A 56445-nucleotide genomic window follows, 5' to 3' on the forward strand; every position below is an offset into this window, starting at 1 on the left:
CAACGCCACGCTGCTGAGGTCGGCAAGGCCAACAGAAGCGGCCCACGCGGCTGTCGATCTCAACCCTCGTTCACCCAGACAATAGGCCAGCATCAGCCGAAGTAACGACACCGCATCTGGAATTTGGCGCCGCCGCACGAAAGCCTTCGTCTGGCGCGCGCTTATCTCAAGCTGCGCAGCCCCGCCGAGCTGCGTAACCACTCTCGTCCAGTCCTCGTTCAGAAGCGATTCGTCTGCCATCCCGCTTTGGAATCACGTGTGATTCCAACACTCAAGAATAAACTTAACGCCTATGGGGAAGACCGGGTGCCGACGGGCACCCGCGGTCTGCTGCGCAAAGGCACACGCAGAAAACCGCACAGCAGCATACAGGTGTCGCCGAACACTCGGCCTTCCCTGCGCGATGGTCGGACGGCTTATGCCGTGCTCTCCCGGGAGCCGAGTTCCTTCTGGCCTCCCTCGCCCCGCGAATTGGATGATGCCGTCTGCCCGGTTGGGCTCGCGCACATCTCCGCGGAAGGCTTGACCGTAGCAACGACGGCCAGGACCACACGGTTTTGCCGTACGCAGCTCATCCGGCTTCGCCAAGAGGCTTCGCCGGACTTCAGCGCCGCTCGTCCGCACGAAGCCTCGGGCTCACAGGGACTACCCGCCCTGCCCGCACCATCTCGTGCCGACGCTGCCGCGTCCACCGCAACCCGGCCCGCGTTTCGAACGACTCGCGAACCGCCCCTCTTCGTCGGGCCGGGCTGTCTGATGTATGCTGCAGTTCCGAATTTCGGTAAATTAGAATATTTTTGCGAGGAGGGCTTGACGGGGTGACGGGTGTTTTGCCCGACGGGCTAGGGGCCGTGATGCATCGCGGCCCACTCCAGAGCCGGAAGCACCGTGCCGACGAGCAGGCCATATGAAAAGGCCTTTTGAATTGGCCTGCCCCGAGGAAACGATGCTATTCCTCCCATGAAGTACATGCCCGCCCAGAGGGCGGCAAACAGGGGCCAATCCCGCCAACCCACGCGCAACAGCAGACCGACCGGAATAGCGGTGCAGAGAAAGACGACGCCGCAGAAGGCAATCTGACCAACGGATTGTCGCTCAGTGCCGGATTGGGGCATTTGGCGTTCTGCCTGTCGATGAAATGCGTGGGACGATTCGCCCAACAAAGATATCACGCCACCGCGGCGTCCGGGATGCGCGCGGCTTCCATCGGTGCCTTGCCGCGGATCAGGTCCGAGGCGCGATCCGCGATCATCATGGTCGATGCGTTCAAGTTCGCCGAGATCATGCGCGGCATCACCGAGGCGTCGATCACGCGGAGGCCTTCGAGGCCGTGGACGCGGAGCTGATCGTCGACGACGGCCCAGGTGGAGTCCGCCGGGCCCATGCGGCAGGTGCAGCCGGGGTGGAACGTGGTGGTGCCGCGCTCGGTGGCGGCTGCCAGGAATTCGTCGTCGGTGTTGACGTTGGGGCCGGGGAAATCCTCGTAGGCGTAGTAGGGCGACAGCGGCGCACTCTTCAGCAAACGCCGCGCGAGCTTCATGCCGCCGACGATGACGCGGCGGTCGAGCTCGGCATCGAGATAATTGGTCTGGATGATCGGCGGCGCGAATGGATCGCTTGAGCGGATGCGGACATAGCCGCGGCTCTCGGGACGCTGCTGCCAGGAGGCCACCGTCATGCCGGGCTCGTCCTCGAGCTGGCCCTGCACGCCTTCCTTGTAGCTCGCCGGCGTGAAGGTGAGCTGGAGATCCGAGCTCTCCGCGCTCTCGCCGGAGTGCCAGAAGCAGTAGACCATGGTCGGCGACAGCGAGAGCAGGCCGCGGCGCGCGGTCGCCCATTTCAGCGCCTCGATCCAGAGCGAGAGGCCGCGGCGGAGCTCGTTGATGGTCTTGATGTCCTTCACCCGCGCCACCGTGCGCGGGGCGTAGTGGTCCTGCAGGCCTTCGCCGACGGGGAGCGCGTGGCGCACCGCAATCCCGTGCTGCTGCAGCAGATCCGGCGAGCCGATGCCGGAGAGCTGCAACAGCTGCGGCGAATTATAGCTGCCGCCGGAGAGGATCACCTCCTTGTTGGCGCGCACTTCGACAGGATGGCCGCCGCGGCCGCCCTTCATGTAGCGCACGCCGACGGCGCGGTTGCCCTCGAAGACGATCTCGGTTGCGTGCGCATGGGTGTGCACATGCACGTTGGGCCGCTTCATCGCGGGCTTCAGGAACGCGGTCGCGGCGGAGACGCGCAGGCCGTTGTTGATGGTGCGCTGGCAGTAGGAGACGCCTTCCTGGGTCTTGCCGTTGTAGTCGGGGTTGCGGGGAATGCCGAGCGAGACCGCGCCCTCCATGAAGGCCTCGCAGAGCGGATCGCGCCAGTCCATGGTGGTGACCGTGAGACTGCCCTCCCGGCCGCGATAGAGCGCCTCGCCCTCGCCGACCCGCTTCTCCAGCCGCCGGAAGTACGGCAGCACGTCGGCATAGCCCCAGCCGCGATTGCCCATCTGCGCCCAGGTGTCGAAATCCATGCGCTGGCCGCGATTGTAGATGTGGCCGTTGATGGAGGACGAGCCGCCGAGCGTCTTGCCGCGCGGCGCGTAGATGCTGCGCCCACCGGTCCATGGCCCCGGCTCCTGCTGATAGGCCCAGTTGATGCTCTTCATGTGGAAGGTCTTGATGAAGCCCGCCGGCAGATGGATGTAGGGATGCCAGTCCCTCGGGCCCGCCTCGAGCACACAGACGCTGGTGCTGGGATCTTCGCTCAGCCGGCTGGCGAGCACGCAACCGGCGGAGCCCGCGCCGACGATGACATAATCGAATCTGTCCATGGTGCCGGCCGCCTCTAGCGTGTCGTGAGATTGAATGAATTGCAGCCGCGCACGCTGACACCTCTCCCCATGGGAGAGGTGATCGAGCTCGCGGCGAGATCGGGGCACATCATGACTAACGCGGCTTGTCGTTGAGTTGAAATTCCAGATGCGCCTGCACCGTCGGCCATTCGGCGGCGGTGATGCTGTAGACCACGGTGTCGCGCAAGGTGCCGTTCGGCGCGATCTGGTGGCTGCGTAAAATGCCGTCCTGCTTGGCGCCCAGGCGCTCGATGGCGCGGCGGCTCTGGTGGTTGAAGAAATGGGTGCGGAATTCGACCGCGATGCAGTCCAGCGTCTCGAAGGCGTGGCGCAGCAGCAACAGCTTGCACTGCGTGTTGAGCGGACCGCGCTGCGCGCCCTTTGCGTACCAGGTCGAGCCGATCTCGACGCGGCGGTTCGTGGCATCGATGTTCATGTAGGTGGTCATGCCGACAATCCGGCCGCCGGCGTCGAACACGGTGAAGGGCAGCATCGAGCCTGCGGCCTGCAGGCCGAGGCGCCGGTCGATCTCCTTGCCCATCTGCTCCGGCAGCGGGATCGCGGTGTACCAGAGTTTTGACAGCTCGCCGTCCCTGACGGCCTCGACCAGCCCCTCGCGATGATCATGCGACAGCGGCTCGAGACGGGCGTGCTGTCCGCGCAGGGTGATGGGATCGGGCCAGGGCATTTCTCACTCCATAATGACTGCCGTCATTCCGGGGCGCGACGAAGTCGCGAGCCCGGAATCCATAATCACGGTTCGGGGTTATGGATTCCGGGCCTGCGTGCTGGCGCGCGCATCCCGGAATGACGACCGATGTATTGGCACACTTCGTCCAGATACATTCACTTGTTCAAAAAATTCAACGGCAAACCGCCGCGCGGCCAGTCCATGGCGATCAGCTCGCCCTTGCCTGATAGCGTGATGTAGGCGGTCTTCAGCTCGGGACCGCCGAAGGCGATGTTGGTGGTGACGCGGTCGCCGGTCGGGACCTGCTCGACCAGGGTGCCGTCGGGCGCGATCACCGAGATGCAGCCGGAAACCAGGGTGGCGACGCAGACGTTGCCGCCAGCTTCCACCGCGAGCGAATCGAACATCTGGTAGCCGCCGAGGCCGCAGATCGGCTTTCCCCGCTCGCCGCGGTAGATCACGTCGCGCGGCTTGAGCGTGCCGGGCGCCGAGAGCTCGTAGGCCCAGAGCCGCCCCGTCGGCGTCTCCGCGATGTAGACGGTGTTCTCGTCCGGCGACAGCCCGATCCCGTTGGCCGGCAGGATCCCGTGCACGACCTCCACGATCTCGCTCATGCCGGGCTTGAGGTAATACATGCCGCCGACGTCCATCTCGCGCGCGCGGCGCTTGCCGAGATCGGAGAACCAGAGGCCGCCCTGCCTGTCGAAGACGAGGTCGTTCGGCCCGCGCAGATCATGCGCGCCGCATTTGCTCACGACGGTTTCGACCTTGCCCGACTGCAGGTCGACGCGCTGGATCGAGCCGCCGAGATAATCGTCGGGTTGCGGACCCGGCATGATCATGTTGCGGGTCGGGATCCAGGAGAAGCCGCCATTGTTGCAGATGTAGATCTTGCCGTCGGGGCCGAGCGCGGCGCCGTTCGGCCCGCCCGGAATCCTGGCGACGATCTCCTTGCGGCCGTCAGGATAGACGCGCGTCAGGCGCTGGCCGCGGATCTCCACCAGCACCACCGAGCCGTCGGGCATCACCACGGGGCCTTCGGGAAATTCGAGGTCGGTGGCGAGAACGCGGATGTTGGACATTTGGGACCCTCCCGGCTGCTTGTTATGGCTTGCACGGGATGTCCGGCACGGGCTCCGCAGGCAAGGTTTGCTTGCGGTTATGACAAAGTCGCCAAGGCTTGCCAAGCAAGCGGGACGGTATGCCAGCGTTGCAGCTTACTCGCGCACTGGTATCCAAATCTCGAAGCCGCCATTGCCGGTCGCAGGGTCGAATTTCTCGTCGTAGCGCTCGAAGTTCGGCGCGTCCGCGGCTCTGAGCCCGGATGCCGGCAACCACTGATTCCAGATGGTATTCACGGTACGCCGGATCGAAGCGACGTGCTCGGTATGCGTGAACACGGCATAGCGCTGCTCGGGAATGCGGATGCGGCCGAAACGGCGCGGCAGGTCGGAGAAATCGGCGACCTCGACCCCGGCGATATAGTCGAAATTGCCGGCGTCATCGCCGTTGCAGCAGACGCCGTAGGCGACTTGAATTTTTCCTTGGCCGACCCGCGCGGGAATGTCGGCGATCTCCCGATGGAAGCGTTGCCAAAGACCGGGGATCATGGCGCCGTTGTCGCAGGAGATGCGCTCGGCGGGGCCGGCGACCAGGAAGGCCTTTGCCGTCTCGAAACGCGGTGGGGCAAGATGGTCGAGCATGGTGGAGTTCATGAGGATCGGCTCCTGAAGCTCGAGCTGGCTCACGCACGTTGCCGCCCTCACCGCTTCGGGCGTGGTGCCGAAATGGTCGCGGAACGCGCGGGTGAAGGCTTCGTGCGAGCCGTAGTCCGCCTCCAGCGCCAGCGACAGGATGTCGGGTGCGCCCTTTGCCAGACTGCGCGCCGCCTCGGTCAGCCGCCGCGCGCGCACGTACCGCATCACCGGAAAGCCGGTGGCTGCGGCAAACGCACGCACGATGTGGAACCGCGATACGCCCGAGATCGCCGCGATCTCGTCGAGCGTCATCGGCTCGGCCAGATGGCTCTCGATATACCAGAGCGCGCGCTGGGCTGGATTCATGACGGTTCAGGCTCACGTTCGAAGCGCGGCGATGATGCTCTGGTCTCTGCCGCTCTGCTTGATCGGCATTGCTGTCCTTCGCATGACGATAGCTCGGCAATCGTCGCTGGCAACGCCCTGCTATTCGCGGCTACACTCGTCGAAACCGCTCACGAGAAAGAGGAACCGGGTCATGGAAATCACCGATGTGCGGGCGCACCATATCCGCATCCCCTATAATTCCGGTGTCGCGAGCTTCCGCCAGGGTGCTTCCGCGATTTCCGCGCTCGACATGGTCCTCGTCGAGGTCACGACCGATGCCGGGCTGACCGGCTGGGGCGATGCCTTCGCCTATGTCTGCCCGCGCACCACGCGCAGCGCCGTCGAGGAGATGATCGCGCCGCAGGCCCGCGGGCTGAAGGTGCCCGATGCTGCCGGCATTCCCGCGGTGATGGAACAGATCCAGCGCAATCTGCATCTATTCGGCCGCTACGGCATCACCATGTTCGCGATCTCCGGGCTCGATATCGCATTGTGGGACCTGGCTGCGAAGGCCGAAGGCGTGCCGCTGCATCGCCTGCTCGGCGAGATCAGGCGCACGGCCATTCCGGCTTACGCGAGCCTCTTGCGAATCGGCTCGCCCGGCAACATCGCCGCCGAATGCAGAAAGGCGCTCGCGCTCGGCTATGGCGCGATCAAGCTGCACGAGACCACGGCGCCAGCAGTATTCGCCGCGCGCGAGGCAATCGGGCCAGCCATTCCGCTGATGATCGACATGAACTGTCCCCTGACGGGCGAGCAGGCAATCGCGTTCGCGAAAACATGCCGGGAGGCGCAGCCGATGTTTCTGGAGGAGCCGGTCTGGCCGCCGGAAGACTTCGCCACGCTCGCCGACGTCCGCAGCAAGGGCGGGCTCGGCGTCGCCGCCGGCGAGAATGCCTGCACCGAATATCAATTCCGCCAGATGATCGAGGCGGGCGCGGTCAGCCACGCCCAGCCCTCGGTCATCAAGGTCGGCGGCATCACGGAATTCCTGAAGGTCGCAGGCCTGGCCGATCGGCTCGGCGTCAAGATCGTGCCGCACTCCCCTTACTTCGGCCCCGGCCTGCTGGCGACGCTGCATCTGCTCGCAACGCGCGACGACGGGCTGGTCGAGATGTTCTATCTCAAGCGCGAGGCCTGCCTCTGGGGCGGAGGCGCCGATGTCGATGCCACCGGCCATGTCGCGGTGCCGACAGGCCCCGGGCTCGGCTACGCCCCCGATCGTGCCGTGATGGAACGCTATCGCGTCGCGTGAACGGCGCTTATTTCGCGGCGTCCTTGGGCGGCGGCGCGTCCTGCTTCTTCTTCAGATCCTCGGCGGTCTTCGCCTGCGCGGCCTGAACCTCGCCGAGCGTCTTCTGCAAGCCGGCGAGGCTCGACTTCAGCGCGTCGATCTGGCGATTGGCGGCATCCAGCTTCTGCTGATGATCGAGGGCGAGCTTGGCGATCGTCTTCTGCAGGAAATCGACATTGCTCTGCAGGCAGCTGGTGCGCCGCTCCATGGTCTTCTCGACGGTGCAGATCTCGATGCCGGGCACGTCCTGCGCGCGGAGCGGCAGCGGCGCCAGCGCTGCGAGCAGCAACATCGCGAAACAAATGCCGGCGTTTCGAAGCAGCATGCAGGTTCCTCGTCCAATCGATCACGGCAATGTGCGCCGTTTGCGCGCCGCAGCGAGACGCTACCACACTCGTACCGCATTCTCGCGTTGAGCTTGCGTCCGTTCCCAGGGATGGGGAACGATGATCCGCACGCGGAAGAAGTGGGCATTCTTTCCGCGGCTTTGTTTAGGGGAGATTTTTGGAATGGCAACGCGCGACAGACGTTTGGCGGAGTTCGACGGAGCCGGAGAACCACCGCCGGGCCTGCCACTCGAAGTGCTCTGCGAGGATCACAGCGGAACATATCAACTGCCGTTCGCCTGCCGCTACGTCGAGGGACGCTGGCAGAACCACGAGGCCGGCATTGCGGTCGAAGCAACCGTCATCGGCTGGCGCCTGCCGCGCGTGAAGCAGCGTGGGGCCGCCTGAGAGCGGTTTCTGTTTCAAAATGCGACGGGCGCCGCGCTCCGCCTTAACCTTCGGAACGCGGCCCGAACGAATCACGTCCGAATCAGCCGAAAGGCCGTGTACGCAGCTGTTCACGGCTAGATGTCGACATAGCAGTGCGGGCGCGCACAATATCTGCGCAGCACGCGGGTTGGGCCCGGCCTGTCACCGGCGCCAAAGGTTAATCGCTGCAAAGGCATCGCTGTGAGGCCGCCGCGCGAGGGCACCGCCCCCGAAACAGGCAGGGCGGCGCAACACTTGCCTAATATTCGACCTCGAGCTCCTCGATCTCGGCTGGCTCCTCCCGCGCCGCAGCGATCCATTCCTGCATCTCCGGCATGGCCATGATGGTATCGGCATAGGCCTTCAGGCGCGGCTCGAGCTTGACGTCGTAGGTCACAAAGCGCGTCACCACCGGGGCGTACATCGCATCCGCCATGGTGCGCTGCGCGCCGAACAGGAACGGGCCGCCCGATTTCTCCAGACAGTCGCGCCAGATGAACCAGACGCGGTCGATGTCGGCCTGCGCCCGCGACCAGATCTTGAAGCCGGGAAAGTGCCCCTTCAGGTTGACCGGCAGTGAGGCGCGCAGCGTGGTGAAGCCGGAATGGATTTCGCCCGAGATCGAGCGGCAATGGGCGCGCTGGATGCGGTCGGCCGGCAACAGACCGGCGTCCGGCATCACCTCGTTGAGATATTCGGCAATCGCCAGCGTATCCCAGACCACGGCGCCCTCGTGCCGCAGGCACGGCACCAGGATCGACGACGACAGCAGCAAAATCTCGGCGCGTGCCGACGGATCGTCCGGGGCGGTGACGATCTCCTCGAAATCGAGCCCGGAGAATTTCGTCAGCAGCCAGCCACGCAGCGACCAGGACGAGTAGTTCTTGCTGCTGATGGTCAGTGTCGCCTTCGCCATGTGGCCTCTTCCTTGGTCCCGACTTCAGCCCGGCCCGCGTGCTTCCCGTGTCATGAGCAGCAAGCGACGTGCCAATTCAGCGGCGACCCGGACTGCCGTCTGGCGTCCTTATTGCATGGCAGCACGGGACGGGATGGGCGTTTCAGCATGATGTCGATGTTTTATCAGGCCTTTCAAAACCACATGGACCTGACGGCGCCATGGCGCGCAGGGGCTTCGTCGGCACTCAAATTCCTCAATCTGGTGCCGCAGGGCAGGTCGGATCAGGTCGTCGGCCGGCTGTCGGCCGCGCTGGAGCTGATCTCGCGCTCCACCCTCACCTACGATCGGCCGGCCTACGGCATCGACAGCGTCATGGTCGGCAACCGCGAAATCGCCGTGACCGAGGAGATCGCCTACGCGACGCCGTTCGGCTCGCTGCTGCACTTCAAGAAACACGGCGTGGGCGAGCAGCCGCGCATGCTGCTGGTGGCGCCGATGTCCGGCCATTTCGCCACGCTGCTGCGTGGCACCGTGAAGACGCTGCTGCAGGACCACGACGTCTACATCACCGACTGGCACAATCCGCGCGACATCCCGCGCAGCGAGGGCCGCTTCGGGCTCGACGACTACACCGATCATCTCATCGACTTCCTGGGCCAGCTCGGTCCGCGCCCGCACATGGTGGCGATCTGCCAGCCGTCGGTCTCGGCGCTCGCGGCCGCCGCCGTGATGTGCGAGGGCAACCATCCGTCACGCCCGGCGACGCTGACGCTGATGGCGGGGCCGATCGACACACGCATCCAGCCGACCAGGGTCAACGAGTTCGCCAAGAGCCGGCCGATCGACTGGTTCGAGCGCAATCTGATCAACTACGTGCCGGTGCAGTGCCGCGGCGCGCTGCGCAAGGTCTATCCCGGCTTCGTGCAGCTCACGGCCTTCGTCTCGATGAATCTCGAGCGCCACATCAAGCAGCACATGGACCTCGCCAACCACATCGCCAAGGGCGAGAAGGAGAAGGCGGCGACCATCAAGACGTTCTACGACGAATATTTCGCGGTGATGGATCTGCCGGCGGAGTTCTACATCGAGACGGTGCGCGACGTGTTCCAGGAGCACCTGCTGCCGCAGGGCAAATTGATGCACCGCGGCCGTCCCGTGAATACCAAGGCCGTCAGCCGCATGGGCCTGATGACAGTCGAGGGCGAGAAGGACGACATCTGCTCAATCGGCCAGACGTTGGCCGCGCAAGACCTCTGCACCGGCGTGCGCGCCTACCGCCGCGTCCACCACATGCAGGCCGGCGTCGGCCATTACGGCGTGTTCTCCGGCAAGCGCTGGAACAACGAAATCTATCCGCTGCTGCGCGATTTCGTGCACGTCAATTCGTGATAGAGATGCAGTGCACCTCAGGCACGAAAAACGACGCACACTATTGCTTTGGCTCGATCAACGTCGGCGAGGTTGATCGGGGCACCGCCTGCACGGTCTGGCGCGCCTCCCAGGTCGCGACGAGAAACGTAGCCATCGCGCCGGCCAGATTGACCGCAAGTTCCGCATGTCGCGCCTGCGGACGTGCTCGCTTTGGGCCCGGGCTATGGGCATCGCTTAGTTTGTTACGAAGAGCACCCAACGACTCAACCACCGACTGACAGCTCCCCAAAATCTGTTTGAACACCTGTTCGGTGTGGTCGTCCGGCGCAAGTTTCAGTACTTTCGCAAGCTTGCGGTAGAGTACCGGCAAGTCGTCGGCCTCATGCCACGTCTCTCCCGCCTGATCGAGAATCCACTTGCAGACGTCCTCCAACAGCGTGCGCGCCAGCGTGATTGCTCCCGCTGGTTCCGAGGCGCGCCGCTCGAGCGCCATCGTCCAGCGCGCATGTACCTGCGTCGGGTCGAAGGCTGCCAACGTCGCGGAAATGCTTTCGTCTGCCGGCGATCCTGTCGGGAATGGCCGCACAGCATAGAACGGACTCCCCGATATTCGCCCTGCCTGCGACAGTGTGTAGCCGTCGTGGCGCAACAGGGCGTCGATCTTCTCGGCCAGTTCGACCTGCTCTGGCGCCGACCGAACCTCAGGTGACGTAAGCGCAGCGAGCAACTTAAATAACTGAGCGCGAGAGCACGTCAGCACGCCAAGCGCTTCCAGCACGTCACGGTTCGAAAGATCATCGTTCCGAACGGTATGCCGATGAAGATAGTCTTCGAACGTCGCCTCTGTGCTGGGATGCGGTGCCCGCAGCGACGCTATGGGCCAAAGCCCCCGGATGAAGTCCATATCCTCGATCTCGCGTGCAAGCGGGAGATGGTCGAATAGCGTGATGAGACGTCGCCGCGTGAGCGTTGTTACGGGCGAACCGTTGAGCTCATCAATCTTGGTTAGTTGCTCAACTAGCTTGAAGTGCTCCTGCTCCGAGAGCAACTGTCGAGCGCTTGCGACGACCTGATCTGCCGAGACATCCGCGAGTCGCCTTTGGGCATATTTGTACTTGCTTGCGAAAGCTTCCTGTTCTTCTCCATCGCCCAAGTTGAGACGCCGGCATAATGCCGGAACGTCATACGCCTTAACGTCAGCAATGGCTGACGCCAGCAAGTTACGAAGCTCGTTGATCATGGAGGGCGGGAAAGGCGAGGACATCGGGACCGGTGATGACAGGCGTGGCGTACCATAGTGCTATCTGATACCGGTTTTGGCTAGTCATCCCCTCAGGGAGGAACCAAAATCAGGTCCCCTATTGCACGGCGGGACAAACTTCTTGCCGCAGGGCAAGCTGATGCATCGCGGCCGCCCGGTGAACACCAAGGCCGTCAGTCGCATGGGCCTGATGACGGTCGAGGGCGAGAAGGACGACATCTGCTCGATCGGCCAGACGCTCGCTGCGCAAGACCTCTGCACCGGCGTACGCGCCTATCGGCGCGTCCACCACATGCAGGCCGGCGTCGGCCATTACGGCGTGTTCTCCGGCAAGCGCTGGAACAACGAGATCTATCCGCTGCTGCGCGATTTCGTGCACGTCAATTCGTGAGGCGCCTCAGGCCGACCATTCCTCGCCCCAGACCTGGACGACATGGCCGGGCGACACTTCGCGATATTGCCGCACCGGAGGCTGGTAATCCGGCGCACGGACCGGGCTTCTGATCTCGTCGTTGGAGGCTTCGCGCCGCGCGCGGCGGCGGGAGGGATCGGGCACCGGCACCGCAGACATGAGCTTCTTCGTGTAGGGATGCTGCGGATCGCCGAACAATGCGGCGCGCGGGCCGATCTCGACGATCTCACCGAGATACATCACCGCAACGCGGTGGCTCATGCGCTCGACCACCGCGATGTCGTGGGAAATGAAGAGATAGGCGAGGCCCATGCTGGCCTGCAGGTCGAGCATCAGATTGACGACCTGCGCCTTGACCGAGACGTCGAGCGCGGAGACCGCTTCATCCGCGACGATCAGCTTCGGCCCGAGCGCCAGCGCACGCGCGATGCAGATGCGCTGGCGCTGCCCGCCGGAGAACTCGTGCGGGAAGCGCGCCGCCATGTCGGCGGTCAGGCCGACGCGGACGAGCAGATCGGCGACTTTCTCCCGCGCCTGCGCCGCCGAGGCGAGCCCATTGGCGAGCAAGGGCGCGGCGATCGCCGTTCCCACCGACATGCGCGGATTGAGGCTCGCGAACGGGTCCTGGAACACGATCTGCATCTGCTTGCGAAAATCGCGCAAGGCTCGGCCGTTCATGGCCAGCACGTTCTCGCCGTCGACCAGGACCGTCCCGCTGTCCGGCTCGAGCAGCCTCAGGATCGAGCGCCCCGTCGTCGACTTGCCGCATCCGGATTCGCCGACCAGCGCCAGCGTCTCGCCGGCGCGCAAGGTGAACGAGACGTTCTCGACCGCGTGGACACGGCCCGAGACCTTGCCGAACAATCCGGAGCGGATGGGGAAACGCGTGGTGAGGTTTGAGACTTCCAGCAACGGCCGCTCGGCCGTCGAAACCGTGTCGGGCGTCTCCACCGGCTGGTCCGAAGTCCCCGTCACCTTGTCGACGATCGGAAACCGCATCGGCCGCGCCCGTCCGTCCATCGAGCCGAGCCGCGGCACGGCCGCGAGCAGCGCGCGCGTATAGGGATGGAGAGGCGCGGCAAAGATGCGGGCGGTGGCGTCCGTCTCCACCGCCTGCCCGCCATACATCACCACGGTACGGTCCGCGATCTCGGCCACCACGCCCATGTCATGGGTGATGAAGAGGATCGACATCCCCTCCTCCTGCTGCAGCTCCTTCAAGAGCTCGAGGATCTGGGCCTGGATGGTGACGTCGAGCGCGGTGGTCGGCTCGTCCGCGATCAGCAGCCTCGGCTTGCAGGCCAGCGCCATCGCGATCATCACGCGCTGGCGCATGCCGCCGGAGAAGCGATGAGGGTGCTCGTGGAAGCGGGATTTCGCTGCCGGGATGCGGACGCGATCGAGCAGGCGGATGGTCTCGGCCTCGGCCGCCGCGCGCGACAGGCCACGATGCTGGATCAGCGCCTCCGCAATCTGGAAGCCGATGGTGAGCACCGGATTGAGGCTCGTCATCGGCTCCTGGAAGATCATGGCGACGTCATTGCCGCGAATGCTGGTCATGCTCGCCTCGGGCAGCGCCAGCAGATCCCGTCCGGCCAACATGACCCGGCCCTCGACGCGACCGATCTCCTGCGGAATCAGCCGCATGATCGAGAGCGCGGTGACGCTCTTGCCCGAGCCGGACTCGCCGACGATCGCCACGGTCTCGCGCGGCGCGATTTCGAACGAGACGTTGCGGACGACAGGTATCCATCGCCGCTCGAGCACGAAGGAGGTGGTGAGGCCGGAGACTGACAGCACGGGGGCCTGCGCGTCTGCGATCACTTGGTGAGCTCCGCTCGCACCGATACTCATGCAAAGCCCCCTGCACATGCCGCGCAGACGGTGCGCTCCCTCCCCCGCATGCGGGGGAGGGTTGGGGAGAGGGTGTCTCCACAATCGAGAACCCCCAAGAGGAGAGAACCCTCACCCGGCGCTACGCGCCGACCTCTCCCGCAAGCGGGAGAGGTAAACTGCGCCCGTGGCTGCACCGATATTCCCATCACTATCGCGCCCTCAGTAACCACGACTGCGATCGACGAGCCCCGGCAGCTCCTCGCCGCGGCGATGCCGAGCGATGACGTCGAGCACGAAATCGACCGCCGTATCCGGCGTCGTCATGCTGGCATTGTGCGGCGTCAGCAGGATGCGCGGATGGCTCCAGAACGGATGTCCCGCAGGCAGCGGCTCGGGATCGGTGACGTCGAGCACCGCACCGGACAACGCGCCGCTGTCGAGCGCCGCAAGGAGGTCAGCCTCGACGAGATGCGGGCCGCGTCCGACATTGACGAGCCCTGCCCCGCGCGGCAGGCGCGCGAACAGCTCGGCATTGAGAATGCCGCGCGTCTGATCCGTCAGCGGCAGCAGGCAGACGAGAATGTCGGCCTGCGCCAGAAATTCTGGCAAGGCATCGGCCCCCGCATAGCAGATGACGCCTTCGATCTCGCGCGGCGAACGATTCCACCCAAGAAGCGGAAAGCCGAACATCTTGAGTCGTTCCAGCACCGCCTGGCCGAGTTGGCCGAGCCCCATCACGCCGACCCGCCGGCGCCTGGCCGGCGTGATCCGGATCTCGCGCCAGACCTGCTGCTTCTGCTGACCGATGAAATCGAGGAGATCGCGGTGCAGGCCGAGCACGGCCATGGTGACGTATTCGACCATGGTCTCGGCGATGCCGGGCTCCAGCATGCGGACCAGCGGGATGTGCGCTGGGACTTTCGTGGTGTCGAACTGATCGACGCCAGCGCCCACCGAGAAGACCAGCTCAAGATTGGGAAAGGTCGTCGCGATATCATCCGGCGGGACCCAGGCCACGAGATAACGCACCGCGGCGGGGTCGCCGATATCAGGCCAGAGCCGGAACGGCACGTCGGGCGCGCGCTCCGCGAAGAAGCGCGCCCACTCGGCACCGCGCACCATGTTGGCCTTGTAGAGAACCGTCATGCCGGCCTCAGAACGGGCTGACCGGCGCGAGACGACGGCCGTCGATCATGCGCTTGTGGCTGTAGGCGGCCGGATCGACCAGCGGCGTCGCGCCCGTCACGAGGTCGGCCGCAAGCTTGCCGGCGGCGGGACCGATGCCGAAACCATGGCCGGAGAAGCCGGTCGCGAGGAAGAAACCCGGCAGCGCATCGACCGGTGAGATCACCGGAATCGTATCGGGTGTGCAGTCGATGGTGCCGCCCCAGGCTTCCGCGATCTCGATGTCCTTCAATTCCGGATTCGACTTGATCAGCGCCGCCAGCGCCGCATTGACCAGCGACATGTCAGGCGCGGGATCGCGCACGCGCTCGGCCTCGAATGGCGACGGCTTGTCGAAACTCCAGCTGGTGCCGCGCATGAGCTGATCGAAGAACGACTTGCCGAACGAGAGCTTCAGTCCGTTCTTACGATGCTGATAAGTCGGCCAGAACGTGCGCGCGTAACGGAACAGGTCCGGCGACAGCTCGACCGTACCGCGGTTGCGCAGCGCCAGCGTGAAGCCGCCGTCGAGACGGCGGCGGATGCAGTAGAAATCGGTGCCGAGCGCGCCGGAGGTGATCTCCGGTCCCGGCGTGGTCCGGCACGCGGTAGCGTTGACGAGGCCGATCGGCAGCTCGATGCCGTGGCGGCGGCAGAACAGCGACGACCACGCGCCGCCCGCCAGCAGCACGGCTTGCGTGCGGATCGTGCCCTTCTCGGTGACGACGGCGCTGACGCGCCCGCCCATCGTCTCCAGCCCACGCGCGGCGCAGCTCTGGTGGATGGTGACGCCGTGCTTGCGTGCGGCGGTGGCGAGCGCAGGGACGGCCATCGACGGCTCGGCGCGGCCATCGCTCGGCGTGTGCAGGCCGCCGACCCATGTGTCGGCATTGCCGGGCATGCGCTCGGCGACATCGGCCGGCGTCAGCACGGTGGAGTGAACCTGCATCTCGCGCGCGACCGCTGCCCAGCGCTCCCAGCTTGCGAGCTCGTCCTTGCTCTTGGTCAGGAACAACACGCCGGTGCGGCGGAAGCCGGCATCGACGCCCGAATCGTTCTGCATGTCCTCCCACAGAAGCAGCGCCTCGCGAGCCAGCGGGATTTCCTCGCGGGCGCGGCCCTGCTGCCGGCACCAGCCCCAATTGCGGCTCGACTGCTCGCCGCCGACATGGCCCTTCTCGACCAGTGCGACCGAATGGCCCTTCTTCGCGAGATGATAGGCCGCGGAGACGCCGATGACGCCGCCGCCGATGACGACGACATCCACCTGCTGCGGCAAGCGTTCGTCGCTGTTGATACGGTTGAGCGGCGGGGACATGGGGCACTCCTGGAGTTCAATTCGATCGAGGTCTTGCTCGTCATGGGATGTTCATTCGCGGATCGAGCGCGTCGCGCAGCCCGTCGCCGAGAAAGTTGAAGCTGGTCACCGCGAGCGTGATGGCGACGCCCGGCACGATCGCGAGCCAGGGTGCGCTGGTGAGATAGATCTGCGCATTGTTGAGCATGTTGCCCCAGCTCGCCGCCGGCGGCTGGATGCCGTAGCCGAGATAGCTGACATAGGATTCGAGCAGGATCGCTTTCGCGACGTTCAGCGTCGCAGCCACCACGATCGGCGCGATCGCGTTGGGCACGAGCTCGCGGAACATGATCCGCAGATTCGACGAGCCGAAGGCGAGCGCAGCGACCGCAAACTCGCGCTCCCGCAGCGACCGCACCTGAGCCTCGACCACGCGAGCGACGGCCATCCAGGCCGTCGCCGCGATCAACACGGTGGTGGTGACGAGGCCGGGCTCGGTGAGCGCGGCCAGCGCCAGCAGGAGGAAGATGGTCGGAAAGCACAGCACGGCATCGACGAGCCGCATCAGGACCGCACCGACCACGCCGCCATAGAAGCCGGCGAAGGCGCCGACGGCGATTCCGACCGCCATCGCGATCACCATCGCGACGATGCCGATCGAGAGCGAGACGCGACCGCCCATCATCAGCCGCGCCAGCACGTCGCGGCCGAGCTCGTCGGTGCCGAGGAAATGGGCGCCGGAGAGCGGCGGCGCGAACCGCTTCATGATGTCGATATAGGTGTCGTCGAACGGCAGCAGATAAGGGCCGAACGCCGACCCGAGGACGAGAACGAGGATGATCACCGCGCCCGCGAGCGCGAGCCGGTGGCGACGAAAACGACGCCACGCGGCCTGGCCGGGCGCGAGCTGAACGGTGGAGATGGTCGCAGCCGTCATCGCTAGCCCACCCGGATGCGCGGATCGACGACAGCATAGAGGATGTCGGCGAGCAGGGAGCCGATCAGCACCATGGTCGCCGAGAACATCAGGATGCCCATCACCACGGGATAGTCGCGATAGCCGATGGAATCGAGGAACAGCCGCCCCATGCCGGGCCAGGTGAACACGGTCTCGGCCACCAGCGCGCCGCCGAGCAGCGTCGGAAACTGCAAGCCCGCCACCGTGATCATCGGCAGCAGCGCGTTGCGAAGCGCGTGCACCGTGAGAATGCGCCATTCCGGCATGCCCTTGGCGCGCGCGGTGCGGATGTAGTCCTGGTTGATCACCTCGAGCATGGAGGAGCGCATGAAGCGGCCCCACATCGCGGTTTCGACCAGCGCCAGCACCATTGCCGGCGCGATCAGATGATGCAGCAGGTCGAGGAAGGAGCCGTCGCCGATGGTCTGCCTGTTGCCGGCCGGCAGCCAGCCGAGCTTGACGGAGAAGACGTAAATGGTGACGAGGCCAAACCAGAAGGTCGGGATCGACAACGCGATCATGGCACCGACGGTGGCGAGCGTGTCGAACAGCGAATAGCGGCGCAGCGCGCCGAGCACGCCGATCCAGCAGCCGAGCAGCACCGCGATGATCGTCGCCGTCGCCATCAGCTCCAGCGTGGCGCCGAGATGCGAGGAAATCACCGACAGCACCGCCTCGCCGTCGCGATAGGAGCGCCCCCAGTCGCCCCGTACCATGCGGCCGAACCAGTCGAGATATTGGATCGGCACCGGGCGATCGAGCCCGAGCTGCCTGGTGACGCGGTCGAGATCCTCCTGCGTCATCTGTCCGGAGACGGCGAACTGCGACAGCGGACCGCCGGGCGCCAGATGCAGGATGGCAAAGCCGATCGCCGAGACGATCACCAGCAGCATGATCGCCTGCGCCAGGCGGTTGACGACGTAACGGGCCATCTCAGGCGATCCAGCGTGCCTGAGACATCAGGCCCAGTACCATTCGCGGATGTTCCAGCAGTTGATCGAGGTGTTGATGTTGGGACGAAAGCCTTGCAGCCCTTCCTTCACGCCTTCGGCGATGAAGCCCTGGAACAGCGGCAGGATCGCAACGTCGTTGCGGATCAGCTTCTGCAGTTCGCCATAGGTCGTCTTGCGCTGGGCGAGATCGAACTGCCTGGCGCCGTCGGCGAGCAGGCGATCGGCTTCGGGATTCTTGTACTGATAGGTGTTGTAGCCGCGGCCGCCCTTGGCGGGAATGGCGCCGGAGCCGAAGCGCGGCGTCACGTCGGGGTCGCTGCCCAGCATGAAGTTGACGGAGACCAGTACCGAGTTGAACTTCGACTGCTGCCAGAAATCGCCCCAGATCACGGCCGCCGGCATGTTGTTGACGCGCATCGCAGCGCCGATCGCGCGCCAGTCCTGGATCAGCAGCTGCTGGGTCTGCTCGCGCACCGCATTGCCCGACGTCGTCGAATTGGTGAATTCGAGCTTGACGCCGCCCTTCTCGCGTACGCCACCGGCGCCGCGGATCCATCCTGCCGCATCGAGCAGCGCGTTGGCCTTGGCGGGATCGTATTTGTGCTGCGGCAGTCCCTGCTGAAACGACCAGGCCTGCTGCGGCACGAAGCTCTCGGTCTGCGTCGGCAGGCCGTAATAGAGCGCATCGATGATCGCCTGCTTGTTGATGGCGAGATAGAGCGCCTCGCGCACCGCACGGTCGGCGAAGGGACCGAACTCCAGATTGGGCGCGATGTGCTCCACCGAGGAGGTCGAGGAGACGAAGACCTTGCGGCCCTTCAGCGTCTTCGCCTCCTGCACGAAGTTCGGCAAGATGCCTTGCAGGCCGGTGTAATCGACCTGGCCGGTGCGGAACTGGGTGTAGAGCACGGTGAGGTCGGGAATGTACTTGAAGACCACGCGTTCGACGTAAGGTCCCTTGCCGTGATAGCCGGCGTGAGCATTGAGCAATATGTGGTCGCCGGGCACGCGCTCGCCCCAGCGGAACGGTCCGGTGCCGACCGGCGCGTTGTGGAACGGCGAGGCGTTCGGATCGGACACCTTCTCCAGGATGTGCTTCGGCACGATGAAGGTCAGCGATCCCAGGATCGACATGTAGGGCGAATAGGGAGCCTCCATTCGCCAGTGGATCTCATCGGGCGCGACGACCTTGATGTCCTTGACGAGGCTGTGGCCGACGCGGCTGCGCGCGCGGAAATTGGGATCGTTGATCAGCTCGAGCGAGAATTTCACGTCCTCGGCCGTGAACGGCGTGCCGTCATGCCATTTGACGTCGTTGCGCAGCTTGATCTTCCAGGTCAGGCCGTCGGCTGACAGGCCGCCATTCTCGATGGTCGGGACTTCGCGGGCGAGGTCGGGAACGAAATTGCCGGCGGGATCGATGAACCAGAGCAGCGAGAACACCTGCCACCAGACGCCCTGGTCGACCTCGATGCCCGGCATCAAGGGATGAAAGACGGTTGGCTCCTGCGACAGCGCCGCGATCACCTGACCGCGCGGTTTGTCCGGCGGATTGGTGGGACGTTCGGTCTGCGCGAAGGCGCTGCCTGAAAGCGTCCACCCCGCCGCGGCTCCCGCACCGAGCTGGAAGAATTGACGGCGATTCGGAATGCCGAGATGCAGTGCCCCAACGCCGAGCTTGCCGGTGTCGCCTGCCATGACCACTCTCCGTTGTCGCACGCGGCACCGTCTCCCGCGCCCCCGAGACCCCGGCAAAAGGGACAGGAGTGGGCTTTAGTGCTTCTAAATTATTGTGCCAAAATTTCATCACGACTAAATACAGCTGTCAATCGGATTGCTAGTATGCGCAATCTTTTCACTCTGACTGACGCTCCGACCGGTGCGGTCGCGGGCAGATGATGCATTGGGAGAGCGACATGGACGGTCGCGGCGGCACGAACGGCCCCAAGGATCTCGCGACGGCCGAGCCCGATGACGCGGTCGACCAGCGCCTGGGTGAAACCGTGCGGCTGCTGCGGCAGCGCGCCGGCCTCTCGATCCAGGACGTCGCCAACAAGACCGGCCTCTCCACCGGCATGATCAGCCAGCTCGAACGCGCGCGCGCCATGCCGTCGATCCGCACGCTGCGCCTGCTCAGCATCGCGCTCGACGTTCCCATCTCCTATTTCTTTGAGAGCAGCGATCCCGCCGACGTGCCGCGCTACATCGTGCGCAAGACCAACCGGCGGCTGCTGCGCCTCACCGCCAGCGGTGTCGTCAAGGAAGCACTGACCCCGGAAGGCAAAGGCCAGCTCGAGCTCTACGAGCTCACGCTCAATCCCGGCGCCTCCTCCGGCACGGACTTCCTGCAGCACACCGGCGAGAAGGCGGGCTACATCCTCTCGGGCAGCCTGCGGCTGTGGCTCGACAACCAGGCTCATCTGCTGGAGGCCGGCGACAGCTTTCGTTTTCCGAGCATTGTGCCGCACATGTTCGACAACCCGACTCAGCAGGTGGCGCGCGTGATCTGGGTGACGACGCTGCGCGAAGATCGTGGGGCGAAATCGCAAGATCGGTAAGTCAGCTCATCCTTCGCCGCAGCGTTGCCGATGGCGTCTCGCCGAATTTTTCGCGGTAAGCGCCGGCCATGCGGCCGAGATGGGTGAAGCCGAGATCGAAGGCGAGATCGGTGATGGAGACACCGGCGGAAGCCTGCGCGAGGCGGGAGTGGAGGCGGGCGAGCCGCATGTCGAGCAGCATCTGCGAAATGGACACGCCGAAGTGACGGCGGAAGCCGAGCTGGAGCGCGCGGATGCCGATGCCGGACACGCAGGCGAGCTCCTCGAGATCGAGCGGCTCGCCGGCATTGTCCGCCAGATGGTCGCGCGCGGCGCGGAGCGCACGCGGCAGGCGCTCGGCCTGCCCCGAGAACGTCCGGATCGCATCCGACAGGCCATGCCGCTGCCTGTTGAGGAGATGATCGAGTAGCAGTTCGCGCCAATCGGCCATCGCGGCCGGCGAAAGCCTTCCCGATGGCCCGAGACGCTCGGCAAGCGTCATCAGCCCGGCGAGGCTGGTCTGCAAGGCCCGCCCGGACGGCGCCTCCAGGTCGATTGCGGGATCGAACTCGACCACTCCGGTCGCCCTGCCCGACAGCGCCGCAGCGCGCTGCTCGACCAGGCGGCGGTCGAGCAGCAGGATCGCTTGCGCGCAGTCAGCCCAGATCATCCGGGTCGGGACGGTCGGCGACAGCAGCGACGCCATCCGGTCCGGCGCGACGTCGAGCTCGCTGACGCCGGCACGAATGCGGGCGGAGCCCGCAAGCGGGACCTGCACCAGGAAGAAGCGCTCGAGGCAGCCGGGATCGATGCCGACCGATCCGCCATAGGCGACGTAGTTGATGGAGAAGCCGTCGAAATCAGCGCAATTATGCCGGGCGGAGAAGCCGTCCGCCCGCGTCTGCGCCGGCTTGAGATCGTGAGGGCAAAAGATACGCCCGATCTGCTCGGCCGCCTCGTCGACATCATCCGTGGTGACGCGGGCGAAGGCCGCAAGCCGCTCGGCTGCGGGCGCCATCGCGTTCGTTTCCAGCACGGCTGCGGACATCGTCGACCACGCTTCGCGTCACGGATTGCTTTAAGCCTATAATAGTTCATCAGACGCGAAAAGGGGTGCGCCATGAAATCGCCCGTGCTGCATGGCAACAGCCGTATCCGGATTCGTTTAGCGGATAGACAAGCGGCCCCTGGCTGGTCGACGCTCCGTCCCCGCCGGTATCCATGAGGAGGTGAGCATGACTGCACTCGAAAAGGGCATTACTGCAAACGGCACGGGCTATGGCGGGAAGAGCTGGAATATCCTGGGCCAGGTCTATTTCCCCAAGGCCGTCACCGACTCCACCTTCGCTTTCGAGACCAACAGCGATCCCGGCCAGTTCGTGCCGGTGCACATCCACCCGACCCAGGATGAATTCATCCTGGTGCAGGAAGGCACGCTCGACCTCAAGCTCGACGGCCAATGGGTCAAGGCACATGCCGGCGACCTCGTCCGCATGCCGCGCGGCATCCCCCACGGCTATTTCAACAAATCCGATAAGCCGTGCCGCGCGCTGTTCTGGGTCTCGCCGATGCAGAAGCTGGAGGCGCTGTTCAACCAGCTGCACAATCTGACCGACCCGGCCGAGGTCGTGCGCATCTCCGCGCTGCACGAGGTCGACTTCCTGCCGCCCGAGGCCAACGACTAAAGCGCGATCATCGCGCTTTAGGTTGTTGTTTTAGCATGATCTTTCCGGAAAACCGCTACACACTTTTCCGGATCATGCTTGAGGCGACCCGCCTTCTCGTCCACTTTCATCTGCTTGCAGTTCGGCCGGCCGCGCCTTGCGGCCGAACGTGGCCGCTTGCGCACCAAACACACATCGAGCAATCCCATGGTCAGCCCAAAACATGTCTGCGTGATCGGCGCCGGCGTCTCCGGCCTTGCCGCCGCCAAAGCATTCTCCACCCGCGGCCACCGCGTCACGATCGTCGAGCGCAGCTCGGATCTCGGCGGCGTCTGGGCGCCGGCACGCTCCTATCCTGACGTACAGACGCAGAGCCCGAAGGAGCTCTACCGCTACACCGACCGCGCCATGCCGGAGGCCTATCCGGAGTGGCCGACCGGGCCGCAGGTCCATGCCTATCTCGCCGACTACGCGAAGAGCTTCGGTCTCGACCGCATGCTGCGGCTCGACACCGAGGTTACCGGCATGGCGCGCCGCGCCGGCGGCAGACCGGTCTGGACACTCGCGCTGAAGAACAGCGACGGCGCGACGACCAGCGAAGATTTCGATTTCGTCGCGATCTGCACCGGGCAGTTCAACGAGCCGCGCGAGCTGCATTGCCCCGGCGAGGACGGCTTTCTGGCGCAGGGCGGCCAGGTCCTGCACTCGTCGAAATACGGCGATCCGACGCTGGCGAAGGGACGCCGCGTCGTCGTGCTCGGCGGCTCGAAGTCCGCAACCGACATCGCCGTGAACGCGGTGAAATCGGGCGCGCGCGAGGTCACGATCGTGATGCGTGAGCCGGTGTGGCGCATTCCCTATTTCATCGGCGGCCTCGTGAACTTCAAACGCATCCTCTACATCCGCGCGCAGGAGGAGATGTTTCCGGGCTGGGGCATCGGCGCGATGGGGCGACTCGCGCACCGCCTCGCCGCGCCGCTGGTCTGGGCCAACTGGCGCGGGCTGGAGAGCCTGTTGAAGGTCCAGCTCAAGCTGAAGCAATGCAAAATGGTGCCGAACGAGCGGATCGAGGACGGCATCAACTGCTCGGTGCCGATCGCGACGCCGGGCTTCTATCCCATGGTCGCCGACGGCCGCATCAAGGCGGTGTTCGGCACGTTCGACCATTATGAAGGCGACAGCATCGTGATGAGCGGCGGCGAGCGCGTCGGTGCCGACGTTGCGGTGCTCGCGATCGGCTACAAGCTCGGCGTGCCGTTCCTTCCCGAGGCTTACAGGCAGAAGCTGGTCGATGCCGACGGACAATACCGGCTCTATCGCCTGATCGCCAATCCCGATCTGCCTGAGCTCGGTTTCGTCGGCTTCAACTCGTCGTTCTGCACCGTGCTCTGCGCCGACCTCGCCGCCAACTGGCTGGTGCGCTATGCCGACGGCCAGCTCGCCAACCAGCCGACGGCGCAGGCGATGCGCGACAACATCGAGATGATGCTGCACTTCAAGCGCGTCGAGCGGCCGGCCGCGGGCGTCTATGGCGGCTTGTGCGTCGCGCCTTATCACTACCGTCATTTCGACGAGCTGATGGCCGACATCGGCGCGAAGAACCAGAAGCGCGGCGGGCTCGCCGGGCGCTTCTCGCCGCCGGACGCCGATGAATATGCCAAGTTCCTGGCTTCCGCGCCGGAGTATCCGGTGACGGCGTGACGGCTGGCGGGTTGGCATCGACCCGAACTCGCGGCTCGCCAGACCAGCCCGTATTGCCTACGATTCCGGCTGCCGAATCGGCCAGCCCGGGAGCACGCGATGGAACCAAGACGTCACGCTGCCGCGATTGTCGCCGTGCTTGCCCTGCTTCTCGCGGCGCCTGCCATGGGACAGGGCGCGCTCACGACCAGGCAAGCGGAGGCACTTGCCGCCTATGATCGCGCGCTCGGCGATTTCAAATCCATCCTCGCCGAGCGACGGCGCCAGATCGAAGCGAAGCAGCCGCTGCCGAACCTGCCGGGACAGGCGCTCTACCTCGCGCGCGTCGCCGTCATCAGCAGCTACAAGGACCTCACCGACGCGATGCCGTCGCGGATCGGCCGTCCCAACAAGTTCGAGATTCCACCGGCCTATTTCGATGCCGACATCGAGCCGCTGGTCGACGAATATGGAAAGCTGTTCGACGTCATGGAGGCACCGCCTGCCAGCGCGCAGAACTCGCCAACGCCCTGCAAGGACGTGGTCGATCTCGCCGTTGCGATCGCGCGCACCAAGGGGCTGGCGCCTGAACATGCCGAGACTGCGGGCCGCATCAGCCTCGGGCTGTTCTTTGCGGAGACCAATGGCAAGCAGAACGTCCGCAACGCGCGCTCGAACACCTATATGGGCAGCTTCCAGACCGGCCCCTCGGAGGACCGCAACGGCAGCAGGAAATGGGAGAAGATCAAGGGCGACGTCGCTGCGATCGACCCGGGCTTGAGTGCGCGGGACGACAGGGAGGAGGCCCGCGCCCGCGGCACCGATCAGCGCTTCAACCACTGGACCAATGTCCGCAACGGCCTGATGAATGCGCACGCAGATATCTTCCGCGAGATCCCGGGCATCGTGAAGACACTGCCTGACCCGATCGACCAGATGAAGCTGTTCGAGCTGATCCAGATCGTGCCGACCCCGACCAGGTCCGCGCTCAAATCGGGCGATCTCCTGAACTACAGGGTCTCCAGCCCCACGATCATGAAGCACCTGCGCAACAACAGCATCTTTGCCTTCGGACAGGCCGACCGGGCGCGCAGCTCGGCAAGCTACCGCGAGATCCTCGCTGCCATGTGGCTGTTCAACCGGAAGTTCGAGCGCGCGATGGCGAAATATGCGGAGATCAGACCGCGCTGATGGATCGGTTGCAACCGCCGGTGGAAATTGTAGTCTCGCGACCTCATCGGCGACACGGGACCCCGGTTCATGCGCGTTCTCATTCTCGGCGGCAGCCAGTTTCTGGGGCGCGCGATCGCAAGCCATGCCTGCGCCAGGGGTCACGACGTGACCTGCGCAGCGCGCGGACTTGCGGGGCCGATCACCGCGGGCGCGCGCTTCGTACGGATCGACCGCGACGTCGCCGACGGTCTTGCGCCGCTCGCGGGCGAGACATTCGACGCCGTGGTCGATGTCTCGCGTCATCCCGGTCAGGTCAGCCGCGCGGTCGCCGCGCTGAAGCGGCCGGGCGTGCATTGGATCTTCATATCGACGATCAGTGTGTATGCGGACAACCGCATTCCGGGGCAACGCGCCGACACCGCGCCGCTGCGCGAGCCCAGTTCAGCGGAGATCGAGCACAGCACCGACGCGATCTACGGCGCCGCCAAGGTCGCCTGCGAACAAGCGGTCGGCAACGACGCCTTCATCTGCCGGGCCGGCCTCATCGCCGGGCCGGAAGACCCGACCGGGCGGTTCGCCTACTGGCCGGCGCGGCTGGCGCGCGGCGGCGAGGTGCTGGCGCCGGGATCGCCGGAGGACGCCGTCCAGTTCATCGACGTGCGTGATCTCGCGCAATGGATCGTGCGTGCGGCAGAGATTCGCCTCACCGGAATCTATGATGGGATCGGGCCAATTCGCACACGCGGCGAATTCCTGGCCGAGTGCGCATCCGCGCTGAACGCGTCATGCACCTTCACCTGGGTCGATCGCGCCTTTCTGGATGCGCATGACGTGCGGCGCTGGGCAGGTCCGCGGTCATTGCCGATGTGGCTGCCCCTGCCCGACTTCGCCGGATTCCTGACACGCGACACCTCGCCGGCGCGCGCGGCCGGACTGATCGCGCGACCGGTCGCGGTCACCGCGCGCGACACGCTTGATTGGCTCAACGCCAGCAACGGCCCGGTCATCGGGCTTACCGCCGATGAGGAGCGGGACGTGCTTGCGGCCTGGCATGCGCAAGGGGCGGCTGCGACCCGGATCTAGCCCCATCGCGCTGACGTAGCATTCCGTCCCGATGGATGAGTCAGGCCCACTATTGTCGTGGGCCTTGCGCAGCGTGCCGTTGGTCGCGGTCGCGCCTTTGATGCAATTGTGGTCGATCGTGCACCCAGTGCGAAGCGGCCCGTGACGACAAATCTGCCAAAGTCCACATTGCACCTTGCACTGCAAGGCCGGTGACCGCCATGGCTATGGTGTTCCACGGCCAGTCATTTGTTGCTAGCCTGCCGCACCGACAGACACTCATCGGGGACCACCGAATGACCTCAGCGAATCCCGCATCTCCCGCACGGTGCAATGGAGTGTGGCGACATATCGGGCGGGGACTGGCCATCGCGGCATCCGTGGCCGTGCTCGCCGGCTGCGAGGACAAGAACACGTTCGTGGCGCCGCCCCCGCCCAAGGTGGACGTCGCGACGCCGGTGCAGCGTGCGGTGACGCGCTACATCGAGGCCACCGGCAACACCGCACCGATCAAGAGCGTCGATCTGGTCGCGCGCGTGCAGGGCTTTCTGCAAACGATCGACTATCAGGACGGCGCGTTCGTCAAGCAGGGCACCCAGCTGTTCACGATCGAGCCCGAGACCTACAAGCTCAAGCTCGAGCAGGCGCAGGCGGCCGAGGCCGGCGCGCAGGCCTCGCTCCGGCAGGCGGAAGCCGACTACAAGCGGCAGGCCGAGCTGGTGCAGCGCCAGGCGGTCTCGCAGGCCACACTCGACACCTCCACCGCCAACCGCGACAACGCGCAGGCCAACCTCCAGCAGGCCCAGGCCAACACCAGGCTCGCCGAAGTGAATTACGGCTACACCAAGGTCGTCGCGCCGTTCGACGGCGTCGTCAGCGCGCACATGGTCTCGATCGGCGAGCTCGTCGGCGTCTCCTCGCCGACCCAGCTCGCCACCATCGTTGCGATGGACCCGATCTATGTGAACTTCACCGTCAATGAACAGGACGTGCTGCGCATCCGCGCCGAGGCGGCTCGCCGTGGGCTGACTCCCGCCAATATGAAGCAAATCCCGGTTCAACTGGGACTGCAGACCGAGACCGGCTATCCGCATGAAGGCAAGCTCGACTACGTTGCGCCGACCCTGAACCAGTCGACGGGCACACTGGCAGTCCGCGGCCTCGTCCCCAACGACAAGCGGGTGCTGCTGCCCGGCTATTTCGTCCGAGTCCGCGTGCCCTTTGACCAGGAGAAGAGCGCCCTCCTCGTTCCCGACACCGCGCTCGGCAGCGACCAGGGCGGCCGCTATCTGCTGGTGGTCAACGGCGACAGCATCGTCGAGCAGCGCAGGGTGCAGATCGGCCCCGTCGACAACGGCCTGCGCGTGATCGAAAGCGGCCTGAAGCCGGACGACCGCGTGGTGATCGCAGGGCTGCTGCGCGTCATCCCGGGCCAGAAGATCGACCCGCAAGCGACGAAGATCGACCAGTCTCAGGCCTCGGCCAAGTGAGGGGCTGCCAGCCATGATCTCGAAATTCTTCATCGAGCGGCCGGTCCTCTCGAACGTCATCGCGCTGTTGATGATCCTGATCGGCGGCGTGGCGCTGTTCAACCTCGCCATCGCGCAGTATCCCGACGTGGTGCCTCCGACCGTGCAGGTCACGACGCGCTATCCCGGCGCCAGCGCCAAGACGGTGATCGATACCGTTGCCCTGCCGATCGAGCAGCAGGTCAACGGCGTCGAGGACATGCTCTACATGCAGTCCTACAGCGGCGCCGACGGCACCTACACGCTGACCGTGACGTTCAAGATCGGCACCGACCTCAACTTCGCGCAGGTGCTGGTGCAGAACCGCGTCTCCAGCGCATTGTCGCAGCTGCCGCAGGCGGTGCAGAACCAGGGCGTCACGGTGCAGAAGCGATCGACCTCGATCCTCTTGTTCGTGACGCTGACATCGCCGGATGCGCAGTACGACAGTCTCTTCTTGAGCAATTACGCCACCATCAACATCCGCGACGAGCTCTCGCGCCTGCCTGGCGTCGGCAACGTCACCGTGTTCGGCGCCGGCCAGTATTCGATGCGGGTCTGGCTCGATCCGAACAAGCTGCAGGCCAGGAACCTGGTGCCGCAAGACGTCATCCAGGCGATCCAGCAGCAGAGCCAGCAGGTCTCGGCCGGTCAGATCGGCGCGCCGCCGACACCGCCGGGACAGGCGTTCCAGTACACGCTCAACGTCAACGGACGGCTCGAGGACGTCGGCCAGTTCGAGAACATCATCGTCAAGTCGGGCGCCAACGGCGATGTCACGCGGGTGCGCGACGTCGGCTGGGTCGAGCTCGGCGCGCAGACCTACAGCCAGATCTTCTCGCTCAACAAGCAGCCGGCGGTCGGCATCGGCGTCTTCCAGTCACCCGGCGCCAATGCGCTTCAGGTCGAACAGGCCGTCGAGAAGAAGATGGCCGAGCTCGCCAAGCAATTCCCTGAGGGCATCAAGTACGACACGCCGTTCGACACCACCAAGTTCGTCGAGGCCTCGGTGCACGAGGTCTACATGACCCTGATCGAGGCCGGCCTGCTCGTGCTGGTCGTGATCCTCGTGTTCCTGCAGGACTGGCGAGCGATGCTGGTGCCGGCAACCACCGTGCCGGTCACCATCATCGGCGCCTTCGCCGCGATGGCGGCGCTCGGCTTCACCATCAACATGTCCACCCTGTTCGCGATCGTGCTCGCGATCGGCATCGTGGTCGACGACGCCATCGTCGTGGTCGAAGGCGCCGCCCACAATATCGAGCAGGGCATGAACGGCCACGACGCCGCGATCAAGGCGATGGACCAGCTGTTCGCGCCGATCGTCGGCATCACGCTGGTGCTGATCTCGGTGTTCCTGCCGGCCTCGTTCCTCGCGGGGCTGACGGGACGCATCTATTCGCAATTCGCGCTGGTGATCGCCGCGACCGCGCTGCTCTCCGCAATCAACGCGGCCACCTTGAAGCCGACGCAATGCGCGCTGTGGCTGCGGCCGGCGGTGCCGCCGGAGCAGCGCAATTTTTTCTACCGCGGCTTCAACGCGGTCTACGACCGCGTCGAGCGCGGCTACACGCGGCTGATCACCTTTCTTGTGAAGCACGCTACCGTCTCGGTCGCGTTCGCATTGCTGGTGATCGGCGCCAGCGGCTACGGTCTGTCGCGGGTACCGACCGGCTTCCTGCCGATCGAGGATCAGGGCTATTTGATCGCCGCGGTGCAACTGCCCGACGGCGCGGCGCTGGAGCGGACGCAAGCCGTGCTCGACAGAGCCAGCGGGTTGATCAAGGACACCCCCGGGGTGGCGCAGGTCATCACTATCGCCGGCATCTCCGCGCTCGACAACAGCGCCAGCCTCGCCAATGCCGGCGTTGCCTACATCATCTTGAAGGACTGGGATGCGCGCAAAGGCCCCGGCGAGGATCTGCGTTCGCTGGTCTTCGGGCTCAACGACAAGCTCGCTGATATCATGGAGGCGCGCACCATCGTGCTGCCGCCGCCGCCGATCCAGGGCATCGGCAACGCCGCCGGTTTCTCGATGCAGGTCGAACTGCGCGACGGCAACAGCGATTTCGCCAAGCTGCAGGCGATCACCGCGGCCGTGGTCTCCAACGCGCAGAGCCAGAGCGCGCTGCAGCGCGTGCAGTCTTCGTTCCGCTCCTCGGTGCCGCAGTTCAACGTCGAGATCGACCGCGTCAAGACCCAGACGCTGCATGTCACCACGGACCAGGTGTTCTCGGCGCTGTCGACCTATCTCGGCTCGTCCTACGTCAACCAGTTCAACAAGTTCGGCCGCGTGTTCCAGGTCTACACCCAGGCCGATCCGGCGTTCCGCGTCACCGAACGCGACATCGCCAACATGCAGGTGCGCAACTCCAACGGCGACATGATCCCGATCGGCACCGTCGCCAAGATCACGCCGGCCACCGGCCCGTCGCTGATCAGCCTCTACAACCTCTACCCGTCCGCAACGGTGATCGGCCTGCCGGCGCAGGGCTACTCCTCGGGCCAGTCGCTGAAGCTGATGGAGGAGGTCGCCGACAAGACTCTGCCGCCGGGCACCGGCTTCGAATGGACCGCGATGTCGTATCAGGAGAAGGCGGTCTCGAACCAGATCTACTGGGTGTTCGGCCTCGCCATGCTGCTGGTCTACCTCGTGCTGGCCGGACAGTACGAGAGCTGGTACGCGCCGATCTCGGTGATTCTCGCGGTGCCGCTGTCACTGCTCGGGCCGATGCTGGTCCTCTCCGCGCTCAAGATCGACAACAACCTCTATTGCCAGATCGGCCTCATCCTGCTGATCGCATTGTCGGCCAAGAACGCCATCCTGATCGTCGAGGTCGGGCTCGAGCTGCACGGCCGCGAGGGCAAGCCGATCATGGAGTCCGCCATCGAAGCCGCGCGCGCCCGCTTCCGCCCGATCCTGATGACTTCCTTCGCGTTCATCCTCGGCGTGGTGCCGCTGGTGCTCGCGACCGGCGCCGGCGCCAGCGCGCGCAAGTCGATCGGCATCACCGTGTTCTCGGGAATGCTGGCCTCGACCTGCCTCGCGGTGCTGTTCGTGCCGGCCTTCTTCGTGGTGGTGCAGCGCTTCGAGAACTGGCGGGCGTCGAAGAAGGTACCGAAGGCGCAGCCGGTGGCGGAGGTGAAGTAGGCGACCGCTATCGATCACGATCGTCATTGCGAGCGCAGCGAAGCAATCCAGAATCTTTCCGCGGTGAGAGTCTGGATTGCTTCGTCGCTTCGCTCCTCGCAATGACGGCGGAGAGAGATTTCAAGCCCTCTCCGCCGGCGCCTGCCGGGCCTCGCCGCTCGACACCAGGAGCACCGACACCTTCGACTGCCGGAGCACGGCGTCGGCAACGCCGCCAAAGGAGAGGTGGTCGGCCTGGATGCGGTCGACGCCCATGACGACGAGATCGACGTCGGTGGTGTCGATCTCGCGGAGGATCGCCGCCTCCGGCGCCCGGTTCACCCGCAGCGTGGTGGTGATGTCGACGTCGTAGCGGGCGGCGAGATCGCTGGTGTCCTTGAGGATGCCCGTCTCCTGGCTCAGGCCGCGGGAGGCCCCGCGCTGCGCGCCCTTGTCGCGCGTCGTCGCCACATAGATCACGCGGAGCGAGCCCGATCCGGCCTGCGCCAGCGCCACCGCCACCTCGGCCCCGCGTTTGGAGACGCCACTGCCCGAAACGGGAACGAGGATGTTGAGCGCGTCGGGCATCGGCTGCTTCAGGTGCTTGCCCTTGGCCGCGACGATCGCGAGCGGTCCTTCGAACGCCGCGGCGATGTCGTCGATCCTCCGGTCGAAGCGGTCCTTGGTCGCGGTCACCCTGTCGATGCCGACGACCAGAAGATCGAAGCCCTTGCGCGCTTCGTCGGCGATGGTCGCGCCGAGCTCTGCCTGCCTCGCACGGGTGACGACATCGACGTTGCCGGTGTCTCCATCACCCTTGACGGACACCGTCTCGGCGGCCTTCTTCACCACGGCTTCGTGGCTTTCCTCCTCGCCGCGTCCCTTCCCCTGTTCCTTGGCGCGCTCGCCGATATGCAGCACGGTGATCGGCAGGCCGCGCATGCCGGCGATCAGGCCCGCGATGTAGGCGGCGAAGCCGGCGTTGACGCTTTCGTCCACCGCCAGCAAGGGGCGCTCGAGATTGGCGACGAAGCCGCGCTTCTCGAATTCCTCGCGCTCCAGCCGCTCCCTCTCCTCCTCGTTCATCGGGAGCCTCGCCAGCGCCGCGCGCAGCATCGGCGGCATCGCCATCGTGGTCACGATCGCCATGGTCACGATCATCGTGAACAGGTTCTGGCTGAGCACGCCGATGGAGAGGCCGATGGTGGCGATGATGACCTCGGTCGACCCGCGCGCGTTCATGCCGCTGGCGAGCGCCAGCGACTCCCGATAGCTCAAGCCGCCCGCGGTGCCGCCGACAAAGGCGCCCCCGAACTTGCCGACGCTGGCGATCACCACCAGCAGGCCGGTGAGCATCAGGAGGTTGGGATCGCGCAGCACCGAGAGATCGGCGCTGAGGCCGGCGAGGCCGAAAAACACCGGCATGAAGAAGCTCGAGATCAGTCCGCGCAGGCGCTCGTCGATCTGCCGCGTCAGGATCGGGGACTCGCCGACCAGGATGCCGGCGACGAAGGCGCCTAACACGGTGTGGACGCCGATCAGATGGGTGATCAACGCCATGACGCTCATCAACAGCAGGATCACCGTGATGACGGCCGCCGCGCTGACGAGATTGTCGTTGGCCCAGCGGATCAGCAGGAACACCAGGCGGCGCCCGATGGTGAAGCTGACGGCGAGGAAGGCGAGCGTGCCCAGTACGGCTTTTGCCACCGAGGCGAGATCGAGCGTGCCGTGCGAGGCCAGGCTGAAGATGACCGCGATGATGATCCAGCCGATGGTGTCGTCGATGACGGCGGTCGCGACGATGATCTGCCCGACATTGCGGCGCATGAAGTTCATCTCGCGCACCACCACGGCGACGATCTTCACCGAGGAGATCGACAATGCAGTGCCCATGAACAGCGAGGCCACGAGGCGCTCCTGCGGATTGGGCAGCAGCGCGTCCGGCAGGAATTCACCCAGCGCAAAGCCACAGGCGAAGGGCACGACGATACCGGCGATCGAGATCGCGATCGCGGCCCTGCCGACCTTCCGGACCAGCTTGAGGTCGGTTTCCATGCCGGTGAGCAACAGCAGCAGCAGGATGCCGACTTGCGCGATGCCGTCGATCATCGCCTTCTGCTCGGGCGTCTTCGGGAAGATCGCGGTTTGCGCCTCCGGCCAGATCCAGCCGAACAGCGAGGGCCCCAGGATGATGCCGGCGAGCAGTTCGCCGATCACCGAGGGCTGGCCGATCCGCTGCATGACCTCGCCGAGCCCGCGGCCGACCGCGATCAGCAGCACGATCTGCACGATCAGGAGGAATTCCGACGGACCGGCCGATTTTCCCGCTTCGGCACTGGCCGCAATGGTGGTGAGGACAAGCGCCGCGGGGACGAGAACAACCGGTCGGAGCAGGCGCCATGGCATGCAGGTGTCTTTCCCCCTTCATCCGCCCCAATGTCGGGGCGCCACAGGGACAGAACCCGCGGAAGGCGGCGCGGGTTCCGCCGCGCGCGGCGGGGTCAAAAACGAAAAGCGCAAAAACAACCCCATGCACAGTAGAGATGGGATTGGAATTGCTCGGGAAAATTTCGGCCTTGCCGAAACGCCTTGCTCCGTCGGGCAAAACACTGGCAGAATGGCATGATGAGCCCCGTCATCCCCGCCGTGGGAGCGCATCTCTCTATCGTCATTCCGGGGCGTCGCGCAGCGACGAACCCGGAATCCATTTGTCCACAATCTCTGCCGCCCGATGGATTCCGGGTTCGCGCTTGCGCGCCCCCCGGAATGACGATGTGGAGACAGTTGCCCGCCTTTCAACAATCCTATGCCGGCTGCGGCGTCCGGATCTCGCGCGGCAGGATGATCGCGGCCGCGATCGCGAGCAGGCAGAGGGCGGCGAAGGCGTGCAGCATGGTGACGAAGCCGCCCTGCTCGTAGAGCCAGGCGACCAGACCGACGGAGGCGCCGGCCGCGGTGAAGCCGACGAAATAGCGCACCGCATAGGCGCGCGAGCGCCACTCCTCGGTGGTGTACTTGCCGACCATGGCGTCGTTCACCGTGACCTGTCCGAACGCGCCCATGACGATGCCGATCGAGACGATGATCAGCGGCAGGTTGTTCAGGCTCGCGGCCAGATACAGGAACGGCGCCAGCATGAAGGACAGCGGCAACGCCACCGTCTTCAGCGAGTAGCGGTCGAGCAGCCGGCCGATCGTGTACTGGGTCATCGCGCCGAACACGTAGACGCAGGCGGCGATGATTCCGAGCAGCGCCGGGCTGCTGGTCAGGTCCGCGAGCCGCTCGGCGAACAGTTTCGGCAGCGCGACGGTGACGGCGTTGAAGGTCGTGGAGATCGCGATCACCACGATCAGCAGCGCCAGGATCACGCGCCACATGTCCTGCCTGGCGACGCGGGCCTGCGCCGCCGCCTGCTTCGAGCCCTTGCGGTCCTCGTGCACGACCGTCATTGCAAACGCAATGCCGATCAGGATCGTGACGACACCGGGAACGATGAACGCAAAACGCCAGCCGAGATACTGGCCGACCACGCCGGTGACCAGCGCCGAGGAGGCAACGCCGAGGTTGCCCCAGACGCCGTTGATACCCATCTCGCGGCCGAGCCGGTCGGCATAGGACACGATCATGGCGGTGCCGACGGGATGATAGATCGAGGCGAAGATGCCGATGGCGAGCAGCGCGGCGCCGAGTTGCACGGGCGTCTGCACGAAGCCGACAGCGATCATGGAGGCGCCGATGCCGACGAAGAAGATCAGCATCATGTGGCGGCGGCTCCAGCGGTCGCCGAGCCAGCCGGTCAGCAGCGAGCCTGCGCCAAAGGCGACGAAGCCCGGCGTCGCGTAAGGCAGCAGTTCCGAATAGGCCATGCCGAGCGCCGGCCCCATGATAATGACGGCGGCGGCGAAGATCAGCATCGAATAATGGTCGATGAAATGGCCTGCGTTGACGAAACCGATCACCCGGCTGGGGCTGTTCATTCCGAATCCTCTCCTGCTCCAAAATCGGTTATATGTCGGAGCCATGATGGGATGCAGCCAATGACTGTCTTGGAAAGGCCAATCTTGGAAACGCCAAGCTTGGAAACGCCAATCCTGCGGGAGGTCCGGGGCAACCACCGCTCGCCCGCGGGCGTGCACCTGGTCGCACGCGACTATCCCAAAGGCCTGCGGCTCGATCCGCACATGCACCGCGAGGCGCAGCTGGTCTATGCCGCGAAGGGCACGATGCAGGTGACCACGCCCGCGGGACGCTGGCTGGTGCCGCCGGACCGCGCGGTCTGGGTTCCGGCCCAGCTCGAGCACGCCATCGACGTCCTCGCCGACATCGAGATGCGCACGCTGTATTTCGACCTGCCCTGGCTGAAGCGCGAGCAGCGCTACGAGGGCCTGACCAGGGAATTCGTGGTGCGGGTGTCGCCACTGCTGCACCAGGCGATCCTGGCGCTGTTCGATGCCCGCAATACGGAGGCGCGGACCGAGCTGCTGGTGCGCCTGGTGATGCTGGAATTGCACCAGGCCGAGGATTCCGCCACCTTCCTGCCACTGCCGCGCGAGCCGCGCTGCCGCCGCGCCGCCATGATCGTGCTCGACGACCCCACCGGCCTGCACGACATCGACACGCTGGCGCGCGAGGTCGGAACCTCCGCCCGCACGCTGTCGCGGTTGTTCTCGAGCGAGACGCAGCTGAGCTTCAAGAGCTGGTGCCAGCGCGCCCGCATCGCCTCCGCGATCCAGCGCCTGTCGACGGATGCGAGCGTCTCGGTGAAGCAGCTCGCCACCCAGCTCGGCTATGCCAGCGTGCCGGCATTCTCGGCCGCGTTCCGCCAGGTGACGGGGCGCACGCCGACGGAATTTGCGGGGAAGGGGTGAGGAACACTCTGGATAGCGCTAGCACAATGAACGCAAGGGCCGTCATGCCCGGGCTCGTCCCGCCTGCGCGGCCGAAGCCGCTTCGGCGAGGCGAAGGCCCGGGCATCCACGTTCTTTGTGCTGCGTGACAAGGCGTGGATGGCCGGGGACAAGCCCGGCCTGACGACGTGGAGGCTTGGACGCCCAGCGCGCACCGCCTTCGCGGGACATGTCGGCATTCTCGAAACGCACCGCCCAACTGAAGTTGCCAATTTCCCCCGCTTGATTGTGATCGGCTTCCGCCCAAATCTTGTGTAAACTTCCGCAACGCACAAACCGGAATTGAAAAGTCCAGATGGCCAATGCCTTCTTCTCCGACCTGCTCGCCACCATCTCCGAGCGCGGCCGCACGCTGCTTCGCCGCGGGGACTCCGCCGATGCCAAGCGGGATGCCGATGGGCTGATCGAGCTTTGCGATGCGTTGCTGTCGGGCCGGGGCGAAGCCTCCGGCACCGCGATAGCGCGTGAGGTGCTCGACATCTACCGGGAGTTGGATGCGGCAGGACGCCGCGTCTTCTTCGAGGGACTAGTGCGCGATTTCGGCCCCGATCGGGAGCGCCTGTCCAAGGCGATCGAGCAATGGCGCGCCAAGCCGAGCGACGAGGATGCGAGCTCGTTGCACTTCGCCTCGGAGCCGCGGCGGCAGGAGCTGATCCGCCGCCTCAACCGTGCGCCGGGCGGCACCGGCGATCTCGTCAACATGCGCGCCGATTTGCTCGGCATGATGAACGGGCACACCGATCTCGCCGCGCTCGACCGCGACGTCTCGCACCTTCTCTCTTCGTGGTTCAACAGGGGGTTTCTCGTGCTGCGCAGGATCGACTGGTCGACCCCGGCCAACATCCTCGAAAAGATCATCCGCTACGAAGCCGTGCATGAGATCAGCGACTGGGACGATCTGCGCCGCCGCATCGATCCGGTCGACCGCCGCTGCTACGCCTTCTTCCATCCCGCGATGGTCGACGAGCCCCTGATCTTCGTCGAGGTGGCGCTGACCGAGACGATGCCGGGCGCGATCGCGCCCTTGCTTGCGGTCGACCGCCAGCATCTGCCGATCGAGCGCGCGCGCACCGCCGTGTTCTATTCGATCTCCAATACCCAGCGCGGCCTCGGCGGCATCTCCTTCGGCAGCTTCCTGATCAAGCAGGTGGTGGAAGAGCTGCGCCGCGAATTGCCGAAGCTCGACACCTTCGTGACGCTGTCGCCGGTGCCCGGCTTCATGGCTTGGGTGAAGCAGGACAAGGACCTGCCTCTGTCGGACGAGGACCGCGAGCTGCTGAAGCGTCTCGACGAGCCCAAATGGTTCGAGAGCCCCGAGACGGCGGCGCTGCTGCGCAGCGTGCTGGAGCCGCTCGCGGCGTACTACTTCCTCAAGGCACGCACGCCGAAGGGCCGGCTGATTGATTCCGTCGCGCGCTTCCATCTCGGCAACGGCGCGAGGCTCGAGCGCATCAACTGGCTCGGAGACCTCTCGCCGAAGGGCCTGCGCGAGTCGGCAGGCATCATGGTCAACTACCTCTACCGCCTCGACGACATCGAGAAGAACCACGAGGCCTACGCCAATGACGGCGAGGTGGTCGCGTCGAGCGCCGTGAAGAAGCTGCTGAAGAGCGAGGGACGACGGCTGCTGGATATGCGGTTGTCGTAGGGGCTCGCTCAGTCGTCGTCCCGGACAAGCGCAGCGAAGCGAAGCGCAGATCCGGGACCCATAGCCACAAGAGAACGTGGTTACGAGGACTCGGAGTTGTCAGCTTCGCGAAACGACGTCTGCCTGGGGTTATGGGTCCCGGATCGGCGCGCGCTTGGAGCGCGCTTGTCCGGGACGACAACGAGCGTGTGGCGCGGCCGTAGCTCGACACTCGGTCGTCGTCCCGGACAAGCGTAGCTCTCCGACAACGCGTAGCGTTGTCGAGAGCGAAGCGTAGATCCGGGACCCATAGCCACAGGAGAGCGTAGTTACGAGGACTCGGAGTTGTCAGCTTCGCGAAACGACGTCTGCCTGGGGTTATGGGTCCCGGATCGGCGCGCGCTTGGAGCGCGCTTGTCCGGGACGACAGCGAGTGTATGGCGCGGCCGTAGCTCGACACTCGGTCGTCGTCCCGGACAAGCGTAGCTCTCCGACAACGCGTAGCGTTGTCGAGAGCGAAGCGCAGATCCGGGACCCATAGCCACAAGAGAACGTGGTTACGAGGACTCGGAGTTGTCAGCTTCGCGAAACGACGTCTGCCTGGGGTTATGGGTCCCGGATCGGCGCGCGCTTGGAGCGCGCTTGTCCGGGACGACAGCGAGCGTGCGGCGCGGCCGTCCGCCCCCTACTCCGCCAGCGCCTTCATCTCCTTGTAGAGATCGGACTTGCCTTCGAAGCCGATGCCTGGCAGCTCCGGCATGGTGATGTGGCCGTTCTCGACGCGGACGCCGTCCGGGAAGCCGCCATAGGGCTGGAACAGGTCGGGATAGCTTTCGTTGCCGCCGAGACCGAGGCCGGCTGCGATGTTGAGCGACATCTGGTGGCCGCCATGCGGGATGCAGCGGCTGGGCGACCAGCCGTGGGTCTTCAGCACCTGAAGCGTGCGCTGGTATTCGCACAGGCCATAGGACAGCGCACAGTCGAATTGCAGCCAGTCGCGGTCGGGTCGCATGCCGCCGTAGCGAATGAGATTGCGGGCGTCCTGGTGGCTGAACAGGTTTTCGCCTGTCGCCATCGGGCCTGGATAGAATTCGGCGAGCGCAGCCTGCAGCGCGTAGTCGAGGGGATCGCCGGCCTCCTCGTACCAGAACAGCGGATAGTCCCGCAGCATCTTGGCGTAGGCAATCGCCGTCTCCAGGTCGAAGCGGCCGTTGGCGTCGACGGCGAGCTGCGCGTCCTTGCCGATCTCTTCCAGCACGGCCTCGATGCGCTTACGGTCCTCGTCGATATCGGCGCCGCCGATCTTCATCTTCACGACGTTGTAGCCGCGATCGAGATAGCCGCGCATCTCGCCGCGCAGCATCGACAGGCCCTTGCCGGGATAGTAGTAGCCGCCGGCGGCATACACGAAGACGCGCGGATTGGCGGTCAGGCCGTGACGTTCGGCGAGCAGGCGAAACAGCGGCTTGCCTGCGATCTTCGCCACCGCGTCCCACACCGCCATGTCGATGGTGCCGACTGCGACGGAGCGCTCGCCATGTCCGCCCGGCTTCTCGTTGGCCATCATTGCGGCCCAGACCTTGTCGGGGTCGAGATTATCGCCGGCTTCATCGAGCAACGACCTCGCATCGGCTTCGAGGATGCGCGCGGCGAAGCGCTCGCGGATCAGGCCGCCCTGCCCGTAGCGACCGTTCGAGTTGAAGCCGTAGCCGACGACGCGCTTGCCGTCGCGGACCACGTCGGTGACGACGGCGACGAGGCTGGTCGTCATCTTCGTGAAGTCGATATAGGCGTTGCGGATCGGGGACGAGATCGGTTTGGTGATCTCGCGGACGTCGACGATGCGGACGGACATGGGTTCTCTCTTCCTGGCTAGCTCCCTCCACTCGTCATGGCCGGGCTTGACCCGGCCATCCACGTCTTTGCCACGGAGCAAGTTCGAAGACGTGGATGCCCGGGTCAAGCCCGGGCATGACGACGGAGGGTGTGGTGCGCCCGATGCGCGATAGCTACTTCTTATCCCTGAAATACGGCTCGACCGGCCCGTGCACCTTGATGGTCAGCGGGTTGCCGTGGCGATCCTTGGCGTTGCCGGCGGTGACGCGGACCCAGCCTTCGCTGATGCAGTACTCCTCGACATTGGTCTTCTCGATGCCCTTGAAGCGGATGCCGACGTCGCGCGCCAGAATGTCCGCGTTGTAATAGGGGCTGTTCGGGTCGACCGACAGGCGGTCCGGAAATTCGTCGCTCATGATTGTCTCGCTCACAACAGGGTCTCGATTTGCTGCCGCAATCCTTCGGGCCGTGCGGTCGGCGCGTAGCGCGCGACCACCTTGCCGGCACGGTCCACCAGGAATTTGGTGAAATTCCATTTGATGGAGGCGCCGAGAAGGCCGGATTGCTGACGTTTCAGGTAGTCATAGAGAGGATGCGCCTTCGGCCCGTTGACGTCGATCTTCGCAAACAGCGGGAAGGTGACGTCGTAATTGGTCGAGCAGAACTCCTGGATCTCGCTCGCGCGCCCCGGCTCCTGCGCCCCGAACTGGTTGCAGGGAAAGCCGAGCACGGAGAAGCCGCGCGGCGAGAGATCGCGGTAGAGATCCTCGAGGCCGCGATATTGCGGCGTGAAGCCGCATTTGCTCGCGGTGTTGACGATCAGCAGCACCTGTCCCTCGAAACGCCTCATCGGTACCTCCTCGCCGGCAAGCGAGTTGGCCTTGAAGTCGTAGATGGCGGTCATCGCTAGCCCACGGGATCGATCGGCGACGGCGGCACGCCGCCGGCCTCGATCGCTTCGCCCGCGAGCAGGCAAAGGTCTTCGCGGTAGCGGCCGGAGACGATATGCACGCCGACCGGGGCCTTGCCGACGAGCCCGGTGGAAACCACGAGGCCCGGCAGGCCCATGAACGGAATGGCGATCTGCGGCAGCTGCGCCTCCCAAACCCGCTTGAAGGATTCGTCGTCCTTGCGGTCGAGATGATCCGGGAACGGCAGCTCGCCGGAGACCGGCGTCAGCAGCACGGCGTACTTCTCGAAGAACAACATCCATTCGCGGGTCAGCGCGGCTCTTCGGGTCAGCGCCTTGGCGTAGTTCGCCTGGTCCATCGGCGTAACCCTGGCACGGTTGCCGCGCAGGCAGGCCAGCGCACCGGGATCGCCCTCGCGCTCGGCCATATCGAGCTGCGCCTCAAAGCCGTCGCCGAGCCAGAGCTTGATCTGCCACTCCACCGCCTCGCGCATCGGCGGCGTGTCTTCGATGATGTCGACGGTCCAGCCGGCGCGCTCGAGGCGCTTGCCGGCATCGCTCACCGCGGCCTTCACCTCCGGCGTTGTGGCAAGGCCGCCCGGATTGAGGCAGAGCGCGGCGCGCTTGGCCCGCGCGGGGCCTTGCAGCGGCACCGGCACGAACCAGGGATCGCGGATGTCGCGGGCCGACATCGCCTCGAGCGAAATCCTGATGTCGTTGACGGTGCGCGCCAGGGGTCCCGACACCGCCATGATCTGCGGCCCGATCGGGCGCTCCGGCAGCGCCGGGTTGAAGGCAGGGATGCGGCCGAGCGTCGGGCGCAGGCCGTGGACGCCGCAGGCATAGGCGGGATAGCGGATCGAGCCGGCGATGTCGGTGCCATGGGCGATGTGGCCGATGCCGGCCGCGACCGCCGAGCCGGCGCCGCCGGAGGAGCCGCCCGGCGTCAGCGCGGCGTCGCGGGGGTTCTTGGTATCGCCATGAATGAGATTGGTGGTGAACCAGCGGTAGGAGAAGGCCGGGCAATTGGTGCGGCCGAGCAGAATGGCGCCCGATTTCCGGAAATTGGCGACCACCGGATTGTCCTCGCGCGCGATGACATCGCGCTGGAGCTTCAGGCCGTTGGTGGTGGCAAAGCCTTCCTGGTCGACATTGGCCTTGATGGTGACGGGCACGCCGGCGAGCACGCCGGGGTCCTCCCCGCGGGCGATGGCGGCATCGACGGCATCAGCCTGCCTGAGGACGTCATCCGGCCGGTGGTCGATCACCGCGTTGAGCTGGGGATTGACGGCATCCAGGCGCGCGAGGCCGGCCTGCGCAGCCTCCCTGGCGGACACCTTTTTGGATTTGACGAGGGTGACGAGGTCGGCAGCCGACAGGCGCCAGAGATCTTGCATGGCTTGCTCCGTGTAACCGGCGTCTTTTAGCGCCGCGAACGCGGCAAAGCCATGCGGTTTTCGCGGAGGTGAAGGGGGCTGGCGCGGGACGACGCACATTCTCCGTCATTGCGAGGAGCCCTTGCGACGAAGCAATCCAGACCCCCTCCGTGGAGGCAGTCTGGATTGCTTCGCTACGCTCGCAATGACGGGGAGAGAGCGGGGTTTCAATGCCTCGTCGCGGACTGGTCGGGCAAGTCCAGCAGGGCCTCGGTGAAGGGAAACTCCAGCACGATCTCACCGTCGGCGTCGGTCACCTCGATGACTGCCTCCAGCAGGGCCCGCTGGGTGCCTTCCGACTTCACGACCTCCAGGATCATCTGACGAGCGACCTCCCACGCACGGTCGGGGTTGCGCAGGTCCTCGCCGTCGGGATCCACGATCAATTCGTTGCCGATACGGGTGTTGAAGAAATATCTGGGCATGCCTGATCCATGGGGTCGCCTGTAGCCGAATAGAAGCCGTTCCGTCCTCACAACTCGTTTATCCCGACAGGGATCGCGACCTATCGGATATTTTGCGCATGGCATTCGCTCAACTTTGCGGCCGCAAGCGCTCTCTTTGCAGTGCAGCAATTCCGCCGGCCTACACCTAGGTCGGGAAAATTTCACTGGCGAAGTTCTGCGCCAGCATTAGTCTAACGGGTGGGCGGATACGTCCCGAATTCGCGAATATGGAGAGCCGAAATGGCCTGGAAAGCCCCGAAGATCGTCGAAGTGCCCTGCGGCATGGAAATCAACATGTATGTGAGCGCCACCCGCAAGTAAGCGGCTGGTGAGAGTGCGTTCCGCGCAGGTGGATCTTTCGCCCCGAGCTCTTTCGGTCACGATACGTTTCCGGAAGACAGGATTTGTGTGGGCTTGAGATCCACCTCGCGACCTTACCTCCAGGAGACGGATCATGCTTCGCGTCGTCGTCCTGGGCGCCGGGGCCGGCGGCGGAGTTCCGCAATGGAATTGCGGGTGCGAGGGCTGCCGGGCGGCCCGTAGCGGCGGCCACGAGCTTCAAAGGACGCAGGCCTCGGTGGCCTTCAGCGGCGACGGCGAGCACTGGTTCCTGATCAACGCCTCCCCCGACCTGCGGCAGCAACTGAATGCCACGCCACAGCTGCACCCCAAGGCGGCCGCACTGCGTCACTCGCCGATTGCGGGCGTGATCTTGACCAACAGCGAAGTCGATGCGGTGGCGGGCCTGCTGTCGATGCGCGAGGGCTCGCCGTTCACAATCTATGCGCATCAGAAAGTGCTGGCGATTCTGGACAGCAACAGCATCTTCAATGTGCTGAACGAGAAGCACGTGCGGCGTCAGCCGATCGGCATCAATGAGCCATTCGAGCCCCGCCTGCCGGATGGTGCGCGCGCCGGCCTGGAGGTGCTGCCCTTCGCAGTGCCGGGCAAGTCGGCCTGGTACCTGGAGGGCAAGGCGCATCCGGGCGGCGAGAGCGGCGACGGCGACACGCTGGGCCTTGAGATCACCGATAGGGCGACGGGCAAGTGCTTCTACTTCATCGCGGCCTGTGCCGAGGTGACCGACGCGCTCAAGGCCCGGATTGACGGCGCCGCGCTGGTGTTCTTCGACGGCACGGTCTGGCGCGACGACGAGATGATCAGGGCCGGCCTCGGCCACAAGACCGGCAGGAGCATGGGACATGTCGCCATGTCCGGCGACGACGGCGCGATCGCGCGGCTGGCCGACCTCAGTATCGACAGGAAGCTGTTTCTGCATATCAATAACTCGAATCCCGCGCTGCTGCCCGGCTCGCCCGAGCGCAAGGCCGCCGAGCAGGCGGGCTGGCAGATACCCGCGGATGGAACGGAGATCGTGCTGTGAACGCCGCATCACTGACTGGAATGACCGCACTCTCGATCGGCAAGGACATCAGGCTCACCAGCGCCGATGAGCTCGAGGCGACGCTGCGCCATATCGGGGCGACGCGCTATCACAGCCTGCATCCGTTCCATAAGCTGCTGCATGGCGGCAAGCTGAACAAGGGCCAGGTGCAGGCCTGGGCGCTCAACCGCTACTATTACCAGAGCACGATCCCGATCAAGGACGCGGTGGTGATCTCGCGCTTTCGCGACCGCGCCACCCGCCTGGAATGGCGCCATCGCATCGAGGACCATGACGGCGACGACGGCAGCGAGGGCGGCATCGAGCGCTGGCTCAAGCTGACCGAAGGGCTCGGGCTCGATACGGCCTATGTGGAATCCACCGAAGGCATCCTGCCGGCGACGCGCTTCGCGGTCGAAGCCTATGTCCACTATTGCCGCGAGAAGAGCCCGCTGGAGGCGATCGCCTCCTCGCTCACCGAGCTGTTCGCGCCGAACCTGCATGCAGAGCGCATCGCCGGCATGCTGGAGCATTACGATTTCGTCAATCCCGACATCATGAGCTACTTCAAGCGCCGCCTGACCCAGGCGCCGCGCGATGCCAATTTCGCGCTGGACTATGTCAAGACGCATGCGAGGACGCCGGAGGAGCGCGCCTCCGTCTGCAATGCACTGATCTTCAAGACCAACGTGCTGTGGGTGCAGCTGGACGCGCTGCAGCACGCCTATGTCGAGGGCCACATTCCGCCGGGCGCGTTCGTGCCCAAAGCAAGCTGAGGAACAAGCGCAATGGCCGGGCCGCGGAACATCAGCGTCAGCGAGGCAAGCCGCCCCGTGCTGCCGCGGCATGCCAAGCTGAAATATGACGAGACACGAAAAGTCTGGGTGATCCTGGCGCCGGAGCGCGTGCTGGCGCCCGACGACATTGCGGTCGAAGTCTTGCAGCTCTGCAACGGTGAGCGCAATGTCGGCGACGTCGCCGATCAGCTCGCGGCGAAATATGCCGCGCCGCGCGAGGCGATCCTGGCCGATGTCATCGCCATGCTGCAGGATCTCGCCGACAAGGGCTTTCTCACCGAGATCAGGGAGAAGACGTCATGAGCGACGTGACCATCCCACCCAGCGACAGCCTCGCGGTGCTGGAGAAACAGCGCTCGACGGCGGAGACCTTCGGCATCCCGCTCGCGGTGCTGCTCGAGATCACCCATCGCTGCCCGCTGCAATGCCCCTATTGCTCCAACCCGGTCGAGCTCGACCGCTCGGCCAAGGAGCTGACCACTGGGGAATGGAAGAAGGTCTTGAGCGAGCTCGCCGAGATCGGCGTGCTCCAGGTGCATTTCTCCGGCGGCGAGCCGACCGCGCGCAAGGACCTCGTCGAGCTGGTGAAGCACGCCAGCGACGCCGGGCTCTATACCAACCTGATCACCTCGGCCGTGCTGCTGACGCGCGAGAAGCTCGGCGATCTCGCGGATGCCGGGCTCTGCCATGTGCAGATCTCTTTCCAGGGCATCGAGGAAGGCCTTGCCGATCGCGTCGCCGGCTACAAAGGCGGCCATCGCAAGAAGCTCGAAGTCGCGAAATGGACGCGCGAGCTCGACCTGCCGCTCACCGTGAACGCGGTGATGCACCGGCAGAACCTGCATCAGCTCCCCGACATCGTCCAGATGGCGCTCGACCTCGACGCCGACCGGCTCGAGGTCGCCAATGTCCAGTATTACGGCTGGGCGCTGAAGAACCGCGCCGCCTTGATGCCGACCGTGGCGCAGCTCGACGAATGCACCCGCATCGTCGAGGAGGCACGCGAGCGGCTGAAGGGCCGGCTGACGATCGATTACGTCGTCCCTGATTATTACGCGCTGCGGCCGAAGAAATGCATGGGCGGCTGGGGCCGGCAGTTCTTCAACATCTCGCCCGCCGGCAAGGTGCTGCCCTGCCACGCCGCCGAGAGCATCACCGGGCTCGACTTCGAATCCGTGCGCTCCAACCATTCGATCGCCTGGATCTGGCAGAATTCCGAGGCCTTCAATCGCTATCGTGGCACCGGCTGGATGAAGGAGCCGTGCAAATCTTGCGAGTTCCGCGAGATCGATTTCGGCGGCTGCCGCTGCCAGGCCTTCGCGCTGACGGGTGATGCGGCCAATACCGATCCGGCCTGCGCGCTGTCGCCGCTGCACGAGACGATCTTCAAGCAGGCCGAGCGCGAAGCCGAAGGCGAGACCAACCGCTTCCTCTATCGCAATTTCGCCGGCGGCACTCTGGAATCCGAGAATGATGCCTGACGCCGACGCGGCCAGCGCGGTCAAACGCGCCGACCCCTTTGCGCCGCTGACCTCCGACATGCTCGATGTCGGCGACGGCCACGAGCTCCATGTCGAGAGCGTCGGCCGCGCTGACGGAATCCCTGCTGTCTATCTGCATGGCGGGCCCGGCAGCGGCTGCCAGCCCGACCATCGCCGACTGTTCGACCCTGATCGTTTCTGCGCCGTATTGTTCGACCAGCGCGGCTGCGGCCGCAGCCGGCCCAAGGGATCGCGCGCGGACAACACCACGGCGCATCTGGTCGCGGACATGGAGAAGATCCGCGAGAAATTCGGCTTCACACGCTGGATGGTGGTCGGCGGCTCCTGGGGCGCGACGCTGGCGCTAGCCTACGCCGAGGCGCATCCGGAGCGCGTCTCCGGCATTGCGCTGCGCGCAACCTTCCTTGGCACGCGGGCGGAGGTCGAGGCGGCCTTCACCTCGCGCCTGTCCCAGTTCTATCCCGCGCTCTACGAGGATTTCCTGAGCGTGCTGACGAGCGAGGAGCGCGCGCAACCGGTGGGCGCCTATTGGCGCCGTATCCTCGATGCCGATCCTGCCGTGCACGGTCCCGCGGCGCGGGCCTGGCACGACGTTGAACGCACCCTGTCCGAGCACAAGCCGGCACGGACCCGGCTGGACCTCGCCGCGCTGAACGTCTGGCGCACACTGCCGGCGACGCCTTTCATGGAGGCGCATTATTTCGTCAACGACAGCTTCATGAGCGAAGACCAGCTGTTGCGAAACGCGCATCGTCTCGCCGGCATTCCCGGCATCATCGTACAGGGCCGCTACGACCTGTTATGTCCTCCCGGGACATCCCAGGCGCTCGCGAAAGTTTGGCCGGGTTCCGAGATTCGCGTCGTGGAAGAGGCCGGACATTCGCTCTATGATGGCGGCGTGAGGGATGCCGTCATGAAGTCGATTGCGGACCTCGCGTCGAAGATCGGGCATTAGAGTCTATCTCCTCATCCTGAGGAGCGCTCGGAGAGCGCGTCTCGAAGGATGAAAGGCCGAGATACAGCAGCGGGGCCTGCATGGTTCACCCGGCGATGCGTAGCATCGTCCGGATGCTCACCATCAGGGTCTGGGTTCGCATGGGAAGGACAACAAGAAAGTGCCGCTCGCCGCGAAAGGCATGCTGCTGACGTCGATGAACATCGACGCAGCCGATGAGGCCGATTTCAACCGCTGGTACGATCGTGAGCATCTGGAAGAGCGCGTCGCGATCGAGGGGTTCCTCGAAGCGCGGCGCTATGTCGCGCATGCCGCCAATCCCAAATATCTCAGCCTGTATTCGACCGCGACGCTCGACGTGCTCGACAGCCCCGCCTATCGGGCGCGGCTCGCGAATCCGACCGACTGGTCGCGGCAGACCATGGCGCGCTTCAAGGACATGCTGCGCGTCGTCGCGCGCATCACCATCAGCAACGGCACCGGGCGCGGGGCCGCGCTCGGCCTGGTGCGTCTGCGGCCGACGCCCGACAATGCGGGAGCGTGGCGTGATGCACTGCAAGACAGACTGATGCCGGAGACGCGCGACGGCATCATCTCCATGCATCTGCTCGAGAGCGAGCCGGAACTGTCGGGTGCAACGGCAGGAATTCCGGCGACAGCTAATGAAGGCGCGCGCGACTGGTTCGTGCTGATCGACGGCACGCATATCGGCGCAGTCTCGGCCGTGATCGCCGAGCGCTTCACGGGACCTGCCGCATCCCCGTTGCCGCCTCCCGTCTCCGTCGGCACCTACTGCCTGATGTGGGATCTCGCGAAGAGCGACATCGCGCAGAACTGATGTAGCGGGATTGCCGCGCTGTCCACCGACGCCGTCATTGCGAGCGCAGCGAAGCAATCCAGACTGCGGCCGCAGTGACACTCTGGATTGCTTCGTCGCAAGGGCTCCTCGCAATGACGTGAATGGAGCGCAGCGCAACATGCTGCACCGCCGCATGCCTGCGCACGCCGTTAATGCTGTGCACGCGTAGCTCCCATGAAAGCCGTGCCGCGCGCAAATTTGCCGTTGTACTTCGGAACGGTTCTAATAAGCTAACCCAATGACGTCATTCAGAAACCAGATCGAGATGCGTTAAGCGTCCGCCACGCTCAAACAAAAAAGGCCGCGGGGTCTTTGAGCCTGCGCGGACAGGGTAGGAATGAAACCGACCGATATCGCGGCCCCCGACTACTTTCACAAAGTGGTCGATTGCCAATGGGCCTGTCCTGCGCACACCCCGGTTCCCGAATACATCCGACTGATCGCACAAGGCCGCTACAGCGACGCCTACATGATCAATTGGAAGTCGAACGTGTTTCCCGGAATCCTGGGACGCACCTGCGATCGTCCCTGCGAGCCCGCGTGTCGCCGCGGACGGGTCGAGGAGACTCCGGTCGCGATCTGCCGCCTCAAGCGCGTCGCCGCAGACTTCAAGGACGACATCAGGCAGCGCCTGCCGCGGCCCGCGCCGAAGAACGGCAAGCGTATCGCGCTGGTCGGCGGCGGCCCCGCCTCGCTGACGGTGGCGCGCGATCTCGCCCCGCTCGGCTATCATTGCACGGTGTTCGATGCCGATCCGGAAGCCGGCGGCATGATGCGCACGCAGATTCCGAAATTCCGCCTGCCCAATTCGGTGATCGACGAGGAGACCGGCTACATCCTGGGTCTCGGTGTCGAGTTCAAGGGCGGTCACCGCATCGACAGCATGAAATCGCTGCTGGCGGAGAAATATGATGCGATCTTCGTCGGCTCCGGCGCGCCGCGCGGCCGCGAGCTCGACATTCCCGGCCGGAAGGAAGCCGCCGGCAACATCCATATCGGCATCGAATGGCTGGCCAACGTGTCGTTCGGCCATGTCGACAAGATCGGCAAGCGCGTGATCGTGCTCGGCGGCGGCAACACCGCGATGGATTGCTGCCGAACCGCGCGCCGCCTCGGCGGCGAGAAAGTCACGGTGATCGTGCGCTCCGGCTTCGAGGAGATGAAGGCCTCGCCGTGGGAGAAGGAGGACGCGATCCACGAGGATATTCCGATCCTCAACTACATGGTGCCGGTGGCATTCAAGCAGGTCGCCGGCAAGCTCATCGGCGTCACCTTCCAGCACGTCAAAGCCGAATATGACGCCAAAGGCCGCCGTAACCTCGTGCCTTCGGGCGACCCCGATCAGACCATTCCCTGCGACGACGTGCTGGTCGCGGTCGGCCAGGAGAACGCCTTCCCCTGGATCGAGCAGGATTGCGGCATCGAGTTCGACAAATGGCACATGCCGAAGGTCGATGCGAGGACGTTCGTCTCGACCAACCCGAAAGTGTTCTTCGGCGGCGACGCCGCGTTCGGGCCGAAGAACATCATCTGGGCGGTCGCGCACGGCCATGACGCCGCGCTGTCGATCCACAAGATGCTCTCGGGCGAGGACATTACCGAGCGCCCGCTGCCCGACGTGCAGGTCTCATCGCAGAAGATGGGCATCCACGAATGGAGCTATGACAACGACATCTCCGTCGACAAGCGCTACAAGGTGCCGCATCGCGACAAGGTCGTCGCGCTCAAGGACATCCGCGCCGAGGTCGAGCTCGGCTACGACGTCAAGCTCGCGCTCGGCGAGGCGCATCGCTGCCTGAACTGCGACGTGCAGACCGTGTTCTCGACCTCGCTCTGCATCGAGTGCGATGCCTGCGTCGACATCTGCCCGATGGATTGCATCACCTTCACTGATAACGGCGAGGAAAGCGACCTGCGCCAGCGCCTGAAGGCGCCTTCACTCCATCCGGACCAGGATCTCTACGTCTCCGGCGACCTCAAGACCGGCCGGGTGATGGTCAAGGACGAGGACGTCTGCCTGCATTGCGGGCTGTGCGCCGAGCGGTGTCCCACCGGTGCCTGGGACATGCAGAAATATTTGATCGAGATGACCCACGCAGGTTCGACATGTCCGACAAAAAGCCGATCAGCAGCGTAAACGACTTCGTCGTCCGCTTCGCCAACGTCAACGGCTCGGGCTCGGCCAGCGCCAACGAGATGTTCGCCCGCGCGATCCTGCGCCACGGCGTGCCGGTGTCGCCGCGCAACATCTTCCCCTCCAACATCCAGGGCCTGCCGACCTGGTACGAGGTGCGGGTGACGGAAGCCGGCCATCTCGGCGCCCGCGGCGGCGTCGACATGATGGTGGCGATGAACCCGCAGACCTGGGACAAGGATGTCGCCGGCATCGAGCCCGGCGGCTACCTGTTCTACGATTCCACCAAGCCGATGCCGTCGACCAAATTCCGCGACGACATCACCGTGATCGGCGTGCCGCTGACCGCGATCACCAACTCGACCTATACCGATCCGCGCCAGCGCCAGCTGTTCAAGAACATCATCTATTTGGGCGCGCTCTCGGCGCTGCTCGACATGGACCCCAAGCTGATCGAGCAGCTGATCGGCGAGCAGTACAAGGGCAAGGAGAAGCTGCTGTCGTCCAACGTGCACGCGCTGCATCTCGGACGCGACTGGGCGCTGCAGAACCTGAAATGCCCGATCGGGCTCAGGGTGAAGAAATCCGACAAGGTCGGCGACCGCATCTTCATCGAGGGCAACAGCGCCGCCGCGCTCGGCGCGGTCTATGGCGGCGCCACGGTGTGCGCGTGGTATCCGATCACGCCGTCCTCGTCGGTGGCGGAGGCGTTCACCGCCCACTGCAAGAAGTACCGGCACGATCCGGAGACGGGCAAGGCGAAGTACGCGATCGTGCAGGGCGAGGACGAGCTGGCCTCCATCGGCATCGTCATCGGCGCGTCCTGGAACGGCGCCCGCGCCTTCACCGCGACCTCGGGCCCCGGCATTTCGCTGATGACGGAATTCATCGGCCTCTCCTATTTCGCCGAGATCCCGGCCGTGATCATGAACATCCAGCGCGCCGGCCCCTCCACGGGCATGCCGACCCGCACCCAGCAATGCGACATCATCGCCTGCGCCTATGCTTCGCATGGCGACACCAAGCACGTGCTGCTATTCCCGGAAGACCCCGCCGAGGCGTTCGAGTTCGCGGCGGCCGCCTTCGACCTCGCCGAACGGCTCCAGACCACCATCTTCCTGATGCTCGATCTCGACATCGGCATGAACCACCGGCTCTCCCGTCCGCTGAAATGGGACGACGCCAAGCAGTATGACCGCGGCAAGATCATGACCGCAGAGATGCTGGAGGAGGGCCGCGACTTCGGCCGCTATCTCGACGTCGACGGCGACGGCATTCCCTACCGCACCTATCCCGGCACACATCCGACCAAGGGCTCCTATTTCACCCGCGGCACGTCGCGCGACCGCTATGCGCGTTACTCCGAGGAAGGCACGGTCTACGCCGACAACATGCAGCGCCTGGTGCGCAAGTTCGAGACTGCACAGGACCTGGTGCCGCGGCCGCTGCAGGCCAATGCGGAGCGTCCAACCAAATATGGCGTGATCTATTTCGGCTCGACCTCGCCGGCGATGGACGAGGCGATCGGGTTGCTCGAGGCGCGCGGGCATCAGCTCGACCGCCTGCGCATCCGCGCCTTCCCGTTCCACTCGAGCGTCGCGAGCTTCCTCGCCGAGCACGATTTCGTCTATGTGGTCGAGCAGAACCGCGACAGCCAGCTGCGCCAGCTCATCGTCAACGAGAACGGCATCGATCCCGTCCGCCTCGTGCCAATCGTGCATTACGACGGCACACCGATCACCGCCCGCTTCATCGCCAAGGCCATTGGCGACCACCAGGATCACCTCAAGGTGACCCCGCTCCGCAAGGCCGTGTCATGATGGCAAGCTGCATCCACATCGTCATTGCGAGCGCAGCGAAGCAATCCAGACTGCCTCCGTGGAAAGACTCTGGATTGCTTCGCTGCGCTCGCAATGACGGAGTGCGGTTGCGACGGCTCGGCCGAGTGCAAAGAGACGTCGGATTGCGGAGAGGGAGCAGAGAGAGACGGGCATGACCTACATCGCAAAGCCGAAATTCCATCATCCGGGCCTGAAGAAGAACGAGCTCGGCTACACGCATCGCGACTACGAGGGCAAGATCTCGACGCTGTGTGCCGGCTGCGGCCACGATTCGATCACGGCCTCGATCATCGAGGCCTGCTACGAACTCTCGATCGAGCCGCACCGGGTGGCAAAGATCTCCGGCATCGGCTGCTCGTCGAAGACGCCGGACTATTTCCTCGGCAATTCGCACGGCTTCAACTCCGTGCACGGCCGTATGCCATCCGTGCTGACCGGCGCCAACCTCGCCAACCGCGACCTGATCTATCTCGGCGTCTCCGGCGACGGCGATTCCGCCTCGATCGGTTTCGGCCAGTTCGCGCATTCGATCCGCCGCGGCGTCAACATGACCTATATCGTCGAGAACAACGGCGTCTACGGCCTGACCAAGGGCCAGTTCTCGGCGACCGCCGACCGCGGCTCGAAGAGCAAGAAAGGCGTCACCAATACCGACAACCCGATCGACCTCGTCGCGATCGCCCTGCAGCTGGGGGCCACCTTCGTCGCGCGCTCGTTCTCCGGCGATAAGAGCCAGCTGGTGCCGCTGATCGCCGCCGCGATCGGCCACAAGGGCGCCTCCTTCATCGACGTCATCAGCCCCTGCATCGCCTTCAACAATCACGCCGGCTCGACCAAGAGCTTCGACTATGTCCGCGAGCACAACGACGCGGTGAACCGGCTCGACGTGCTGGTCGGCCGCGATCCGATCGCCGTCGATTACGCGCCGGGGACGGTGCAGGTGGTCGAGCAGCACGACGGCAGCAGGATTGCGCTGCGCAAGATCGATGCCGACTACGATCCGCATGACCGCCTGGGCGCGATGACCTTCCTGCAGAAGCACGCCGCCAAGGGCCAGATCGTCACCGGCCTGCTCTATGTCGATCCCGACGCGGAAGACATGCACGAGCATCTCAATACGGTCGAGACGCCGCTCAACAGCCTGGAGGCGGACTCGCTGTGCCCGGGCTCGGCGGTGCTGGACAAGTTCAACGCCAGCCTGCGGTGATCATCGGCGCCGGACCGAAACGGGCTGCCTGACTCGCACGGTGATCTTCTCGGACACGACGGGCGGTTCGAACGGATAGTGCTTCGCATCGCCGAGCACCAGCTGCAGCGTGTGCGTGCCGGGCGGAAGCTCGAGAAACGTCTCGGTCTGCCCTGCTCCGAAATGCAGATGGGACTTGTCCTGCGGGATCGGTTCCTTGGGATCGATGGGATTGTTGACGTCGACCAGCAAATGATGATGACCGGCGTTCTGGTAGTCGTCGCCGGCATGCGTGACGCCCATATTGCGCAGGCCGAACCGCACCCAGAACCCGCCACGGATCTTCTGCCCGTCCTGCGGCGTGATGAAATAGAGCTTCGCGTCCTTGGGAGCGGTCTTGCCCTGCGAGCAAGCCGTGCCCGGCAGCAATGCGAGCGCCGCCGCCAGCGCCGCGCAGCAAATGATCTTCATCAAACCTACTCCAGCTCAAAAAGCGCGATGCGATCGAGATGAATCGTCATCGCGCCTTAGGTTATTGTTTGAGCATGATCCTTTCGGAAAACCGCTGCACGCTTTTCCGGATCATGCGTCAGGGACTGAGCGCGATCCGGAATCCATGCGTGGGATAACGGACATTGGTATCGTAGCCATCGCGATTGGACGGCCGCACGTATCTCGCATCGTTCTTCCAGGAGCCCGAGCGCAGGACGTGCGATGAGCAGTCGCCGCTCGTCCATGCCGAACCGTCGACCGGCGCACCCTGATAGTTCTTGTGCCAGCAGTCCTCGACCCACTGATCAATGCCGCCGCCCATGTCATGGAGCCCGAATGGATTGGGCTTGAAGCTGCCGACCTTCGCCGGCTGCTCGGCGGCGAGGTCGCCGCAGTCCTTGCATCCGGCCATGCCCGGCTGGAGCTTGTCGCCCCACCAATACTTGGTTTGCGTTCCGCCGCGGGCCGCGTATTCCCATTCGGCCTCGCTCGGGAGCCGATACGGCTTCTTCGTCGCCTGCGACAGAAAGGCGGCATATTGCTGCGCGTCAGTCCAGCTCACGTTGCTGACCGGCGCATCGTCCTTGCCGGTCGCGGTGAAACCACACGCGCCCGCAGCCGCGCATTCGTTCCACTCCCGCACCGTCACCGGATATTTTCCGATCGAGAACGGCTTGACGGTGACCTGGTGGACGGGACGCTCGGTCGGATCATCATTGCTTCCCATCGCGAAACTGCCGCCGCGAATAGCGACCATTTCGGGCTCGCGCACCGGGGTCGCGGACGCGCTTGGCGCCGGCGCGGGCGATGAAGGCGCCGAAGCCAATGAGGGAGACGGTTGCGGCACCTGCGGCGCCTGCGTCGCCGCTTCACGCGGCGGGGCTTGCGGAGCGGGGCTCGGCGCCGGAGAAGCGGCGGGCGTTGCGACCTGCTCGCCCACCCTGCCCTGAGGCTGCGCCAGCAAATACCAGAGTGCGCCGGCGGCAATGACCAGCAGCGTGATGCCCAGGAGAAAGATCAGCGTGTTCTCGCGCCGGCTTCTTGTCTTGCCGACGGCATCGGCATCCGGCAGCACCCGATAGACGCGCACGGGATCGGTGATGTTCTTGACCTTGCGGTCGCCGAGCGACTCATAGCCGCACACGACCTTGTGCTTGATCTGTTCGTAGATCGCGCCGGAGATGTAGACCTGCCCCGGTTCCGCGATGCCCTCGATACGCGTGGCGATGTTGACGCCGTCACCATAGATGTCGTCCGGCTCCACGATGACATCGCCGAGATTGACGCCAATCCGATATTCGAGCCGGGAATGCTTGGGAAGCGAGGCGTTGCGGCCGATGAGATTCTGCTGGATGACGATGCTGCATCGAACGGCCTCCACGGGACTGTCGAAGATGGCGATGAAGCCGTCGCCGGTCGTCTTCACCAGGCTTCCATGGTGTTCGATGATGCTGGGCTGGATGAGATCCCGCTCGATCCGCTTGACGCGAACATGCGTGCCTTCCTCGTCGGCCTGCATCAACCGACTGTAGGAGGCGATGTCACCGACGATGATCGCGGCGAGTCGACGAGGCACTCCGCTGTGTGGCGGCGGCTCATCCTGATTTCCGGATCTGAAGTTGCGAATTTCGCCCATGCGGGGGGACTCCAGAAACTTGCGAGGCAGTCCCATCTTACGACGGCCAAAGGCGGCCGTCTGTGAAGGCTATCACATTGACGAACCGAGACAATGTCGCAGCGATCGCCGGCGTCGGGTTCCAAAGAACCAGGGCGCTGCACGCATTGAACCTTCTTGATCGCAGCAATGACTAAGGCCCGACGAAGGGCTACTGGCCCGTGTCCCCTGCGCGCTGCTCACACGCGCGACGTGCGAAGTTGAACGCAGTGCATCTGCCGGGCGTCTAATGGACAGCAGTTCTGTTGTGCTGCGGTAAAGTCGTCCCCCCGAGGCCATCATGAAGCTCTCCCTCATTGCTGCCCTGGCTTTCGCTGCCCTGACCGGCGTCGCCCATGCGGATGAGGCCGACAAGGTCCGGGAGACCACAAAGGCCGAAGCCGATGCCTTCAACGCGCGGCTCTATTCGGAGATACCCGGCACCAAATCCTATGCCTGCTTCGTCCGCCGCTACGATGCCGAGCATCTGGCGCGGCATCCCAAGCAGAAGGTGGCTTCCATGAAGCTGCTGATCTCGGCGGAAACCGACAAGGAGGACAAGCAGCTGCACAATTCCTTCCGTCTGGGTTTTCGCTATCGCCATCGATCCGGCGATTTCGACTCCAGCGGCTCGTGCGGCAGCCACGCGGTGCTTCTCAGTCAGGGCGACGAGGTCCGCCTGGGCTGCGGCGTGGACTGCGAAGGCGGCGGGATCGAAGTGGCGCTGTCCAAGGACAACAAATCCGCGATCGTCCGCCTCGAGCGGATCAGGGTCTGGCAGAACAACAAGCCGGACGACGACGCCGAGCAATCGCTGGTCGCCGGCGCCGACGACAAGATTTTCCGTCTCGACCGCACCGACAACAGCGAGTGCGCCTCGCTCGTGACCGATCGCAAGGAGCTCGCCGCACTACGCCACAAGTGATAACTCTCGCGCGAACTCGGTCGAGCCGAAGGAGATCGCCATGAACCGACGGAACATCTTGTGGAGCGCCGTCTCGGCCCTGGGTGCGGCGCTCGGCGCCTCCAGCGCGAAAGCTGCGACGGAAGCCGCTGCGAGCAACAAGCTGAAGGTCGTCTATCATCTCAACGATGCCGAGAAGGTCAATTTCGTGCTCGGCAACATCCAGAACCACATCGACGGCGTCGGTGGTCCCGAGCACGTGACCCTCGCGCTGGTGATCCACGGGCCGGCGCTGAAGGCGTTTCACGCAGCGCAGGCCAATCCCGATGTCAGCAAGCGCGTCGGCGCGTTCTCCAGGGACGGCGTCGAGCTCGCCGCCTGCGGCAACACCATGAAGGCGCAGAACGTGACGCTGAAGGAGCTGCTGCCTGGCTTCGTCAGCGCGGAGAACGGCGGCGTGGTCCGGTTGGCCGAATTGCAGTCGCAGGGATATTTGTATCTGCGGCCGTAAGGGCTGAAGAGACGTCGCCTCATTCTCCGTCATTGCGAGCGCAGCGAAGCAATCCAGTCCCTCTGCGGAGGCAGACTGGATTGCTTCGTCGCAAGAGCTCCTCGCGATGACGAATGAGAGAGCCGCGCGCGAACGCCCAGCCTCATATCCCGCTTGACCTATCCATAACCCTGTGGTTATGAGTTATCCATAACTTCCTAGTTAGTCGTCCGTGAAGAGCGGCTAAGCGATTGAGCTAGAATCGCATTTGTCTTTGTGGGCTGTTTTGCGATTGCAGGGTTTTGATGCTTGGGGCATCGGAACCTTGCAATTTCATTTTCAGGATTCCGTCGAATCGCCAGTCATGATTCCGTCGTCGCATCGGAGGTGGCGATGCGACCGAAGAAGCACAGGACGACGGAATCGGGCGATCTGTTCCGGGCCAGGCTGGACCAGATCATCAATATGAAGCACGAGCTGGTTCAGCTTGCCGGCAAGGTCGATTGGGACTGGATCGA

General features: G+C 65.0%; 47 protein-coding genes and 2 pseudogenes. 25 read left to right on the forward strand and 24 right to left on the reverse strand.

Going from position 1 to position 56445, the window contains the following annotated elements:
• From H1B27_RS39845 to H1B27_RS31960, 5 genes and pseudogenes are all read right to left on the reverse strand, one after another.
• Nucleotides 1-240: pseudogene (locus H1B27_RS39845) on the reverse strand (IS4 family transposase); the annotation flags it as partial.
• Between the two features lie 928 nt (nucleotides 241-1168).
• Complete coding sequence (locus H1B27_RS31945; protein WP_197968791.1) at nucleotides 1169-2815, reverse strand: GMC family oxidoreductase; 1647 nt, start codon at nucleotides 2813-2815, stop codon at nucleotides 1169-1171.
• A 115-nt stretch (nucleotides 2816-2930) separates the two neighbouring features.
• Entirely contained in the window at nucleotides 2931-3524 is a 594-nt protein-coding gene (locus H1B27_RS31950) for a GNAT family N-acetyltransferase (RefSeq protein ID WP_061879458.1), read from the reverse strand.
• 158 nt (nucleotides 3525-3682) lie between these two features.
• Nucleotides 3683-4609, reverse strand: a complete 927-nt coding sequence (locus H1B27_RS31955; protein ID WP_197968792.1) for an SMP-30/gluconolactonase/LRE family protein — start codon at nucleotides 4607-4609, stop codon at nucleotides 3683-3685.
• A 135-nt stretch (nucleotides 4610-4744) separates the two neighbouring features.
• Entirely contained in the window at nucleotides 4745-5590 is an 846-nt protein-coding gene (locus H1B27_RS31960) for an AraC family transcriptional regulator (protein WP_197968793.1), read from the reverse strand.
• A 172-nt stretch (nucleotides 5591-5762) separates the two neighbouring features.
• On the opposite strand from H1B27_RS31960, the gene H1B27_RS31965 reads away from it, so the two are divergent.
• On the forward strand, nucleotides 5763-6866 hold the full coding sequence (locus H1B27_RS31965) for a mandelate racemase/muconate lactonizing enzyme family protein (RefSeq protein ID WP_197968794.1): 1104 nt from the start codon (nucleotides 5763-5765) through the stop codon (nucleotides 6864-6866).
• 7 nt (nucleotides 6867-6873) lie between these two features.
• Here H1B27_RS31965 and H1B27_RS31970 read toward each other — a convergent pair whose 3' ends face one another.
• Nucleotides 6874-7230, reverse strand: a complete 357-nt coding sequence (locus H1B27_RS31970) for a hypothetical protein (RefSeq protein WP_197968795.1) — start codon at nucleotides 7228-7230, stop codon at nucleotides 6874-6876.
• 184 nt (nucleotides 7231-7414) lie between these two features.
• Between H1B27_RS31970 and H1B27_RS31975 the strand changes: the two genes are divergently transcribed.
• Entirely contained in the window at nucleotides 7415-7639 is a 225-nt protein-coding gene (locus H1B27_RS31975) for a hypothetical protein (protein ID WP_024339451.1), read from the forward strand.
• Between the two features lie 280 nt (nucleotides 7640-7919).
• On the opposite strand, the gene H1B27_RS31980 is transcribed toward H1B27_RS31975, so the two are convergent.
• A complete protein-coding gene (locus H1B27_RS31980; protein WP_197968796.1) occupies nucleotides 7920-8576 on the reverse strand; it encodes a glutathione S-transferase family protein in 657 nt (218 codons plus the stop codon).
• A 147-nt stretch (nucleotides 8577-8723) separates the two neighbouring features.
• Here H1B27_RS31980 and H1B27_RS31985 point away from each other — a divergent pair, with 147 nt between their 5' ends.
• Nucleotides 8724-9947, forward strand: coding sequence for a polyhydroxyalkanoate depolymerase (locus H1B27_RS31985; protein WP_197968797.1), 1224 nt, complete (start codon nucleotides 8724-8726; stop codon nucleotides 9945-9947).
• A 40-nt stretch (nucleotides 9948-9987) separates the two neighbouring features.
• On the opposite strand, the gene H1B27_RS31990 is transcribed toward H1B27_RS31985, so the two are convergent.
• Nucleotides 9988-11169 carry an abortive infection family protein gene (locus tag H1B27_RS31990; protein WP_197968798.1) on the reverse strand — a complete coding sequence of 394 codons (1182 nt, stop codon included), beginning with the start codon at nucleotides 11167-11169 and terminating at the stop codon, nucleotides 9988-9990.
• A 136-nt stretch (nucleotides 11170-11305) separates the two neighbouring features.
• Between H1B27_RS31990 and H1B27_RS31995 the strand changes: the two are divergent.
• A pseudogene (locus H1B27_RS31995) lies at nucleotides 11306-11581 on the forward strand (alpha/beta hydrolase family protein); the annotation flags it as partial.
• Between the two features lie 6 nt (nucleotides 11582-11587).
• Here H1B27_RS31995 and H1B27_RS32000 read toward each other — a convergent pair.
• The 6 genes from H1B27_RS32000 to H1B27_RS32025 all read right to left on the reverse strand — a co-directional run bounded on the left by H1B27_RS32000 (nucleotide 11588) and on the right by H1B27_RS32025 (nucleotide 19508).
• Nucleotides 11588-13456 (reverse strand): ABC transporter ATP-binding protein, encoded by a 1869-nt coding sequence (locus H1B27_RS32000; protein WP_197968799.1) that lies wholly within the window; start codon nucleotides 13454-13456, stop codon nucleotides 11588-11590.
• A 201-nt stretch (nucleotides 13457-13657) separates the two neighbouring features.
• Nucleotides 13658-14584: a 2-hydroxyacid dehydrogenase gene (locus tag H1B27_RS32005; protein ID WP_197968800.1), complete on the reverse strand. Its 927-nt coding sequence runs from the start codon at nucleotides 14582-14584 to the stop codon at nucleotides 13658-13660.
• 7 nt (nucleotides 14585-14591) lie between these two features.
• Entirely contained in the window at nucleotides 14592-15920 is a 1329-nt protein-coding gene (locus H1B27_RS32010) for an NAD(P)/FAD-dependent oxidoreductase (RefSeq protein WP_197968801.1), read from the reverse strand.
• A gap of 40 nt (nucleotides 15921-15960) precedes the next feature.
• Nucleotides 15961-16836 (reverse strand): ABC transporter permease, encoded by an 876-nt coding sequence (locus tag H1B27_RS32015; RefSeq protein WP_197968802.1) that lies wholly within the window; start codon nucleotides 16834-16836, stop codon nucleotides 15961-15963.
• Nucleotides 16837-16838: 2 nt separating this feature from the next.
• Complete coding sequence (locus tag H1B27_RS32020) at nucleotides 16839-17789, reverse strand: ABC transporter permease (protein ID WP_197968803.1); 951 nt, start codon at nucleotides 17787-17789, stop codon at nucleotides 16839-16841.
• A 27-nt stretch (nucleotides 17790-17816) separates the two neighbouring features.
• The gene (locus H1B27_RS32025; RefSeq protein ID WP_197968804.1) at nucleotides 17817-19508 is read right to left on the reverse strand and encodes a peptide ABC transporter substrate-binding protein; all 1692 of its coding nucleotides are present in this window, start codon (nucleotides 19506-19508) and stop codon (nucleotides 17817-17819) included.
• A 218-nt stretch (nucleotides 19509-19726) separates the two neighbouring features.
• Here H1B27_RS32025 and H1B27_RS32030 point away from each other — a divergent pair, with 218 nt between their 5' ends.
• Nucleotides 19727-20368: a cupin domain-containing protein gene (locus H1B27_RS32030; protein ID WP_197968805.1), complete on the forward strand. Its 642-nt coding sequence runs from the start codon at nucleotides 19727-19729 to the stop codon at nucleotides 20366-20368.
• Nucleotide 20369: 1 nt separating this feature from the next.
• Here the strand turns inward: H1B27_RS32030 and H1B27_RS32035 are convergent, their stop codons facing one another.
• Nucleotides 20370-21395, reverse strand: coding sequence for an AraC family transcriptional regulator (locus tag H1B27_RS32035; RefSeq protein ID WP_197968806.1), 1026 nt, complete (start codon nucleotides 21393-21395; stop codon nucleotides 20370-20372).
• A 187-nt stretch (nucleotides 21396-21582) separates the two neighbouring features.
• Here H1B27_RS32035 and H1B27_RS32040 point away from each other — a divergent pair, with 187 nt between their 5' ends.
• From H1B27_RS32040 to H1B27_RS32065, 6 genes are all read left to right on the forward strand, one after another.
• Nucleotides 21583-22032 carry a cupin domain-containing protein gene (locus H1B27_RS32040; protein WP_024339447.1) on the forward strand — a complete coding sequence of 150 codons (450 nt, stop codon included), beginning with the start codon at nucleotides 21583-21585 and terminating at the stop codon, nucleotides 22030-22032.
• A 186-nt stretch (nucleotides 22033-22218) separates the two neighbouring features.
• Complete coding sequence (locus H1B27_RS32045; protein ID WP_197968807.1) at nucleotides 22219-23712, forward strand: flavin-containing monooxygenase; 1494 nt, start codon at nucleotides 22219-22221, stop codon at nucleotides 23710-23712.
• A 99-nt stretch (nucleotides 23713-23811) separates the two neighbouring features.
• The gene (locus H1B27_RS32050) at nucleotides 23812-24882 is read left to right on the forward strand and encodes a hypothetical protein (protein ID WP_197968808.1); all 1071 of its coding nucleotides are present in this window, start codon (nucleotides 23812-23814) and stop codon (nucleotides 24880-24882) included.
• 69 nt (nucleotides 24883-24951) lie between these two features.
• Nucleotides 24952-25947: an NAD-dependent epimerase/dehydratase family protein gene (locus H1B27_RS32055; protein WP_197968809.1), complete on the forward strand. Its 996-nt coding sequence runs from the start codon at nucleotides 24952-24954 to the stop codon at nucleotides 25945-25947.
• Nucleotides 25948-26222: 275 nt separating this feature from the next.
• On the forward strand, nucleotides 26223-27416 hold the full coding sequence (locus H1B27_RS32060) for an efflux RND transporter periplasmic adaptor subunit (protein ID WP_197968810.1): 1194 nt from the start codon (nucleotides 26223-26225) through the stop codon (nucleotides 27414-27416).
• Nucleotides 27417-27429: 13 nt separating this feature from the next.
• Complete coding sequence (locus tag H1B27_RS32065; RefSeq protein WP_197968811.1) at nucleotides 27430-30585, forward strand: efflux RND transporter permease subunit; 3156 nt, start codon at nucleotides 27430-27432, stop codon at nucleotides 30583-30585.
• 120 nt (nucleotides 30586-30705) lie between these two features.
• Here H1B27_RS32065 and H1B27_RS32070 read toward each other — a convergent pair whose 3' ends face one another.
• Entirely contained in the window at nucleotides 30706-32973 is a 2268-nt protein-coding gene (locus tag H1B27_RS32070; RefSeq protein ID WP_197968812.1) for a cation:proton antiporter domain-containing protein, read from the reverse strand.
• 398 nt (nucleotides 32974-33371) lie between these two features.
• Entirely contained in the window at nucleotides 33372-34544 is a 1173-nt protein-coding gene (locus H1B27_RS32075) for an MFS transporter (RefSeq protein ID WP_197968813.1), read from the reverse strand.
• Between the two features lie 51 nt (nucleotides 34545-34595).
• Here H1B27_RS32075 and H1B27_RS32080 point away from each other — a divergent pair, with 51 nt between their 5' ends.
• Together H1B27_RS32080 and H1B27_RS32085 are read left to right on the forward strand one after the other, a co-directional pair.
• Nucleotides 34596-35435 carry an AraC family transcriptional regulator gene (locus H1B27_RS32080; RefSeq protein WP_197968814.1) on the forward strand — a complete coding sequence of 280 codons (840 nt, stop codon included), beginning with the start codon at nucleotides 34596-34598 and terminating at the stop codon, nucleotides 35433-35435.
• Between the two features lie 334 nt (nucleotides 35436-35769).
• Entirely contained in the window at nucleotides 35770-37122 is a 1353-nt protein-coding gene (locus H1B27_RS32085; RefSeq protein ID WP_197968815.1) for a malonyl-CoA decarboxylase, read from the forward strand.
• A gap of 664 nt (nucleotides 37123-37786) precedes the next feature.
• Here H1B27_RS32085 and tarD read toward each other — a convergent pair.
• The 5 genes from tarD to H1B27_RS32110 form a co-directional block, all read right to left on the reverse strand.
• A complete protein-coding gene (tarD, locus tag H1B27_RS32090) occupies nucleotides 37787-38956 on the reverse strand; it encodes a D(-)-tartrate dehydratase (RefSeq protein ID WP_197968816.1) in 1170 nt (389 codons plus the stop codon).
• Between the two features lie 154 nt (nucleotides 38957-39110).
• On the reverse strand, nucleotides 39111-39353 hold the full coding sequence (locus tag H1B27_RS32095; protein ID WP_029674077.1) for a DUF3297 family protein: 243 nt from the start codon (nucleotides 39351-39353) through the stop codon (nucleotides 39111-39113).
• A gap of 11 nt (nucleotides 39354-39364) precedes the next feature.
• Nucleotides 39365-39841 (reverse strand): glutathione peroxidase, encoded by a 477-nt coding sequence (locus H1B27_RS32100; protein ID WP_061879436.1) that lies wholly within the window; start codon nucleotides 39839-39841, stop codon nucleotides 39365-39367.
• A 2-nt stretch (nucleotides 39842-39843) separates the two neighbouring features.
• On the reverse strand, nucleotides 39844-41244 hold the full coding sequence (locus tag H1B27_RS32105; protein WP_197968817.1) for an amidase family protein: 1401 nt from the start codon (nucleotides 41242-41244) through the stop codon (nucleotides 39844-39846).
• Between the two features lie 206 nt (nucleotides 41245-41450).
• Nucleotides 41451-41708 carry a DUF6894 family protein gene (locus H1B27_RS32110; RefSeq protein ID WP_061879435.1) on the reverse strand — a complete coding sequence of 86 codons (258 nt, stop codon included), beginning with the start codon at nucleotides 41706-41708 and terminating at the stop codon, nucleotides 41451-41453.
• Between the two features lie 261 nt (nucleotides 41709-41969).
• Between H1B27_RS32110 and pqqA the strand changes: the two genes are divergently transcribed.
• The 10 genes from pqqA to H1B27_RS32160 all read left to right on the forward strand — a co-directional run bounded on the left by pqqA (nucleotide 41970) and on the right by H1B27_RS32160 (nucleotide 52408).
• Entirely contained in the window at nucleotides 41970-42050 is an 81-nt protein-coding gene (pqqA, locus tag H1B27_RS32115; protein ID WP_007595659.1) for a pyrroloquinoline quinone precursor peptide PqqA, read from the forward strand.
• A gap of 133 nt (nucleotides 42051-42183) precedes the next feature.
• Complete coding sequence (pqqB, locus tag H1B27_RS32120) at nucleotides 42184-43113, forward strand: pyrroloquinoline quinone biosynthesis protein PqqB (protein ID WP_197968818.1); 930 nt, start codon at nucleotides 42184-42186, stop codon at nucleotides 43111-43113.
• Entirely contained in the window at nucleotides 43110-43889 is a 780-nt protein-coding gene (gene pqqC, locus H1B27_RS32125) for a pyrroloquinoline-quinone synthase PqqC (protein WP_197968819.1), read from the forward strand. Before pqqB ends, pqqC begins: the two co-directional genes overlap by 4 nt.
• A gap of 12 nt (nucleotides 43890-43901) precedes the next feature.
• Nucleotides 43902-44213 carry a pyrroloquinoline quinone biosynthesis peptide chaperone PqqD gene (pqqD, locus tag H1B27_RS32130; protein ID WP_061879432.1) on the forward strand — a complete coding sequence of 104 codons (312 nt, stop codon included), beginning with the start codon at nucleotides 43902-43904 and terminating at the stop codon, nucleotides 44211-44213.
• The gene (gene pqqE / locus H1B27_RS32135; RefSeq protein WP_197968820.1) at nucleotides 44210-45391 is read left to right on the forward strand and encodes a pyrroloquinoline quinone biosynthesis protein PqqE; all 1182 of its coding nucleotides are present in this window, start codon (nucleotides 44210-44212) and stop codon (nucleotides 45389-45391) included. The genes pqqD and pqqE overlap by 4 nt, the downstream gene beginning before the upstream one ends.
• On the forward strand, nucleotides 45381-46367 hold the full coding sequence (gene pip / locus H1B27_RS32140; RefSeq protein ID WP_197968821.1) for a prolyl aminopeptidase: 987 nt from the start codon (nucleotides 45381-45383) through the stop codon (nucleotides 46365-46367). The genes pqqE and pip overlap by 11 nt, the downstream gene beginning before the upstream one ends.
• Before the next feature lie 160 nt (nucleotides 46368-46527).
• Entirely contained in the window at nucleotides 46528-47205 is a 678-nt protein-coding gene (locus H1B27_RS32145) for a DUF4286 family protein (protein WP_061879429.1), read from the forward strand.
• 358 nt (nucleotides 47206-47563) lie between these two features.
• On the forward strand, nucleotides 47564-49363 hold the full coding sequence (locus tag H1B27_RS32150; protein ID WP_197968822.1) for an FAD-dependent oxidoreductase: 1800 nt from the start codon (nucleotides 47564-47566) through the stop codon (nucleotides 49361-49363).
• A complete protein-coding gene (locus H1B27_RS32155) occupies nucleotides 49333-51180 on the forward strand; it encodes a 2-oxoacid:acceptor oxidoreductase subunit alpha (RefSeq protein WP_197968823.1) in 1848 nt (615 codons plus the stop codon). The genes H1B27_RS32150 and H1B27_RS32155 overlap by 31 nt, the downstream gene beginning before the upstream one ends.
• Before the next feature lie 172 nt (nucleotides 51181-51352).
• On the forward strand, nucleotides 51353-52408 hold the full coding sequence (locus tag H1B27_RS32160; RefSeq protein WP_061879426.1) for a 2-oxoacid:ferredoxin oxidoreductase subunit beta: 1056 nt from the start codon (nucleotides 51353-51355) through the stop codon (nucleotides 52406-52408).
• Here H1B27_RS32160 and H1B27_RS32165 read toward each other — a convergent pair whose 3' ends face one another.
• Together H1B27_RS32165 and H1B27_RS32170 are read right to left on the reverse strand one after the other, a co-directional pair.
• Nucleotides 52409-52858 carry a DUF4399 domain-containing protein gene (locus tag H1B27_RS32165; protein ID WP_197968824.1) on the reverse strand — a complete coding sequence of 150 codons (450 nt, stop codon included), beginning with the start codon at nucleotides 52856-52858 and terminating at the stop codon, nucleotides 52409-52411.
• 118 nt (nucleotides 52859-52976) lie between these two features.
• Entirely contained in the window at nucleotides 52977-54515 is a 1539-nt protein-coding gene (locus tag H1B27_RS32170) for an SUMF1/EgtB/PvdO family nonheme iron enzyme (protein ID WP_197968825.1), read from the reverse strand.
• 319 nt (nucleotides 54516-54834) lie between these two features.
• Here H1B27_RS32170 and H1B27_RS32175 point away from each other — a divergent pair, with 319 nt between their 5' ends.
• Together H1B27_RS32175 and H1B27_RS32180 are read left to right on the forward strand one after the other, a co-directional pair.
• Complete coding sequence (locus H1B27_RS32175; protein ID WP_197968826.1) at nucleotides 54835-55458, forward strand: hypothetical protein; 624 nt, start codon at nucleotides 54835-54837, stop codon at nucleotides 55456-55458.
• Nucleotides 55459-55498: 40 nt separating this feature from the next.
• Nucleotides 55499-55948, forward strand: coding sequence for a DsrE family protein (locus H1B27_RS32180; protein ID WP_197968827.1), 450 nt, complete (start codon nucleotides 55499-55501; stop codon nucleotides 55946-55948).
• The last annotated feature ends 497 nt before the right edge of the window (nucleotides 55949-56445 follow it).

Source organism: Bradyrhizobium diversitatis (genome assembly GCF_016031635.1).
Lineage (GTDB): Bacteria > Pseudomonadota > Alphaproteobacteria > Rhizobiales > Xanthobacteraceae > Bradyrhizobium > Bradyrhizobium diversitatis.

Excerpts from the sequence above, each read along its gene's own strand:
- H1B27_RS31945 (WP_197968791.1), bottom strand. The coding sequence starts at position 2,815 with ATGGACAGATTCGATTATGTCATCGTCGGCGCGGGCTCCGCCGGTTGC.
- H1B27_RS31950 (WP_061879458.1), bottom strand. The coding sequence starts at position 3,524 with ATGCCCTGGCCCGATCCCATCACCCTGCGCGGACAGCACGCCCGTCTC.
- H1B27_RS31955 (WP_197968792.1), bottom strand. The coding sequence starts at position 4,609 with ATGTCCAACATCCGCGTTCTCGCCACCGACCTCGAATTTCCCGAAGGC.
- H1B27_RS31960 (WP_197968793.1), bottom strand. The coding sequence starts at position 5,590 with ATGAATCCAGCCCAGCGCGCGCTCTGGTATATCGAGAGCCATCTGGCC.
- H1B27_RS31965 (WP_197968794.1), top strand. The coding sequence starts at position 5,763 with ATGGAAATCACCGATGTGCGGGCGCACCATATCCGCATCCCCTATAAT.
- H1B27_RS31970 (WP_197968795.1), bottom strand. The coding sequence starts at position 7,230 with ATGCTGCTTCGAAACGCCGGCATTTGTTTCGCGATGTTGCTGCTCGCA.
- H1B27_RS31975 (WP_024339451.1), top strand. The coding sequence starts at position 7,415 with ATGGCAACGCGCGACAGACGTTTGGCGGAGTTCGACGGAGCCGGAGAA.
- H1B27_RS31980 (WP_197968796.1), bottom strand. The coding sequence starts at position 8,576 with ATGGCGAAGGCGACACTGACCATCAGCAGCAAGAACTACTCGTCCTGG.
- H1B27_RS31985 (WP_197968797.1), top strand. The coding sequence starts at position 8,724 with ATGATGTCGATGTTTTATCAGGCCTTTCAAAACCACATGGACCTGACG.
- H1B27_RS31990 (WP_197968798.1), bottom strand. The coding sequence starts at position 11,169 with ATGATCAACGAGCTTCGTAACTTGCTGGCGTCAGCCATTGCTGACGTT.
- H1B27_RS32000 (WP_197968799.1), bottom strand. The coding sequence starts at position 13,456 with ATGAGTATCGGTGCGAGCGGAGCTCACCAAGTGATCGCAGACGCGCAG.
- H1B27_RS32005 (WP_197968800.1), bottom strand. The coding sequence starts at position 14,584 with ATGACGGTTCTCTACAAGGCCAACATGGTGCGCGGTGCCGAGTGGGCG.
- H1B27_RS32010 (WP_197968801.1), bottom strand. The coding sequence starts at position 15,920 with ATGTCCCCGCCGCTCAACCGTATCAACAGCGACGAACGCTTGCCGCAG.
- H1B27_RS32015 (WP_197968802.1), bottom strand. The coding sequence starts at position 16,836 with ATGACGGCTGCGACCATCTCCACCGTTCAGCTCGCGCCCGGCCAGGCC.
- H1B27_RS32020 (WP_197968803.1), bottom strand. The coding sequence starts at position 17,789 with ATGGCCCGTTACGTCGTCAACCGCCTGGCGCAGGCGATCATGCTGCTG.
- H1B27_RS32025 (WP_197968804.1), bottom strand. The coding sequence starts at position 19,508 with ATGGCAGGCGACACCGGCAAGCTCGGCGTTGGGGCACTGCATCTCGGC.
- H1B27_RS32030 (WP_197968805.1), top strand. The coding sequence starts at position 19,727 with ATGGACGGTCGCGGCGGCACGAACGGCCCCAAGGATCTCGCGACGGCC.
- H1B27_RS32035 (WP_197968806.1), bottom strand. The coding sequence starts at position 21,395 with ATGTCCGCAGCCGTGCTGGAAACGAACGCGATGGCGCCCGCAGCCGAG.
- H1B27_RS32040 (WP_024339447.1), top strand. The coding sequence starts at position 21,583 with ATGACTGCACTCGAAAAGGGCATTACTGCAAACGGCACGGGCTATGGC.
- H1B27_RS32045 (WP_197968807.1), top strand. The coding sequence starts at position 22,219 with ATGGTCAGCCCAAAACATGTCTGCGTGATCGGCGCCGGCGTCTCCGGC.
- H1B27_RS32050 (WP_197968808.1), top strand. The coding sequence starts at position 23,812 with ATGGAACCAAGACGTCACGCTGCCGCGATTGTCGCCGTGCTTGCCCTG.
- H1B27_RS32055 (WP_197968809.1), top strand. The coding sequence starts at position 24,952 with ATGCGCGTTCTCATTCTCGGCGGCAGCCAGTTTCTGGGGCGCGCGATC.
- H1B27_RS32060 (WP_197968810.1), top strand. The coding sequence starts at position 26,223 with ATGACCTCAGCGAATCCCGCATCTCCCGCACGGTGCAATGGAGTGTGG.
- H1B27_RS32065 (WP_197968811.1), top strand. The coding sequence starts at position 27,430 with ATGATCTCGAAATTCTTCATCGAGCGGCCGGTCCTCTCGAACGTCATC.
- H1B27_RS32070 (WP_197968812.1), bottom strand. The coding sequence starts at position 32,973 with ATGCCATGGCGCCTGCTCCGACCGGTTGTTCTCGTCCCCGCGGCGCTT.
- H1B27_RS32075 (WP_197968813.1), bottom strand. The coding sequence starts at position 34,544 with ATGAACAGCCCCAGCCGGGTGATCGGTTTCGTCAACGCAGGCCATTTC.
- H1B27_RS32080 (WP_197968814.1), top strand. The coding sequence starts at position 34,596 with ATGCAGCCAATGACTGTCTTGGAAAGGCCAATCTTGGAAACGCCAAGC.
- H1B27_RS32085 (WP_197968815.1), top strand. The coding sequence starts at position 35,770 with ATGGCCAATGCCTTCTTCTCCGACCTGCTCGCCACCATCTCCGAGCGC.
- tarD (WP_197968816.1), bottom strand. The coding sequence starts at position 38,956 with ATGTCCGTCCGCATCGTCGACGTCCGCGAGATCACCAAACCGATCTCG.
- H1B27_RS32095 (WP_029674077.1), bottom strand. The coding sequence starts at position 39,353 with ATGAGCGACGAATTTCCGGACCGCCTGTCGGTCGACCCGAACAGCCCC.
- H1B27_RS32100 (WP_061879436.1), bottom strand. The coding sequence starts at position 39,841 with ATGACCGCCATCTACGACTTCAAGGCCAACTCGCTTGCCGGCGAGGAG.
- H1B27_RS32105 (WP_197968817.1), bottom strand. The coding sequence starts at position 41,244 with ATGCAAGATCTCTGGCGCCTGTCGGCTGCCGACCTCGTCACCCTCGTC.
- H1B27_RS32110 (WP_061879435.1), bottom strand. The coding sequence starts at position 41,708 with ATGCCCAGATATTTCTTCAACACCCGTATCGGCAACGAATTGATCGTG.
- pqqA (WP_007595659.1), top strand. The coding sequence starts at position 41,970 with ATGGCCTGGAAAGCCCCGAAGATCGTCGAAGTGCCCTGCGGCATGGAA.
- pqqB (WP_197968818.1), top strand. The coding sequence starts at position 42,184 with ATGCTTCGCGTCGTCGTCCTGGGCGCCGGGGCCGGCGGCGGAGTTCCG.
- pqqD (WP_061879432.1), top strand. The coding sequence starts at position 43,902 with ATGGCCGGGCCGCGGAACATCAGCGTCAGCGAGGCAAGCCGCCCCGTG.
- pqqE (WP_197968820.1), top strand. The coding sequence starts at position 44,210 with ATGAGCGACGTGACCATCCCACCCAGCGACAGCCTCGCGGTGCTGGAG.
- pip (WP_197968821.1), top strand. The coding sequence starts at position 45,381 with ATGATGCCTGACGCCGACGCGGCCAGCGCGGTCAAACGCGCCGACCCC.
- H1B27_RS32150 (WP_197968822.1), top strand. The coding sequence starts at position 47,564 with ATGAAACCGACCGATATCGCGGCCCCCGACTACTTTCACAAAGTGGTC.
- H1B27_RS32155 (WP_197968823.1), top strand. The coding sequence starts at position 49,333 with ATGTCCGACAAAAAGCCGATCAGCAGCGTAAACGACTTCGTCGTCCGC.
- H1B27_RS32160 (WP_061879426.1), top strand. The coding sequence starts at position 51,353 with ATGACCTACATCGCAAAGCCGAAATTCCATCATCCGGGCCTGAAGAAG.
- H1B27_RS32165 (WP_197968824.1), bottom strand. The coding sequence starts at position 52,858 with ATGAAGATCATTTGCTGCGCGGCGCTGGCGGCGGCGCTCGCATTGCTG.
- H1B27_RS32170 (WP_197968825.1), bottom strand. The coding sequence starts at position 54,515 with ATGGGCGAAATTCGCAACTTCAGATCCGGAAATCAGGATGAGCCGCCG.
- H1B27_RS32175 (WP_197968826.1), top strand. The coding sequence starts at position 54,835 with ATGAAGCTCTCCCTCATTGCTGCCCTGGCTTTCGCTGCCCTGACCGGC.
- H1B27_RS32180 (WP_197968827.1), top strand. The coding sequence starts at position 55,499 with ATGAACCGACGGAACATCTTGTGGAGCGCCGTCTCGGCCCTGGGTGCG.